Annotated in this window: 52 protein-coding genes and 1 pseudogene (1 of these 53 only partly in view); 15 read left to right on the top strand and 38 right to left on the bottom strand. The window is 49.9% G+C overall.

Going from position 1 to position 42,443, the window contains the following annotated elements; all coding sequences use genetic code 11:
* Positions 1-265: 265 nt before the first annotated feature.
* Genes A3842_RS08800 through A3842_RS08790 form a run of 3 tightly spaced genes read right to left on the bottom strand, consistent with a single transcriptional unit; the run spans position 266 to position 1,203 of the window.
* Complete coding sequence (locus tag A3842_RS08800) at positions 266-568, bottom strand: ArpU family phage packaging/lysis transcriptional regulator (RefSeq protein WP_305953382.1); 303 nt, start codon at positions 566-568, stop codon at positions 266-268.
* 10 nt (positions 569-578) lie between these two features.
* Positions 579-986, bottom strand: coding sequence for a LexA family protein (locus tag A3842_RS33755; RefSeq protein ID WP_074101105.1), 408 nt, complete (start codon positions 984-986; stop codon positions 579-581).
* Positions 987-999: 13 nt separating this feature from the next.
* Positions 1,000-1,203 (bottom strand): hypothetical protein, encoded by a 204-nt coding sequence (locus A3842_RS08790; protein ID WP_074101104.1) that lies wholly within the window; start codon positions 1,201-1,203, stop codon positions 1,000-1,002.
* A 180-nt stretch (positions 1,204-1,383) separates the two neighbouring features.
* Between A3842_RS08790 and A3842_RS08785 the strand changes: the two genes are divergently transcribed.
* The 5 genes and pseudogenes from A3842_RS08785 to A3842_RS33255 all read left to right on the top strand — a co-directional run bounded on the left by A3842_RS08785 (position 1,384) and on the right by A3842_RS33255 (position 3,435).
* Positions 1,384-2,184 carry an ImmA/IrrE family metallo-endopeptidase gene (locus A3842_RS08785; RefSeq protein ID WP_074101103.1) on the top strand — a complete coding sequence of 267 codons (801 nt, stop codon included), beginning with the start codon at positions 1,384-1,386 and terminating at the stop codon, positions 2,182-2,184.
* A 53-nt stretch (positions 2,185-2,237) separates the two neighbouring features.
* Positions 2,238-2,516: a hypothetical protein gene (locus A3842_RS33265; RefSeq protein ID WP_256701606.1), complete on the top strand. Its 279-nt coding sequence runs from the start codon at positions 2,238-2,240 to the stop codon at positions 2,514-2,516.
* Positions 2,504-2,659: pseudogene (locus tag A3842_RS33750) on the top strand (site-specific integrase); the annotation flags it as partial. The gene A3842_RS33265 and the pseudogene A3842_RS33750, both read left to right, overlap by 13 nt.
* 6 nt (positions 2,660-2,665) lie before the next feature.
* A complete protein-coding gene (locus A3842_RS33260) occupies positions 2,666-3,196 on the top strand; it encodes a site-specific integrase (RefSeq protein ID WP_371915992.1) in 531 nt (176 codons plus the stop codon).
* Positions 3,181-3,435, top strand: coding sequence for a tyrosine-type recombinase/integrase (locus A3842_RS33255; RefSeq protein ID WP_256701604.1), 255 nt, complete (start codon positions 3,181-3,183; stop codon positions 3,433-3,435). The genes A3842_RS33260 and A3842_RS33255 overlap by 16 nt, the downstream gene beginning before the upstream one ends.
* Before the next feature lie 58 nt (positions 3,436-3,493).
* Here the strand turns inward: A3842_RS33255 and spoIIM are convergent, their stop codons facing one another.
* From spoIIM to A3842_RS08765, 3 genes are all read right to left on the bottom strand, one after another.
* On the bottom strand, positions 3,494-4,126 hold the full coding sequence (gene spoIIM, locus A3842_RS08775; RefSeq protein ID WP_074101102.1) for a stage II sporulation protein M: 633 nt from the start codon (positions 4,124-4,126) through the stop codon (positions 3,494-3,496).
* Positions 4,127-4,200: 74 nt separating this feature from the next.
* Entirely contained in the window at positions 4,201-5,394 is a 1,194-nt protein-coding gene (locus A3842_RS08770; RefSeq protein WP_074101101.1) for an endonuclease Q family protein, read from the bottom strand.
* Positions 5,385-5,957, bottom strand: coding sequence for an NUDIX domain-containing protein (locus tag A3842_RS08765; protein ID WP_074101100.1), 573 nt, complete (start codon positions 5,955-5,957; stop codon positions 5,385-5,387). Before A3842_RS08765 ends, A3842_RS08770 begins: the two co-directional genes overlap by 10 nt.
* Positions 5,958-6,034: 77 nt before the next feature.
* Here A3842_RS08765 and A3842_RS32435 point away from each other — a divergent pair, with 77 nt between their 5' ends.
* Positions 6,035-6,211 carry a hypothetical protein gene (locus A3842_RS32435; RefSeq protein WP_178381987.1) on the top strand — a complete coding sequence of 59 codons (177 nt, stop codon included), beginning with the start codon at positions 6,035-6,037 and terminating at the stop codon, positions 6,209-6,211.
* A 110-nt stretch (positions 6,212-6,321) separates the two neighbouring features.
* On the opposite strand, the gene A3842_RS08760 is transcribed toward A3842_RS32435, so the two are convergent.
* The gene (locus A3842_RS08760) at positions 6,322-7,449 is read right to left on the bottom strand and encodes a M20/M25/M40 family metallo-hydrolase (protein WP_074101099.1); all 1,128 of its coding nucleotides are present in this window, start codon (positions 7,447-7,449) and stop codon (positions 6,322-6,324) included.
* Between the two features lie 96 nt (positions 7,450-7,545).
* Between A3842_RS08760 and prli42 the strand changes: the two genes are divergently transcribed.
* On the top strand, positions 7,546-7,647 hold the full coding sequence (gene prli42, locus A3842_RS31955) for a stressosome-associated protein Prli42 (protein WP_143186211.1): 102 nt from the start codon (positions 7,546-7,548) through the stop codon (positions 7,645-7,647).
* A gap of 79 nt (positions 7,648-7,726) precedes the next feature.
* Here prli42 and lipB read toward each other — a convergent pair whose 3' ends face one another.
* From lipB to lpdA, 5 genes are all read right to left on the bottom strand, one after another.
* The gene (gene lipB, locus A3842_RS08755) at positions 7,727-8,449 is read right to left on the bottom strand and encodes a lipoyl(octanoyl) transferase LipB (protein WP_074101098.1); all 723 of its coding nucleotides are present in this window, start codon (positions 8,447-8,449) and stop codon (positions 7,727-7,729) included.
* A gap of 53 nt (positions 8,450-8,502) precedes the next feature.
* Complete coding sequence (locus A3842_RS08750; RefSeq protein WP_074101097.1) at positions 8,503-9,939, bottom strand: dihydrolipoamide acetyltransferase family protein; 1,437 nt, start codon at positions 9,937-9,939, stop codon at positions 8,503-8,505.
* A 422-nt stretch (positions 9,940-10,361) separates the two neighbouring features.
* Positions 10,362-11,348, bottom strand: a complete 987-nt coding sequence (locus A3842_RS08745; RefSeq protein WP_074085256.1) for an alpha-ketoacid dehydrogenase subunit beta — start codon at positions 11,346-11,348, stop codon at positions 10,362-10,364.
* A gap of 3 nt (positions 11,349-11,351) precedes the next feature.
* The gene (locus A3842_RS08740; protein WP_074085257.1) at positions 11,352-12,383 is read right to left on the bottom strand and encodes a thiamine pyrophosphate-dependent dehydrogenase E1 component subunit alpha; all 1,032 of its coding nucleotides are present in this window, start codon (positions 12,381-12,383) and stop codon (positions 11,352-11,354) included.
* Between the two features lie 247 nt (positions 12,384-12,630).
* Complete coding sequence (gene lpdA, locus A3842_RS08735; protein WP_074101096.1) at positions 12,631-14,052, bottom strand: dihydrolipoyl dehydrogenase; 1,422 nt, start codon at positions 14,050-14,052, stop codon at positions 12,631-12,633.
* A 170-nt stretch (positions 14,053-14,222) separates the two neighbouring features.
* Here lpdA and A3842_RS08730 point away from each other — a divergent pair, with 170 nt between their 5' ends.
* Positions 14,223-14,528, top strand: a complete 306-nt coding sequence (locus tag A3842_RS08730; RefSeq protein WP_074085259.1) for a DUF2627 domain-containing protein — start codon at positions 14,223-14,225, stop codon at positions 14,526-14,528.
* Between the two features lie 94 nt (positions 14,529-14,622).
* Here A3842_RS08730 and A3842_RS08725 read toward each other — a convergent pair whose 3' ends face one another.
* From A3842_RS08725 to A3842_RS08715, 3 genes are read right to left on the bottom strand one after another with little or no spacing between them, the layout of a single operon-like run.
* Positions 14,623-16,470: an ABC transporter ATP-binding protein gene (locus A3842_RS08725; RefSeq protein WP_074085260.1), complete on the bottom strand. Its 1,848-nt coding sequence runs from the start codon at positions 16,468-16,470 to the stop codon at positions 14,623-14,625.
* Entirely contained in the window at positions 16,451-18,196 is a 1,746-nt protein-coding gene (locus tag A3842_RS08720; protein ID WP_074101095.1) for an ABC transporter ATP-binding protein, read from the bottom strand. The genes A3842_RS08725 and A3842_RS08720 overlap by 20 nt, the downstream gene beginning before the upstream one ends.
* Before the next feature lie 18 nt (positions 18,197-18,214).
* Positions 18,215-18,421, bottom strand: coding sequence for a hypothetical protein (locus A3842_RS08715; RefSeq protein ID WP_074085262.1), 207 nt, complete (start codon positions 18,419-18,421; stop codon positions 18,215-18,217).
* A gap of 187 nt (positions 18,422-18,608) precedes the next feature.
* Between A3842_RS08715 and A3842_RS08710 the strand changes: the two genes are divergently transcribed.
* The gene (locus A3842_RS08710) at positions 18,609-19,178 is read left to right on the top strand and encodes a thymidine kinase (protein WP_074085406.1); all 570 of its coding nucleotides are present in this window, start codon (positions 18,609-18,611) and stop codon (positions 19,176-19,178) included.
* 84 nt (positions 19,179-19,262) lie between these two features.
* Here A3842_RS08710 and A3842_RS08705 read toward each other — a convergent pair whose 3' ends face one another.
* Both A3842_RS08705 and A3842_RS08700 read right to left on the bottom strand, forming a co-directional pair.
* Positions 19,263-19,517, bottom strand: coding sequence for a hypothetical protein (locus A3842_RS08705; RefSeq protein ID WP_074101094.1), 255 nt, complete (start codon positions 19,515-19,517; stop codon positions 19,263-19,265).
* A 49-nt stretch (positions 19,518-19,566) separates the two neighbouring features.
* Positions 19,567-20,004 (bottom strand): DinB family protein, encoded by a 438-nt coding sequence (locus tag A3842_RS08700; protein ID WP_256701601.1) that lies wholly within the window; start codon positions 20,002-20,004, stop codon positions 19,567-19,569.
* A gap of 208 nt (positions 20,005-20,212) precedes the next feature.
* Between A3842_RS08700 and A3842_RS08695 the strand changes: the two genes are divergently transcribed.
* The 4 genes from A3842_RS08695 (at position 20,213) to sda (ending at position 22,261) form a co-directional block, all read left to right on the top strand.
* Positions 20,213-20,869, top strand: a complete 657-nt coding sequence (locus A3842_RS08695; protein WP_074101092.1) for a hypothetical protein — start codon at positions 20,213-20,215, stop codon at positions 20,867-20,869.
* Positions 20,866-21,381 (top strand): accessory gene regulator ArgB-like protein, encoded by a 516-nt coding sequence (locus tag A3842_RS08690; protein WP_074101091.1) that lies wholly within the window; start codon positions 20,866-20,868, stop codon positions 21,379-21,381. The genes A3842_RS08695 and A3842_RS08690 overlap by 4 nt, the downstream gene beginning before the upstream one ends.
* A gap of 141 nt (positions 21,382-21,522) precedes the next feature.
* Positions 21,523-21,858 (top strand): LytTR family DNA-binding domain-containing protein, encoded by a 336-nt coding sequence (locus A3842_RS08685; RefSeq protein WP_074085267.1) that lies wholly within the window; start codon positions 21,523-21,525, stop codon positions 21,856-21,858.
* Positions 21,859-22,081: 223 nt separating this feature from the next.
* Positions 22,082-22,261 (top strand): sporulation histidine kinase inhibitor Sda, encoded by a 180-nt coding sequence (gene sda / locus A3842_RS08680; protein WP_074085268.1) that lies wholly within the window; start codon positions 22,082-22,084, stop codon positions 22,259-22,261.
* 128 nt (positions 22,262-22,389) lie between these two features.
* Here sda and A3842_RS08675 read toward each other — a convergent pair whose 3' ends face one another.
* Positions 22,390-22,698: a hypothetical protein gene (locus A3842_RS08675; protein ID WP_074085269.1), complete on the bottom strand. Its 309-nt coding sequence runs from the start codon at positions 22,696-22,698 to the stop codon at positions 22,390-22,392.
* Positions 22,699-22,816: 118 nt separating this feature from the next.
* Positions 22,817-23,476, bottom strand: coding sequence for a helix-turn-helix domain-containing protein (locus tag A3842_RS08670; protein ID WP_074085270.1), 660 nt, complete (start codon positions 23,474-23,476; stop codon positions 22,817-22,819).
* Between the two features lie 172 nt (positions 23,477-23,648).
* On the opposite strand from A3842_RS08670, the gene A3842_RS08665 reads away from it, so the two are divergent.
* Positions 23,649-24,464, top strand: a complete 816-nt coding sequence (locus tag A3842_RS08665; RefSeq protein WP_074101090.1) for a FlxA-like family protein — start codon at positions 23,649-23,651, stop codon at positions 24,462-24,464.
* Positions 24,465-24,624: 160 nt separating this feature from the next.
* Entirely contained in the window at positions 24,625-25,023 is a 399-nt protein-coding gene (locus tag A3842_RS08660) for a TM2 domain-containing protein (RefSeq protein ID WP_074101089.1), read from the top strand.
* Positions 25,024-25,270: 247 nt separating this feature from the next.
* Here A3842_RS08660 and spo0A read toward each other — a convergent pair whose 3' ends face one another.
* The 19 genes from spo0A to spoIIIAG form a co-directional block, all read right to left on the bottom strand.
* A complete protein-coding gene (gene spo0A, locus A3842_RS08655) occupies positions 25,271-26,086 on the bottom strand; it encodes a sporulation transcription factor Spo0A (protein WP_074085273.1) in 816 nt (271 codons plus the stop codon).
* A 199-nt stretch (positions 26,087-26,285) separates the two neighbouring features.
* Positions 26,286-27,419, bottom strand: a complete 1,134-nt coding sequence (gene spoIVB, locus A3842_RS08650; protein ID WP_074101088.1) for a SpoIVB peptidase — start codon at positions 27,417-27,419, stop codon at positions 26,286-26,288.
* Positions 27,420-27,533: 114 nt separating this feature from the next.
* Entirely contained in the window at positions 27,534-29,261 is a 1,728-nt protein-coding gene (recN, locus tag A3842_RS08645; protein ID WP_074085275.1) for a DNA repair protein RecN, read from the bottom strand.
* Between the two features lie 42 nt (positions 29,262-29,303).
* Complete coding sequence (ahrC, locus tag A3842_RS08640; RefSeq protein WP_074085276.1) at positions 29,304-29,753, bottom strand: transcriptional regulator AhrC/ArgR; 450 nt, start codon at positions 29,751-29,753, stop codon at positions 29,304-29,306.
* Between the two features lie 30 nt (positions 29,754-29,783).
* Complete coding sequence (locus tag A3842_RS08635; protein WP_143186210.1) at positions 29,784-30,230, bottom strand: hypothetical protein; 447 nt, start codon at positions 30,228-30,230, stop codon at positions 29,784-29,786.
* 196 nt (positions 30,231-30,426) lie between these two features.
* A complete protein-coding gene (locus tag A3842_RS08630) occupies positions 30,427-31,305 on the bottom strand; it encodes a TlyA family RNA methyltransferase (RefSeq protein WP_074085278.1) in 879 nt (292 codons plus the stop codon).
* A 46-nt stretch (positions 31,306-31,351) separates the two neighbouring features.
* Positions 31,352-33,256 carry a 1-deoxy-D-xylulose-5-phosphate synthase gene (gene dxs, locus A3842_RS08625; protein ID WP_074101087.1) on the bottom strand — a complete coding sequence of 635 codons (1,905 nt, stop codon included), beginning with the start codon at positions 33,254-33,256 and terminating at the stop codon, positions 31,352-31,354.
* A gap of 98 nt (positions 33,257-33,354) precedes the next feature.
* A complete protein-coding gene (locus A3842_RS08620; protein ID WP_074101086.1) occupies positions 33,355-34,302 on the bottom strand; it encodes a polyprenyl synthetase family protein in 948 nt (315 codons plus the stop codon).
* Positions 34,289-34,546 (bottom strand): exodeoxyribonuclease VII small subunit, encoded by a 258-nt coding sequence (gene xseB / locus A3842_RS08615; protein ID WP_074101085.1) that lies wholly within the window; start codon positions 34,544-34,546, stop codon positions 34,289-34,291. Before xseB ends, A3842_RS08620 begins: the two co-directional genes overlap by 14 nt.
* Positions 34,530-35,903: an exodeoxyribonuclease VII large subunit gene (gene xseA / locus A3842_RS08610; RefSeq protein WP_074085282.1), complete on the bottom strand. Its 1,374-nt coding sequence runs from the start codon at positions 35,901-35,903 to the stop codon at positions 34,530-34,532. The genes xseB and xseA overlap by 17 nt, the downstream gene beginning before the upstream one ends.
* Before the next feature lie 9 nt (positions 35,904-35,912).
* Positions 35,913-36,776: a bifunctional methylenetetrahydrofolate dehydrogenase/methenyltetrahydrofolate cyclohydrolase FolD gene (folD, locus tag A3842_RS08605; RefSeq protein ID WP_074101084.1), complete on the bottom strand. Its 864-nt coding sequence runs from the start codon at positions 36,774-36,776 to the stop codon at positions 35,913-35,915.
* Positions 36,777-36,860: 84 nt separating this feature from the next.
* Entirely contained in the window at positions 36,861-37,310 is a 450-nt protein-coding gene (gene nusB, locus A3842_RS08600) for a transcription antitermination factor NusB (RefSeq protein WP_074085284.1), read from the bottom strand.
* Positions 37,311-37,508: 198 nt separating this feature from the next.
* Complete coding sequence (locus A3842_RS08595) at positions 37,509-37,742, bottom strand: DUF2273 domain-containing protein (RefSeq protein WP_074085285.1); 234 nt, start codon at positions 37,740-37,742, stop codon at positions 37,509-37,511.
* Positions 37,743-37,757: 15 nt separating this feature from the next.
* On the bottom strand, positions 37,758-38,297 hold the full coding sequence (gene amaP, locus A3842_RS08590; protein WP_074085286.1) for an alkaline shock response membrane anchor protein AmaP: 540 nt from the start codon (positions 38,295-38,297) through the stop codon (positions 37,758-37,760).
* Between the two features lie 73 nt (positions 38,298-38,370).
* On the bottom strand, positions 38,371-38,787 hold the full coding sequence (locus A3842_RS08585; protein ID WP_074085287.1) for an Asp23/Gls24 family envelope stress response protein: 417 nt from the start codon (positions 38,785-38,787) through the stop codon (positions 38,371-38,373).
* Between the two features lie 116 nt (positions 38,788-38,903).
* A complete protein-coding gene (gene accC, locus A3842_RS08580; RefSeq protein ID WP_074085288.1) occupies positions 38,904-40,247 on the bottom strand; it encodes an acetyl-CoA carboxylase biotin carboxylase subunit in 1,344 nt (447 codons plus the stop codon).
* 56 nt (positions 40,248-40,303) lie between these two features.
* The gene (gene accB, locus A3842_RS08575) at positions 40,304-40,810 is read right to left on the bottom strand and encodes an acetyl-CoA carboxylase biotin carboxyl carrier protein (protein WP_074101083.1); all 507 of its coding nucleotides are present in this window, start codon (positions 40,808-40,810) and stop codon (positions 40,304-40,306) included.
* Positions 40,811-41,090: 280 nt separating this feature from the next.
* Positions 41,091-42,008 (bottom strand): SpoIIIAH-like family protein, encoded by a 918-nt coding sequence (locus tag A3842_RS08570; RefSeq protein WP_074101082.1) that lies wholly within the window; start codon positions 42,006-42,008, stop codon positions 41,091-41,093.
* Positions 42,009-42,126: 118 nt separating this feature from the next.
* On the bottom strand, positions 42,127-42,443 hold the final stretch of the coding sequence (gene spoIIIAG, locus A3842_RS08565) for a stage III sporulation protein AG (protein ID WP_074085291.1). It continues 328 nt past the right edge of the window; only the last 317 of its 645 coding nucleotides appear in the window; its start codon lies beyond the right edge, outside the window; its stop codon occupies positions 42,127-42,129.

Genomic DNA, 42,443 nt, shown 5'->3' with positions numbered 1-42,443 from the left:
TTTTTTATCCATTCCTTTCACTATATATCCGAATGTAAGAATAAAACCTTAATATTCAATGTAAAATTCGCCATTAATAATCTAATACCTTTAAATCCCTGGGTTAAATTTCCTTCAATAGAACCTCTAACCCTAGAGCACACGCCAAAATATAAATTGCTCTCGATTTCACACGCCGATACTTCCGCTCACTCATCCCCAGCTCACCGCACAGTATCGAATCATACTCGTCTTCATGCTCCAGGTAACGCAGCTGTATGATTTCTCACTCAGCCTTTTTAAGCCGCCCCATTGCCAGATCCAGCAGCATTGACTGCCTCTCCAATTCCACTTCTCTATCCGTGTTCCATACCGCTATATTCTCCGTCGTCCGGCTAATTGCATTGGTAGATCCGTGATACCGCGGCTCCGGGCTGGCAGTGAGCGCTGCCTGGCGCCGCACGAAGCCAATCTGCCGGTATATACGGACCACCTCCAAATATTCCTCCACCCGGCGACGGGTCTCTGTTTCGTCGATCGGGAGGATGTCAAAAGCCAGTTGGATTGCTAATTTGTCGCTTTTCCCCATGATAATCCCCTCACTCGTGGTATAATTCGAATGAAAGTAAGAGATTGGACCCCTGCCCGACCAAAGGATATGGGGGTCTTTGTATATTATTGATTTGCACAACCCGCAAGCTTTTCCCGCAGCTCTGCATTCTCCTGCAGTAACCGCACATTGTCTTCACGCAAAGCTTCATATGACTCGAGCGAATCACTTTCCTTCTGCCCCACAACCCGCAGAGCGTCCTGACCTCATGATCGGTTTTCACCAGGTACCCTTTATTCACTAATTGCTTAACTAATGAATGCGCCGTAGAGCGCGACTTTATCTTCAAGAGATCAGCCACCTCAGTAACTGATGGTGCATAGCCCCGTTGATCAATAAATTTCTTTATAAGTTCAAGTGTCTTTGCCTGCCAATTTGTTAGTGGTTTGTTTGTCATGACTGCACCCCCTCTATCCGGATGAAACATTCTTTTGATCCAGCTTCAGCGCTATGGCCAACTGGCACACTCGCCGCCGGTCACAGCCAAGAGCTGCTGCTGCAGCTCCACGTTTATGCTTAAGCTTTGGATAATGTTCAAGCATCCAATTCCGTTCAAAATCTGTGATCCGGATATCTGCCTGAACAGAGAGCCGGTTGATTTCATTTTTCTCCAAAACTGCTGCTTGTTTATTGCCATCACGGAGTTTATAAGGGGAACGTCTTTTCTTTTCACATTAAAATAGAACATATGTACGTGCATCGGAGGTAATTACATGAATTTTTCCAACTACTTTAAAACTCCACTGGAACAATGGATTGAGTAACAATACCGGTTAAATGGTATTTTCACACCTATGGATCTTGATATGGATAAGGTCGCAATGATCTTTGGAGTAGATATCGTTTATTACGACAATAGCCCCTTTAGCGAAAATGAGGATAAAGTCATCTTTATCGACAGGCGCGATGACTACATAGAGCAGCGAAAGGTCTTTTTCCATGAACTTTGTCATGTCATCCGTCACTCCGGCGATCAACGCTGGATGCCCGAGTTGTTTCGAGAAGCCCAAGAGAACGATGCGAATCAATTTGCGCTTTATGCAATGATTCCATTCTTTATGCTTGAACAGATGCAACTCCCCGTGAACAGAATTGAAGTATTAAGCCTACTGGTCACTGAATTCCAAGTATATCTAAATTTTGCTAAACTACGCCTCAATCAAGTTGAAGATCGAATAACCGAGTCAAAATTCATGTCGACCTTTACATATGCCAGTCAGTCTCCATCTAGTCTAGAAGCAACCATTCACGAATCCCCTGTTTCAGGCCTCGATTACCTTCAGCAGCCTCGTATTCGTTCATTGTATGGTTTAGACGATTTCTCCCGTCCGGAAGCCTTGGTAATCGAACAGCGTCAAGGGTTCAATTGGAACGAGCCATTGATTCTTAATGTGGAACGAAACTATAAGCTTCATAACTCTTCCTTCTACCGATCCAGACATGATGCTACTGTCCTACCCGGGGACATCTCTCTTCCTCCCAATCGTAGAGGGTATGTGACGATCAATTTATCCCGCGTTGCCTGGCGGCATGGCAAAGGCGTGACACGGCTGATTCTGCCTATGGAGGCGGTTGACGATGCTATTAATTTTTAAATGTCGCCTCATACAAAATCACAAAACTACCCGCCACCGAGGAGGAGCTTAGGATGGCCAGTATCAAGAAGATTCCTGCTAAAAACAAACAAGGCTATAAATGGCGGTGTGTCATGGAGGGGCCGCCCGATCCAGTCACTGGTGTTCGCCGTCAAATACCAAGAGTTCGAGATACCAAGCAGGAAGCCATTGACGCCGCTCAAGAAGCTGTGAACGCGCTGAACAGCGGCTTGGATCTACGAAAGGCAAACAGACATCTTTCAGTGATGCTGCCCAGGAATGGCTTGCAGACTACTCCAGAACCGAAGTTAAGTCAAGCTCCATTCGTCTAAGAACAAAAACATTGAAAGTGCTGGAAAAACATATTTCTAAGATCAACATTGATCAAGTTACACATCGGCAATATAAAAAAATACTAAACGATCTGTTTGATGAAGGATACTCAAAATCTTATTTGAAAAGCATACACGTTTGTGCGAATATGATCTTCGAATGGGCAATCCTAAATAATCTACGAGATGATAATCCGTGTAAAGGCGCAAAAATACCACAACGTGTACAGACAGTGGATGATATTGAAAACAGTTTGATCACCGAGAAATTTCTGGAGAAGAATGAAATTCAGGAGTTTTTAGCAGAGGTGCGTAAAAGAGGATTGTACGGTGATTCAGAAGCCTTCTATTTGCTAATTTACTCGGGCCTTCGTCCTGGTGAGTTGTGTGCATTGAAGTGGTCAGACCTCAATTTTAGCACAGGGATGTTACGTATTAGCAAAACGCTATACAGTCCCGAAAGCAATATGTACAAGATTGAAATCACACCACCCAAAACAAATGCTGCAATACGAAATTTTGATTTGGATGATGTAATTATTAAGATGCTAAAGGCATATAAAGCAGACCAAGAAGAACGCCAAAAGCGCTATAAGCAAGTGAACGACGATTTCTATGATGAAAAATATATGTTTTCTCGTCCGAACGGCAGACCCTTAATCGTATGGATCGATTACTGAAACGGACAACTATTACTAAACATGCTACACCCTATATATTTCGACACACACACATCAGTATGCTCGCTGAGGCAAAGGTTGACCTAGCGGTTATCATGCAGCGGGTAGGACACGATGATTCAAAAACCACGTTAAAAATTTATACACACGTTACAGCTGCCATGACCAGTGATGCATCGAATAAAGTGAAGATACACTTTGATAACATCATTAATCCTAAGAAATCGCCGGAAATGTGATTTTTGCGTGATTTTTGTTAATCAGATAAACACCTCAACTCGCAATACGCCAGTGTTTTCAGGCATTACTAACAAGCATCGGCGTCACCCAGCGCATCATCGATGGCGTCACCCAGGCTTCAAAACCGGAGACGCCCAACACCAGCACCGCCAGTCCAAGGGAAAGCAGGGTGTACATGGCGAATGGCCGGGTTACCGGAGAGCGCCGCTGACCCAGCACCCGGCTGCGGATCATCAGCAGGGAAAAAGCAATCGCTGCCGCGCTGCCTACCAGCAGTACCGGAATCAGCACGAGATTATGCGGCGCAACCGAGACCAGCGCGAACAGCATGCCATGCCAGGAATACTCGCTAACCAGAGTGCCGACAGTAAAGCCGATCAGCACACCTTTGAGAAAATCAAGAATCAGTATGCCGGGCAGTCCGATTACAGACAATCCGAGAATCCAGATCAGGCCGATCCATTTCAGATTCAGAGCAGCAATGTCCCAGTAAGAATCCGGTGCTGCCGGGAGCCCCTGCTGATCGACGGTGACGAAGAAATTCCCCAGGTAATCCCCAAGCTCCTGCTGCTGATCCAGCGTCAGTGCACTCACAATCAAAGCCCCGAAAACGACCCCAACCAAAAACAATACCGCGACAAAAATATAAAGGGGCGTCTGTTCCTTCATCATCAGCCGTAAACTGCGCATCGGGACGTTCTCCTTTCCGGTCATATGTTACACCATATGAAGAAACGTCCCACTCTATGACTTGTCCGCTGCCGTTAGCTTTTCACTACCTTGCCGTAGGTCCCTCCGCCGCCCGACGACAGCGCAAGCGTGCCGGAACGGGCTCTCACAATCTGCGATGCCAGATCTGCTCCGGCAACAGCGGCCAATTCCGCCTCACCGGCAGAGTGCAGGATTCTCATCTCGGTGCCAAAAGCCTGCAGCAACAGCTCCAGCTTGCGCTTGCCCAGCCCCGGAATAAACTCCAGCGGCACCTGATAATGGTACGCTGGCCGATGTGGAGGAATTAAAGGCTCTTCGCGGTCTGCAATCGCCAGAATCCGGTCTAACACACCTTGCACCAGCTTTGGGCTACCGCAATACGGACAACGCTCCGAATTGGCATATGCCTCGTCAACGATACTGCCACAGCCCGCACAATAGGTACGGTGATACTTGCCGAGCCGCGGATTCAACCCATAGTTGGCGCTGACCCTGCGCCCTTCCTGACGCGCCAGCGCGAGCCGCAACTCAGCGAAAGAGGGCTTTTCCATCTCAATCACATTATACTCGCGGCCGATTTTACCAAGTGAATGGGCATCGGAGTTGGTCAGGAAGGTGTAAGGGTCAAGCTCGGATATATAACCTGCCATTCCCGAATCGGCGCTCAGCCCTAGCTCCACCGCAGCAATCCTCTCCAGGTCAAATAGTTCGGCCATTCGTTCAGCGGCACACCCATACAGTCCTTTATGGGGGGTGAAAATATGTGCCGGAATGAGTATCCCGCCCCGCCAGCAGATCTCATCCTGCAGCTGCCGGGCCGAAACATACAGCCGCTGGGAGCTCAGGTTAATGTTGCGCATATGCTTGCTCATCCAGTTGCTGAATGCCTCCATCGCCGTAAGATCCGGCAGGAAAGCCAGGACATGACACTCTTTACGCCCGGGCTCACGGATTTCGATTTCCGTTCCCAGTACAATCGTCGTTCCCTGGTAAGCGATCCCGCCTCCTTCTGCTTCGCTCATCTCACCTGAGGCCAGCAGTGTACGGATATCCGCCTGAACTCCCGGCGCATGGCTGTCGATAATGCCGATCAGCTCCATTCCTTTGCGCTGCGCCGCCTCTTTGGCGATGTTAGCAAAAGTAAGGCTGCTGCTTCCGCTGATTTTGACAGCTTGCCCTTCCGATGTCCGCCCGATATGCACATGAAGGTCGCAATAAAAGCCTTGAAGCTTAGCTCCTAGTGCCATTGGCCTGTAAGCGTATATAAATGCCAGGCGTAGACGGCCATCATGGTTTTGGCGTCGGCAATTCGCCCATCCGCGATGTATTGATACGCTTCCTCCAGTGTCAGCTCCGAGACCTCCAGAAACTCATCATCATCCAGCGACATATCTCCCGTCTGGGCATTGTCCGTGACATACAAGTGGATGATTTCATCCGCAAAACCGGGAGAAGTATAGAACGACTTCAGCAGCTTTAGCTCACCGCTATGAAAACCCGTTTCTTCCTGAAGCTCCCGCCCGGCTGCCACCAGCGGATCTTCACCTATATCCAGCTTGCCTGCTGGAATTTCCACCTCGGTGCGGTGCATCGGCTGACGGTACTGCTCAACCACCAGCATTTTACCCTTATTCAGCGCCAGTACGGCTACAGCCCCCGGATGCTTCACGACCTCGCGCGTTGCGGTATTGCCATCAGGCAGCTTGACAGTATCCACCTGCAGCGAAATGATTTTACCTTCAAAAATCGGCTGTGTGGATAAAGTTTCTTCGTCCAGTGCGGGATTGCGTTTGATTTCATCATTTTTCATAGGTTAATGGTCTCCTTTGGCTTCAATCTGCATAGGGTGTATTATAGCAAACTTAAGAGGGAAGAAGGAATGCAGGCATGAATGATATCCTTGTCCATACAAGCTCATCCGCCGTCGCAATGGTAGGCAGACCGGAGCAAATTAAGGCTGTGATAGCCGGGTGGATACAGCAATATGGACGTGATATGCCGCTGGCCTATATCCTGCTGCTGCATTCCGAAGAACGGAACCATAATGCGAACAAGGCCGGATAATCTCTTGGTGTTCATCAGGGTGAGTAAACATAAGGAGCTGTTCCCGGGGATGGACCGGAGACAGCTCCTTCATGTATGTCATGCAGCAACCTAAGCTGCCCGTGGCTGGATCAGCCTTTTACACTTTCCTTCACAATAGCAACAACGAGTTCGGCCACCTTCGCGATATCCTCGGCTTTGATCCGCTCTTTGGTCGTATGGATATTTTGATAGCCGACCGCCAGGTTTACCGTTGGAACCTTCAATCCGTTGAACACATTGGCATCGCTGCCGCCGCCCGACGCGAACAATCTTGGGGACAGCCCAAGTGAAGTAATCGCACGTTCCGCCAGCTTCACTACCGGATCATGCTCATTGAAGCTGAATGCCGGATAGATAATTTCACTGCGGAACTCACTTTCCGCACCGTATTCGCGGGCCGTAGTCTCCAGCGCTTCACGCATGGAAGCAATCTGCCGCTCTACCTTTTCCTGCACAATACTGCGCGCTTCGGCATCCAGCTGCACATGGTCACAGACCACATTTGTTGGGCCGCCTCCGGCAAATTTGCCGATATTGGCTGTTGTCTCATTGTCGATGCGTCCAAGCTTCATCGCCGAGATAGCTTTGCTGGCGACTTGAATCGCGCTGATTCCATCCTCCGGATTCACGCCAGCATGAGCGGATTTGCCAAAAATCTGCATGGTCACCTTCGCCTGGGTCGGTGCAGCGACTGCTATCGCTCCCACTTCACCGTTGGAGTCCAGAGCAAAGCCGAACTCGGCATCCAAATGGCTCGGGTCCATGTTCCGGGCACCCAGCAGCCCTGACTCTTCACCTGCGGTAATGACAAACTGAATCTGTCCATGAGGCAGTTTTTGCTCCTGAATCACGCGAATGGCTTCGAACACAGCAGCGAGTCCAGCCTTGTCATCCGAGCCAAGAATTGTACTGCCGTCGCTGGTAATCCAGCCGTCTGCGCCCAGGGAAGGCTTGATTTTTTTACCGGGAACCACGGTATCCATATGGCAGGTGAACAGCATCTTAGGTGCTGAAGCCCCCTCCTCGGCTGGCCAAGTCACGAACAAATTGCCTGCTCCATGACCCGTGCGTTCTTTGGAATCATCTTCAATGGCGGTAAGGCCCAGGGCGCTGAATTTTTCTGTGAGCACATCGGCAATCTGCCGTTCGTTTCCTGTTTCACTATCTACACGGACAAGCTCCATGAATTCCTGAATCAAGCGGTCTTGTGAGATCATTGGACTTCCCTCTCTTTCACGGATACGTTACAATAGCATTATTGTGTTAAACATTCCATACGCTTTTCACTTAAACTAATTTCAAAGGAGTCACTCATGCAACGTCAAAAATGGTTCCGCATCGTTATCTATGTTATGCTGATCGCCATGATCGCCTCTACCGTACTCTTCGTCCTTGAGCCCTTCCTGGCCGGCTGATCATCCCCTTGGCCCGTTAATAATAGCGTCCGGATGCTCCGGGCGCTATTTGACTTGAGCGTACCTGAGAATGCTCGGCTTAATCGATCTGCATCGAATCCGCCAGAAGTACGGCATCAGACATCTCATAAGGAAAATACTTCAGGAAATAAGGAATCAATTCTCCGGCTACCTCCCGGAGTTCAAACGGACGCCCGGCGCATTCCTCCAGTGAGGTGACTCCATACTCGGTAATCCCGCAAGGAATGATCCCCTGAAATCCCTGTTCCCCGATTCCCGCTGTAATATTGAACGCGAACCCGTGGCTGGTGATAAAGCCTTTGCGGAATTTGCTTTTATTGAATTTGACTCCAATGGCACAGATTTTCTCATCGCCAACCCACACACCCGTATATTCCGGTTTGCGGCTGCCTTCAATGCCGTAAGAAGCCAAAAAATCAATAATTACAGACTCCAGACGGCGCAGATAGCCGTGCAAATCCACCTTGCCATCCACCCCAAGCTTCAGCAGCGGGTATCCAACCAGCTGGCCGGGACCATGATATGTAATATCTCCTCCCCGGTCGATTTCAAACAGCGAAATGCCTTTTTGCTTAAGCTGTTCGGCACTGAGGAGAAGATGTTCAGGATGATGCTGGGAGCCGATGGTATAGGTTGGCGGATGCTGCAAAAGAATCAGCCGCTCCGGCCCTGTACCGGCATCAATTGCCTGAACAGCCTCCTTTTGCAGCTCCCAGGCCGCCCCGTATTCCATCAGCGGAAGATATGAAACTTCCAGTAAGCTTAGATCCGTGCTGCTCATGCTCTCAGGTCCCCTTTGTATTACAGTCTCCTGTTACAGGGTTATACCATTCATTAATACACCTTCGTATCCGGTGTATAGCCCTCCACATTCTCCTTGACACGCTGCAGGAACCGTCCAGAAATAACGCCGTCCAGAATCCGGTGATCCAGTGACAGACAGATATTAGCCATGGAACGAACGGCGATCATATCGTTGATCACAACAGGTTTTTTCACAATGGATTCGAAGGTAAGTATAGCTGCCTGCGGGTAATTGATGATCGGATAGGACAGAATCGAGCCGAATGAACCGGTATTGTTCACTGTAAATGTGCCGCCCTGCATATCCTCCAGACGCAGCTTGCCTTCACGGGTCTTCATAGCCAGCTCGTCGATTTCGCGGGCAAGTCCCGCAACATTCTTCTGATCGGCTTTTTTGATAACCGGCGTCATCACTGAATCCTCAGTACCGACAGCCAGCGAGATGTTGATGTCGCGTTTGACGATAATTTTATCAACAGCCCATACCGAGTTCATGATCGGGTAATCCTTAATGGCACTTACGACAGCTTTCATCAAGAAGGCCAGATAAGTCAGGTTAATACCTTCTTTGCGTTTGAACTCATCCTTCAGCTTGTTACGCAGCATGACCAGATTGGTCACATCCACTTCGATCATCGTCCAGGCATGCGGAATCTCGGAGACACTCTGACGCATTCTTGTTGCAATCGTGTTGCGGATTGGGGTTACGTCGATCAGATACTCCGAACTGCTGCCCCGTCCCCCCTCTACCTCAATTGTAGGAATACGCGGTGTTTCACTTAGATGAAGCCCTGAATGGCGGACTGGTACCATTGCATCCTGTACTTCTTCATGAATCCCCTGGATCGCAGGCTGCTGCGAAACTTCCGGTGCCTGCTGTCCAGCAGAGGCTGCTGGGGTAACAGACAAGCCAGCGGCGGATGCGCCGCCGTTATCAAGGAACGTCAGCACGTCCTTGCGCGTAATGCGGCCGCCAAGGCCGGTCCCCGGCACCGCCGTGAGATCAATGCCGTGCTCCGCGGCAAGGGTCTGCACCGCCGGTGAATACCGGGAGCGCATCGGTGCGGATGCGTCAAACGCAGCAGCCGGCACCGGTGGTCTGCCCGCTGCTGGCGCTTGATTGGGCGCCGGACGGGTCACGGATTGCGCTTGCGGCGCAGCATTCGCAGTAGGAGCGGCCGCTGGAGCAGCCGGTGCGCTTGATGCGGCAGGTGCAGCTACGGCTATGCGTGCAATCACCTCTCCTACGCTCACGGTCTGTCCTTCTTCCGCCAGCAGCTCCACCAGTGTGCCATCTACGGTGGCAGGCAACTCCGCATTGACTTTATCCGTAATCAGATCACAGAGCGGTTCGTACTGCTCGATGGAATCCCCTGGCTGCTTCAGCCATTTACCGATCGTCGCCGACACCAGCGACTCCGCCAGCTGCGGCATAATCACATCGGTCAGCATTGTGTTGTCAGACATAATGTCACTCCTTAAAGTTTTGTAAGCATAAGCTTACAGATAGTCCTTCGTACAAAACTCACTTCGGAAGCATTCGCTTAAGTTTTGTAAGCATATGCTTACAGATAGTTCTTCGTACAAAACTCGGCGAATTCTCTGAGAACTATAAGATTCAACAAGAAACCAGGTTAGATTCTTAAGTTCACTCTATATTAAGTGGAAAAAGAAAGTAAAACTAATTTGCTGTAAACCTGACTCGATAAGGTTTTAGTGGGATTTTGTACACTTAAATCATACCTATTCATTACATACAGGGTTTTTCAGCCGGATTAGTGGTACTTTTTCCCACTTGGGTTATTCCATAAGCTGAATGAGTCCAATTCATGATACTTTTTCCACTAACGATGACTGCCCCTTCAAGCTCGGTCTAACTGGTTTGAAACTTAGTACTGCGCAAGGCGCAGCATTTCCGCTTTCACTTTATCCTTGCTCAGCATAAAGAACTTCTCCATCGGCGGGCTGATGGGCATCGCCGGCACGTCCGGTCCGCAGAGACGGAAGATCGGCGCATCCAGTTCGAACAGGCAGTGTTCTGCGATAATTGCCGCCACTTCTCCGCCGATGCCACCGGTCTTGTTGTCCTCGTGAACAATCAGGACCTTCCCGGTCTGGCGGGCAGCGGCAATAATGGCCTCGCGGTCCAGCGGCTGCAAGGTGCGCAGATCAAGGATATGCGCGGTAATGCCTTCCTCGCGCTCCAGCTCTTCCGCAGCCTGCATGGCAAAATGCAGCGGCAGACTGTACCCGATTACTGTAATATCGCTGCCTTCACGCAGCAGATTTGCTTCACCGATCGGAACGGTGTAATCCCCTTCCGGCACATCTTCCTTAATCAGCTTATAGCACTTTTTGTTCTCGAAGAAGAGGACCGGATCAGGATCACGCACAGCTGCCTTCAACAGCCCTTTGGCGTCATACGCCGAGTACGGTGCTACTATCTTAAGCCCTGGCGTCCCGAAGAAAATCGATTCCGGGCATTGCGAATGGTACAGTCCGCCGAAGATCCCCCCGCCAATGGGAGCACGGATCACCACCGGACAGCTCCAGTCGTTATTGGAGCGGTAGCGGATTTTGGCAGCTTCGCTGATGATCTGGTTAGTCGCCGGAAGCATGAAGTCAGAATACTGCATTTCAGCAATCGGCTTCATCCCGTACATCGCTGCACCGATAGCCACACCGGCTATGGCAGATTCTGCCAGTGGTGTATCCATGACGCGTTCTTCCCCGAACTGCTCCTGCAGCCCTTTGGTGGTGGTAAAGACTCCACCCTTAACGCCGACATCCTCGCCGAGCACGAACACCGATTCATCGCGCTCCAGTTCTTCCTTCATTGCCAGCCGGATGGCATCGATATATTCCATAATCGCCATGGGTTAGGCTCCTCCCTTGAGGTCAGATTCACTGTATACATGCAGCAGCGTATCTTCCGGTTTCGGAAACGGCGCATTTTCAGCGTATTCAATGGCTGCCTTCAGCTCCAGATTGTATTCTGCAGCCAGATCACGTTCCTGCTCGTCACTCCAGAGTCCAAGTTCAATCAAGTAGGTGCGGAAGGCGGCAATGCCGTCTTTTTTCCAGTTGGCATCCACTTCCTCCTTCGTCCGGTAAGCCAGATCATTATCCGAGGTGGAGTGCGGAGATAAGCGGTACATCATCGCCTCAATCAGGGTCGGGCCTTCACCGGCTAGCGCACGCTCACGCGCTTCCTTCACCACGCGGTACACCTCCAGCGGATCATTGCCGTCTACCTGGATACCCGGGAAGCCGTAGCCCAGTGCACGGTCGCTGACTTTACCCCCAAGCTGCTTGTGGGCCGGAACCGAAATTGCATACTGGTTGTTCTGGCAAAAAATGATGACCGGCAGCTTATTCACCCCGGCGAAATTGCACGCTTCATGGAAATCCCCCTGGTTGCTGGAGCCTTCCCCGAAGGTGACAAACGAAACGAATTTCTTCTTCTGCATTTTGGCTGCCAGGGCAAAGCCCACGGCATGCGGCACCTGTGTGGTCACCGGACTTGATCCGGTCACAATCCGCAGGCGTTTACTTCCGAAATGGCCCGGCATCTGCCGGCCTCCGCTATTAGGGTCTTCGGCTTTGGCGAACACAGACAGCATCAGTTCACGCGTTGTCATACCCACAGTCAGCACAAAGGCATAGTCACGGTAATAAGGTAAAAAATAGTCATTCTCCCGGTCCAGCGCAAAAGCTGCTGCTACCTGGGCCGCCTCCTGGCCGATCCCGGAGACATGAAAGTTAATCTTCCCGGCGCGCTGAAGCAGCAGGCTGCGTTCATCGTACTTCCGCCCGAGCTGCATATATCTGTACATATCGATGACCTGGCCGTCACTGAGTCCAAGCGGCTTATGTCTGTTAACGGTTTCTACAGTACCTTGGGATTCCATATGAGGTACCTCCTAAAAGTTTGTTAAGCGATGCTTCCTTGATTTTCTTCGTACAACTTGCATCAAGCGGCATACACTCAAGCTAATCTGTGCCTGATCTTAAAACCAGGTACTAAATCGTACTCCAGTCCATTATAATCCCTTTTCCTCTAAAAAGAAAAGCCACGAAAAGCCGGTTTGGAGCTGTTTTGACGCATATGGCGCCTTCAGCTCCGCCCGGCATTCCCGTGGGGGCATTCATCGTTTCTTAGAATCCGATTGCTCTTCCATCCACAGCGAGCATAGCTTCGCCAATGATCTCGGAAAGTGTAGGATGGGCATGAATCGCTTCCCCGACTTCCCAAGGTGTGGCATCCAGCAGCTGTGCCAGTGCCGCTTCCCCGATTAGATCCGTAACATGGGGACCGATCATCTGCACACCGAGAATATCTCCGCTGCTCCGGTCGGCAACGACTTTGACGAAACCGTCCTTCATCCCGTAGACAATCGCTTTTCCAATGGCCGAAAACGGGAACTTACCAGTGACCACATCCGCTCCAATCGCCTTGGCCTCTTTTTCCGTATACCCTACGCTCGCCACTTCAGGACGCGTGTAGACACAGCGCGGAACCAGGTGCGGGTGATAGGGATGAAGCTTCTCCCCCGCCAAATGATTCACTGCACGTATTCCCTCATGACTTGCAGCATGGGCCAGCTGGAGTCCGCCGATGCAATCGCCAATCGCATAGATATGCGGTTCATTAGTCTGCATGTTGGCATTAACTTCAATTACACCTTTATCAAAATGGATATCAGTATTCTCCATACCAATATTCTCAATATTAGCTACTCTGCCTACAGATACCAGGAGCTTCTCCGCAGTCAGGGTCTGGCTCTGTTCACCCTTACGGGCTTCAATAGTAACTCCCGATTCTGAAATTACACAGGTCTCAGCATCTACAGTAGTCCCGGTTAGCACCTTCACGCCGCGTTTCTTCAACAGCCGCAGCAGTTCGCGGGCGATCTCCTCGTCTTCGAGAGGCAGCAATTGTCCGGCCGCTTCGACCACAGTGACCTGCACGCCAAAATCAGCCAGCATCGAAGCCCATTCCACACCGATGACTCCGCCGCCCACAATAATGATCGAGGCTGGCAGTTCTTCCAGTGTCAACGCTTCTTCGCTGCTCAGTATAACCTTGCCGTCCGGCTTCAGACCGGGCAGCACGCGTGGACGCGAGCCGGTTGCCACAATGAGATTGCCGGAAACCACAGTCTCCATCTCGCCATTCTCCAGCTCCACTGCCACGGCCCCGCTGCGCGGAGAGAAAATCGAAGGGCCAATAATGCGTCCTTTTCCCTTCAGCACCTGGATTTTATTTTTACGCATCAAAAACTGCACACCCTGATGCAACTGCTCGACCACAGCTTCCTTGCGGGCCTGCACCTTCGGGAATACCAGCTGCACCCCCGCAGTCTCGATGCCATAACTCTCACTCTCTTGTATTTCAGCGTATACCTCGGCACTGCGCAGCAGCGATTTGCTTGGAATGCAGCCGCGGTGCAGACAGGTTCCGCCCAGTTTGTCCATTTCAATGACAACGACAGATTTCCCGAGCTGAGCTGCGCGGATCGCCGCCACATAACCTCCGGTACCTCCGCCAAGAATGGCCACGTCACATGAAATCGTCATATATGTATCCTCCATTCATCACTCGTAAGTTCTAAATTAACCTATTACATTGTACTCTCTTTTATCCCCATAACAAAGCTTACAAACGTCATATATACATGGACTTTTACCCGTTGAAGCGTTATCATATGGGTGAATTCAATGGGATACAAGTGGAAAAGGAGGAAATCATGAAACTGCTCACCACACGCTTCATTGCCATCCTGATTCTGGTGATTCCCGGCCTCCTCGCGATGACAGGCTTCCTGATGATGAAAGACGATATTTTCAACTATATTTCCATGCATGGCGACGATAACGCAACTCCTGTTTTTGCCTGGCTTCATTTTGGCGGAGGGCTGCTGCTGTTCCTGGCCGGAATGAGCTTCCTCGGCGGCTGGATTCTGACCCGTGACCGGAAGCGCAATTACGTCGGTCCCCGTTTCAAGGAGAAGCAAAAGACCCAGCAGCCCCCCTCACCGGATGCCTCCAGCTAAGCGATAGTAATCACAGGCGAGACTAGCATAGCCGTTCCCCTTATAGACAGCAAAGGCAGTTCCGAAGAATTTCGGACTGCCTTTTTTTTATAACCTACCCCGTCGCTGAATCCGAAGTCCCCCGTACCAGCTCACTGTACAATCCGCCCTCCTGCAGCAGTTCTTTATGCGCCCCCTGCTGCAGAATCCGTCCGCCCTGAAGCACCAGAATACGGTCTGCCGCACGGATCGTCCCCAGACGGTGGGCGATCACGAAGCTGGTCCGGCCTTTCATCAGCGCCTGCAGTCCCTCCTGGATCTTGATCTCCGTTACAGTGTCGATGCTGCTTGTCGCTTCATCCAGCACCAGCATGGACGGATTGGCAAGAATCGCTCGGGCTATAGCCAGCAGCTGCTTTTGTCCCTGGCTGATCCCTGTGCCGTCCACAGACAGCATCCGTTCGTAGCCGCCTTTCATCCGCATAATAAAAGAATGGGCATTCGCCAGCTTCGCCGCTTCCTCCACTTCCTCGTCACTGGCATCCAGCCGGCCGTAGCGGATATTATCACGGATCGTTCCCTTGAACAAGAAAGAATCCTGCAGCACAAAGGCCATGTGGCTGCGCAAGCTCTCACGGCGGATCGAAGACAGGTCCCTGCCATCCAGCGTAATGCTGCCCTTGTCAGGATCATAGAAGCGGGACAGCAAGCCGATCAACGTGGTTTTACCTGCCCCGGTTGGCCCAACTAGTGCAATCATCTCGCCGGGCTTGGCCTCGAAGCTGATATCCTGCAGCGTATCGGTTCCGTCATCATACGAGAAGGACACTCCGGAGAATTTCACCGCACCCTCCACGTGATCCAGCGCTCCCGCTGTTCCTTCATCCTTGGCTTCGGCTCCTTCATCCAGCACCTCAAATACCCGTTCTGCACCGGCAATCGCCGACAGCAGCGTGTTCCACTGGTTCGCCAGATCATTCAGCGGCCGCGTGAATTGGCGCGTGTATTCCACGAATGCGATAATAACGCCTACGGTAACTAAATCCCGGATAGCCAGCAGACCGCCGACTCCGGCTACAATGGCAAAGCTCAGATTGTTCAGGCCGTTCATCAGCTTGGGAATAAAGCCCGAAATCGCCTGAGCCCAGTAGCCCGACAGCATAATCCGCGTATTGCGCTCACGAAAGCCCGCAATGACCCGCTCCTCCTGCGAAAAAGCCTTGATGATTCTCTGCCCCGACAACGTCTCCTCAATAAACCCGTTAAGCTCGCCCATATTGCGCTGGCGTTCCTTGAACAGCGGACCGGTCCGCCGTGTAATCCAGCGCATGCCCAGGATCATCAGCGGTACTACGATGAAGGTCAGCAACGTGAGCAACGGGCTTAGCCACAGCATCACACCCACCGTGCCGAGCAGTGTCAGCACGCTTGAGAAAATCTGAATCGCCGAGCTGTTCAACGTGGAACTAATATTCTCAATATCATTGGTCAGACGGCTCATAATTTCACCCTGCTGCCTGCGGTTGAAGAACGGAATCGGCAACCGGTGCAGATGGGCGAACAGATCGGTACGCATCCGGAATACGGTCTCCTGGGCAATCTCGATCATCCAGATGTTCTGCAGCCAGGAGGTCAAGGAATTGAACAGATATACGGCGGCAAGCGTGATTAGGAAGAATCCCCAGGTTCTGCCTCCATTTCCTTCCAGATAGTGGTCCACCGCTCTGCTGATCAAATAAGGTCCGAGCAGAGCAAGTCCGGAGCTGAGAAACACCATCACCAGTACAAGCGCGAGCTTGGCCTTGCGTTTCGCCAGGTAGCTCCAGATTCTCTGTAGTGTGGCCGACCAGTTCTTGGCTTTTGCCTTTGGTTTACGTCCTCCCGGCGAACCGAAGCTTGCCGCATCACCAAGTCCGACACTCAGCTTCGGGTGGCGAAAAGGGTCAAGTAAAGCTTTGAACATGCTGCGCCACCTCCCTGTCTTGGGATTCATTGATCTTCCGGTACAGCTCCGAATCCTTCATCAGCTCATCATGCGTCCCCTTCGCAATCAGTCGGCCTTCATCCAGCAGTAAGATAAGGTCAGCAGAGACGGTCGAGCTGATTTTTTGCGTAATAAGAAATGTGGTGCAGGACATGTTTTTCAGTTCTGCCAGCAGCCGGCCTTCGGTAACCGCATCCAGTGCACTGGTGCTGTCATCCAGAATTAGAACCGCGGGTTTTCTAACCAGCGCTCTGGCAATCGTCAGCCGCTGCTTCTGCCCCCCGGAGAGATTGACTCCCCGCTGTCCCAGCATGGTGTCATAGCCATGCGGTAATTCTTTTACCGTATCATGTATTTGCGCGGCTGCAGCTGCCCGTTCAATCTCCTCCTGGGTGGCATCCGGCTTGCCCCAGACCATGTTCTCCCGCACCGATCCGGTAAACAGCAGGACCTCCTGGGGAACATATCCGATGGCGCCGCGCAGTCTGGACATTTCCATCTCTGAACTTGCCGTCCCGTCGATCCGGATGACACCGCTGTTCTGCTCATACAAACGGGGAATCAAGCCTACCAGAGATGATTTGCCTGAGCCGGTAGCTCCCATAATTGCCACCCGTTTTCCCGGCTGCACCGTAAACGAAATATCCTCCAGCACAGCAATATCACTCTCCGGATAACGGAAGCTAACATGCTGGAACTCAACTTCACCCTGAATAGGTGCTGTCTTTCTTATAGTTCCCGCCACTTCATTCTTAGCTTCCAGGTGATCTGCCGACATAACTTCCTGAATCCGCTGCGAAGAAGCCTTGGCCCGGGAAAACGTCGCCATAATCCAGGATAGTGCTGACAAGGCTCCGATCGTACGCAGGGAATAGTTAATTACTGCTACAGTCTGTCCAAGGGTTGCGTCTCCGGCGGAAATCTCGATACGTCCGAACCACAGCACCAGCATAATACCCGCATTCACAATCAGCATAATAAGTGGAGCCGAGGTCTCCGTCAGCCGCAGCGCAGCTACAGTGGAAGTCATCAGTTCCCTGCTGAATGATGCGAAACGGTAAGTCTCATGGCTCATACGCACAAACACCCGAATCAACCGGATACCGGTAAGGTTCTCCTGAATTACACTGTTGACTCCATCCAGCCGGCTCTGCACGCTGCGGAACAATACCGAGGCTTTTCTCATCACCCAGACCAGAAACACAATGAGTACCGGAAGGGTAACTGCCAGCAGCAGCCCCAGCTTCACATGTACGACTAACGCCATCACCACACTGCCCACAACAACGAGCGGCACACGAGTCATGAAGCGGAGTCCCATAAAAATCGTATCCTGCAGCTGTGAAACATCCGCCGTAAGACGGGTGATTAGAGATGAAGTGGGGAAACGGCTGAATACGGCATAGGCAAAGGACTGAACCTTCTCATATAACTTATCCCGCAGATCAAAGGCAAACCCCTGGCTGGCATGAGACGCAAAAAAAGAGCTGAGCACGCCCGCAATAAACGCCAAAACTGCGCTTACTACCAGCACACCGCCCCATAGCCAGACGACCCGGTTGTCCTGTTCCCTGATTCCGTCATCAATAATTTTGGAGATCAGCAGGGGCTGGGACAGCTCCACCGCCAGTTCGATCACCATCATCACCAGCGCGGCGATTGCAGCTACCCTGTATTTGTTGAGATAGGAAAAAATGATGTTCATCAGCGTTACCCCATTTGTCTATTCGTAGAGCGCTTCACGCAGGCGGGTGGACATCGATGAAGATTGTCCCTTCAAAATTACCCGGCGCAGCGCCTTGTTGCTTCGGTTCATTTCAACCAGCTCGCCTAGCATCTCTGTCAGCAAGCTTAACGTTTCCTGTGACAGCTCCCCGTTTTCTTGCAAAGCGGCTATCTTCTCTTTGTAACCTTCCATATGGTCCGTCAATGGTAAGCCTTCTTTCTATAAACGTTCTTCTGAATAAATACACATAACCGCGATCATTATAACATTCTTTAACCATTACCCGTAAATGTTTTCACTGGCTACATTTACTGAGAATATGCTAATCTAATAAAGTCGCATTTTTATAGATGAGGATTCATCAGGCTGATTAACGAAAGGATAGATGGAAGTGGCACAGTTGTTTTTCAAGTATGGAGCAATGAACAGCGGCAAATCCATTGAGATACTCAAGGTTGCGCATAATTACGAGGAGCAGGGCAAGTCGGTGCTCATTTTCACTCCATCCCTTGACGACCGGGACGAAGTCGGATATATATCCTCCCGTATCGGGTTGCGCAAGCAAGCGATCGCGATCGACGAGAATACGGATATATACAGCATTGTCAGCAGCAATTTGCCCAAACCCCATTGTGTACTGATCGATGAATGCCAATTTTTGACGAAGGATTGCATCCTCCAGCTGGTACGGATTGTCGACGAGCTGAATATTCCGGTCATGGCTTTTGGGCTAAAAAATGATTTCCAGAACAATCTGTTCGAAGGCAGCAAATATATGCTGATCTATGCAGACAAAATCGAAGAAATGAAAACGATCTGCTGGTTCTGCGAACGCAAGGCCACGATGGCGCTGCGCGTCGAGAACGGCAAGCCTGTATACAGCGGCAAGCAAATTCAGATCGGCGGCAATGAAGCCTACTACCCGGTATGCCGTAAATGCCACAAGAATCCGCCGCTCTAAAAGAAACGAAAAAGCACACACTCTGCGGCAATGGCCGGCCTTCGCATAGTGTGTGCTTTTTGTATGGAGAGCGGAAACCTTGCGTTAATGGATTGCCTGTGCTGCAAGGTACTCATCTTCCTTGCGGACATAGAGATCATGCTGAACGGAAGCTTTGCCTCCATATTGGAAGCGCTGGACCGTAGCCTGCATTCCTCCATTGATTTTGGAACGATGGGGAATGCCAGCCTCAGTAAGGCGGCCTTTGGCTCTGAAATATTGAGCCTGATCAAAAGTCGTGAACACCAGCGTGCGTTCTCTTGGAATGAAGAAATGCAGTATACCTTTAAATAAACCCACCCGCAGCTTCCTCCTCCCTTTTCACACGGTCTTCGTTGCACCTTATGCCTTACTTCAAGTAGCGTTCGTTCAGAACATTCAGATGATGAAGCTCATGCCCAATGATGACACAAGCTATTGCTCTGACGGAAATCGGATGATTACTGGCTGTCCCTATCCGGGTCCAGGCTTCCTCAGGCAGACTCTCCAGCAGAGCAATGGTAGACATGCGAACCAGCTTGTAGTGCTGTACCATTTCACTCAGCGTGAACCGGTCAAATTCCCCTGCCGCCGCATAATCATTCTCCTCATACCCAGGCAGCGGAGCCTTTTCTCCCCTGGCAATAGCAAGCAGACGGTAGGACATGATGCGGTCGTTGTCGGTCAGATGCCCCAGCAGCTGCTTGATGCTCCATTTTCCTTCTGCATAACGGTAGTTCCCCTGCTCCTCGCTCAGCCCTTCCAGTAGTTCATAGATCAAACCGGATTGTTCTCTTAAGATAGACACAAGATCCCCTTCTGGAGGCACCAATGCAATGTATCGGGCCGGAAATTCGCTGTATTCCTTTAGTTCAGGACGCTGGTTCATAATTAACCCTCTCTCATGAAGAAATATTTACCGAAAAGTGTCAAATGCTGTTGTTGTATTTTAGTACATTATGTATAATATTTGCAAGAATAGAAGTTGAGTGAACCTGATCTCCGGGAGTGTAAGCATGCTGGAATTTTTGCTGTATATGGTGTTTTCGGTACTGGAAAGCTCCGCTTTATTTTATCTGGGATTCAAGATTTTCAAGATTGACCTTTACCCCAAAGAAATTGTTTTTGCTGGATTAATCATGGCGGTTTTCTCCTATTTCATCCGGGTCAACAATGGCTTTGCAGAATTAGATGTCTTAACGCAATATGCCCTTGTTTTTTGCTTTTTCTGGCTGTTATTTCGTATTCATATTTTTTATTCAGCAATTATGACCGGTATGTCATACCTGCTATACATGTTATTTCAATCCACTTTTTATCTATTATTGAATTCCACCCCTATATTTAACTTGCATTTTCTGGGGATTTCTATAGGAATATACTTTTTACAGTTGGTTTCTGCATTATCGGCCTTCGCTTTTGGTTTTTATATCGGTAAAAAAAGAATGGGGTTTGACTTTATTCCCGATAAACCGAATGAGAGAATCATTATTGGCAGCCATGAAAAAATACTATTTTCTTTAAGCTTCCCTTCCATAATCGTGGTGGCACTGATGATTTATTTCTTTGAGAGATACTCCCAATTTTTCATTGTTGTCCCCTTGTTTTATGTGGTGCTGCTATTCGGATATCTCAACTATTCAATAAAAAAGAACCGCGGTGAAGAATTTTGAACAGCCTGGCCATTAAGATTTCTGCCGCAATCAAACGCGCAAATCCTGAGGAAACCTCTTCTCTTGAAGTCATGCAGTATGCATTGAACATCATTCTGAATACCCTTATCACGTTCTTTGCTGCCATGGCCATTGGCCTGTTCTTCAATAATTTACTGGCAACCTTTATTTTTTATATAAGTTTTTCCGTGTTGCGCATCTGCTCTGGCGGTTTCCACTTACCCACGGCCTGGGCTTGCAATATTGTTACGGCTTTATTATGTTCGCTCACACCACTGCTCAATCCGGTTGGACAAGCCCTTTGGATCATTAACGCTGTAAGTTTAGTGACAATGCTTGTATTCTCACCAAATCCGGATAAGCATGCCCAAATTCCCCAAAGCTTGTTCCCTGCATTAAAGGTGATTTCTATAGTGATGGTTAGTTTGAATTTTCTAATTGGTTCGTCTGTCATCGGATTGGCCTTTTTAGTCCAGTCCTTAACAGTAATCCCTTGGAAAAGGAGGTTATGAGATGAAAGCGTCAATGGCCAAACATGCTTCTGCAGCGCTTGAAGCTTCTGCCCGTTTCTTTGCATCAGTTATGAAGATTGGATTACACAGTCCAGAAGCACCTAAAGAATTGCGGAAGTAATTTACAAGGATGGGGAGAACATGCGGGTCTTGTTAAATGACGGGTTCTCCCGGGATATCCGGGAAGAAGATATATTGTATTTCTCCAGCTATAAGAATACAATATTCGTCCATACGAAAGAAGGCGAGTTTGTTCTCCCTACCACACTTTCCGATCTCTTGGCTGCTTATAAGGGCAAAGGTTTCGAGCGTCTTGACCGCAGCAATGTAGTTAGTCTAAGTAATATTGAAAGTTATGATTCGGAACGTAAAATTGTTACGTTTCAAGAGGGAGAACAATTCGCTACAGTATCAGAACCAAATGAAACAAGGCTCAAACGATTTTTAGCCTCACGCAAAGATACCTCTGAATCATAACGTCAGCCTAATAATGTATCATTAACCATCCCGACAACCTCTGGTTTCGAGATGGTTTTTTAATTCCACCGAAAAAAGTTATATATTATCCCATATGATGCATCAGTTGTAAAGGACTATTCACAGGGCGAATGACAGGAGACGGGTTACCTTCCAAATGGTACCATTTAAATAGATTCGCAGTATTTTCTTAATCTACCAAAATAACCGATGGAGGAATCTAATGGATTATTATTTTCATCCTTCTCCGCGCCCCTCATCCCTGGAGCTATTATCTGACGAACAACTGTTGAACATCTACGAATTGGCAGTGGAGGCCAAAGCCTCACTTGATTTCATTGAGATCATCGAAACTGTTCTGACCGGGAGAAACATGGGTGACTTTGACCGTTCCGAAGATTGACCGTTAATTTCTCAGCACTCCTACATATATCTTATGAACACATGATGTATGATCTGCAACTGACAGCAAAGAAGCCAGCCTCACTATTCAGTGGAGCTGGCTTCTTTATGAGGAACAATGGCAAAAGACTACTCAATAAACTCCGTTTTGAAGACGTTCTCCAGCTTACCGCCCAGTCTTTTTTTCAGGGGAACCTTAATATCCCGGCCCAGCTCCTTGAAGAAAGTATCCACATCACACTTCACGTTCTGTGCCATGGCTATAACCGTTCCGTCACTCACAATATTCTGGTTCACTTCAAGAGGTACATCCACTTCAATGTCATACTTCTTGGTCAATGTTTTGATATATCTGGCAAAGATCTCAAGCAGCTCTTCATTGTTGAAATTCTCAATCGCGGCTTTTCCCTTGCTGGTAAATTTCATATTAACTCTCATTAGGATTTCCCCTTTTCTGTCATACCATTTTTTGTTGGTTGCTATATGGTTCAAGATGAATAGATGGCTGCAAGAAAGGGCAACATTATTCATTATTGAAAACGGATGAGGTCAGCTGTTATTTGAAGGCTCCGTTAACCTGCTGCACTTTAAATTGGGTAAATTCCTTAAGGGCTTGAATGACCTGATCCTGCTCGTCTTCCTTCAGCTCGTAGATACATTCCCGGAGCCACTCTCCGAACATGTACGCCTGTCGGCCTTTTCGGGGCTGCTTGCGCAGAGAGTCCAGACTGCCTTCAAATTTATCGTTCAGTACATCGTTAAGATTATATTTCTCAATTTTTTCTATTACCATTCCTGCCCCATATTCCGTTTCATAAACGATCACCTCGTTCGAGTCAAACGAAACATAGGAGGTTTCCTTGCCTTCCTTCGCCCGGAATTCCTTCAGCTTGTTGAAAGCTGTCTCATAGATGTAATCCTGCGACTGATTGTGCTGCGGGTGCTTATATCCCTGCTTGAGGGTCTTGATATATTCAAGGTCAGGCATATAATCCGCCAGATGGTACATCCGGTTCTTGAGATCTGCTCCAAGCGCCTCAATAATCTTATCCAGATTATCTTTTAGCGGAATACTCTCGCCCCGTTCAATCTTGCTGAGCTGGGAGTAGCTGATACCGCTCTTCTCCTCAAGCCCTCTTAAGGTCAACCCACGGGTTTTTCTGAAGTGCCGGATGAAGTTCCCCAGCTCATCGGGATAGTTATCGAAATCGTTCATAGGAGTCACCTCTACCTATATCATAACACAACATAACACTTTGTGTTTCATTATAACAATTAATACCTAAAAAACTTTAGCCGGAGAAGCCGGGTTTACTTATTTTCCCTTGTCCTATTACCGATATAGCTTTTATATGGAAAATAATTCTTTCATTTAGGAGGAAATCCTCGTGGCATTGATCTCATCTATATCTAATAACACCAGTCCTATTCAAAATACCAGCCATCAAGCCATTTCAAATTCCAGAGACATAGAAATTCAAGGCCTGATGGACCAGAAATCCAGACTCAACGAGCAAATTGAAGCCGTAAAATCCAATGAGAACATGGATAAAAAACTAAAGCAGGAACGGGTACAGGCCCTGAAAACATCCATACAGGAAATTGATGCACAGATCGCCCAGATTAAAGCCGAGGAAATGCAGGAAAAAATAGAGAACAGCAAGCCCAATAAGACCGAAACTAAAAAGCCTGAAACGGACCCCGCAACGGATATTACCGCTGAATCCATGCATGTCCTACTGCAGAATCATACCACTTATGACCGTCTGGGTAAGCTGGTTGGCCTTAGCAAGAAGGTGGAAGGTGAAATCAAGCCTTTGGAGGGTGAGGTGAAGCTGGAGGAAGTCCGATTATCCAACAACCCAACCCATGATGCCGGAAGAGCCACTATGCTGGAAAATGCGGAACGCACAGTCCTTCAAGCCAAAAGAGACAGGGTGCAGGATATTAAATCTACTGTTCGCGGCATCGACAGCAAGATTGGAGATGTAGTATCCGAACTGAAAGACAACGACAACACCGCAGCAACAAGAAAAGATCTCCCCAGATCACTTTTACATCCCGAAGGTGCAGAGAAAGACGATCAGGACCATTCTTCGGCAAGCCAAAAGAAAACAGGCACCGCTGAGGCCCCAGCCACCGGCGTATCGGGTCAGCAAAATGATAAATCCTCTGGATCACCGTCGATCGATATTCGGGTTTAGGCTCTTAGGACTAGGAAAATAAATACATATATTTAAATTTGAATATTTTTAAATTAAATATAATTCCATTTATTAATAAATTTCCCTCTATTTCAACAATATATGATAGAATATTCCTAGGTGAAATTACCTATATTATTATTTGCTGGAGGAATATAAAATGTCTGGTTCTAACCTAAGAACAGCACAACCAACGAATTCAACTCAAATGAAATTTTGCTTACACTGCGGGGAGAAAATACCTCTAAGAGCAGTCGTGTGTAATAAGTGCGGACTGCAAGTAGAAGAGTTGAAAGGAGCTGCCTCTCAACCCCATATTGTTATTAATAATTCTAATATGAACACCAATGTAAACAACAATGCAGGGTCGGGTAGAAGAAAAAGCAAATGGGTTTCCGTTCTTCTCTGTTTCTTCCTTGGTATCTTTGGAGTACATAGATTTTATGAAGGCAAAATTGGGACTGGGATCCTTTATCTATTTACTGGAGGGTTGATGGGAATCGGAGCTTTAGTTGATTTCTTCATTCTTTTATTTAAACCAGATCCTTATTTTGTATAGAACAGAAGGACTGGCTCTACATGGGGAGTGTTAACAAAAGGAGGTTGTGGATTTTCACCCACAACCTCCTTTTGTTGTATGTTACGTTTCTCTCCGTTCTGTCCTCCTTAGATTTTATATGCGACCTATCAATACATCACCGGTCGACGTGGTCGAATAATAACCCGATAAACTTTTTGGTTTATCGGGTGTGTCATGAAAAATAATCAGATTTCAAAACCCCTCACATATCCTAATCCTTACCCTTTCAAGAAACCTTATGCTCAATCCGCAGCTTGTCAGCCACCATGGCAATAAATTCCGAGTTAGTCGGCTTGGATTTGGAGATATTAATGGTATAGCCGAACAGGTGGGAGATGCTGTCGATGTTACCACGGGTCCAGGCCACTTCGATGGCGTGGCGGATGGCGCGTTCTACACGAGACGGCGTTGTCTTGAATTTTTCGGCTATTGCCGGGTACAAGGTCTTGGTGATGGCGCCCAGGATCTCAATGTTGTTATAGACCATGGTAATGGCTTCACGCAGATACTGATAACCCTTGATATGCGCAGGTACGCCGATTTCATGAATGATCGAGGTAATGTTGGCATCCAGGTTCTTGCCCTTGGAGAGCGGCACTACGTTGCTTCCTCTGGAGCCCGAATAATTGGACATGCTGGATGAAGTGCTCATGCTGCCCTGTGTACCGGCGAGTTGCCGCACACGGTTGGCGAGAACCTCCATATCGAATGGCTTCAAAATATAATAAGATGCGCCTAACTGCACAGCACGCTGAGTGATGTTCTCCTGACCGAAGGCGGTCAGCATAATGACCTTTGGTTCCGGCTTCAGATCCATATCGCGCAGGCGCTCCAGGACACCCAATCCGTCCAAATGAGGCATGATGATATCAAGAATAAGGACATCGGGAATTTTGCGTGCTTCGCTCAGCATTTGAAGTACTTCTTCCCCATTATAGGCGATGCCCGTCACGGTCATATCTTCTTGTTCCGTAATGTACTCGGCAAGCAAATTCGTAAACTCCCTGTTGTCATCGGCCAACAACACTTCAATGTTCTGCACTGGCTGCTTCCTCCTTATTTATATCTGCTATTCGAAAATAATCATTTATCTTCGCTCCCTTACAGTTTCGACATACTGATTCAATATCCTTCTGTCGAAAATTATTTTTCTTTATTTTTTTTTAGAGTTGGATTATAATTAATTATTTTATTTCATGGTTCGATCTTGTTCGCTGGCCTTCGACAAAAAAATCTTAAGGCTAAACCGCCTTAAGATCATAGGGAAAAGTATGTTCTTGCAGGGCTGCACCGGAATCCTGAAGCATCCATTCGATAAAACAGCCATAACCTGATTTGGGATCATTGACGAATACATGGGTTACCGCACCGACCAAACGCCCATTCTGTACAATAGGACTGCCGCTCATGCCTTGGACTATGCCACCAGTCTTATCAATCAGACGGGGATCGGTAATACGCAGCACCATGCCTTTGGTTGCTGGTGTATCCTGACGTGCTACATGAATGATCTCTACATTAAATCGTTCCACCTGCTGTCCATCCACAACCGTCAGAATTTGCGCCGGACCTTCCTTCACCTCATTGCTCATAGCCACCGGGATTGGTTTCTCGTATAGGCTATGCTCCGGATTACGGGTCATTTTACCGAAGATTCCGAAATCCGTATTACTCTCCACATTCCCGAGGACCTGACTCTCCTTAAGAAAATGTGCCCGTTTCTCACCTGGATCGCCATCCTGGCTCTTGGAAATGGAGGTCACGCTGGATTGCACAATGTGTCCGCTGCCGACGACAATGGGCGTCCCGGTGTTCATATCGGTAATAACATGTCCCAGTGCACCATACACTCCCTGTTCCGGCGCATAAAAGGTCAAAGTCCCGACACCCGCTGCAGAATCGCGGATATAGAGGCCCAGGCGCCATACCTTGTCATTGCGGTCATACGCCGGTGTCAGCTTAGCTGTATGCTCTTTGCCAGCACGTTTGTACACAATGGTAAGGGGTTGATGGGATTTGCCTGCATGCTCGACCAGCCTGGAAACCTTGGACACCTCGTCCAGCTTCACCCCATTGATGGAGATCATCAAATCCCCGGGCAGTAAACCGCTGTTCTCTCCAGGGGAAAGCTTGGACTGCTTTGACACTTCAATTAAATGATGTCCTACAACAAGCACGCCTGCAGACTTTACTTTCACACCAATCGTTTGCCCTCCCGGGATTACCCTGAGGTCACGGGTTTCCCCCAATACGGTCTTGCCAGGCTGGGTATCCTGCGCTGCGGCATAGCTCTGATGAGGACCCGTTATTCCTGATAAGCTGAGAAAGAAGGCAAATAAAAGGCCGGGCATTAACTTCCTGAGGTTTGGCTTCAATGGCTGTCACGCTCCCTTTTGCTTCTTTCGCTTGACGAAAAAGGTGGTCGCCAATTGCGTACCTATAAGATAACCTTGCCCCCAGGCTTTTATTACTGTCAATCATTGTCCCGCTTACCCTGCAGCCGCCTTGCTGGCCTCAGCCAGACCGAGCATTTCCTGTGCGTGGTGCAAGGTTTTTTCGGTAATTTCCACACCGCCCAGCATTCGGGCCAGCTCCATGACGCGGCCTTCCAAGGGCAGCGACTCCACTTCGGTCATCGTTCGTCCGTCTTCCACTTTTTTGCGGATTAGATACTGATGATCAGCCATGCACGCTACCTGAGGTAGATGGGTAATGGAGAACACCTGACAGGTGGCTGAAAGCTTGTACAGCTTGTCAGCGATCGACTGGGCTGCCCTTCCGCTGACCCCGGTGTCCACTTCGTCAAAAATGAGTACAGGGATCGCATCATGCCGGGCAAAAATACTCTTCATCGCCAGCATAATCCGCGACAGCTCACCGCCTGAAGCGATTTTGCCCAACGGGCGGAGCGGCTCACCTGGATTTGGAGAGATCATGAACTCTGCACTGTCGATGCCTTGGCGGGTCAGCCGGTAGCGGCGGTCCTGGTATTCCACACCGCGGGGGTCTTCCAGAATATCCATTTTTACCTGAAGCGAGGTCCGTTCCATCTGCAGGTCCTTCAGTTCACTTTCAACTTGGGTAGCCAAATCTGCTGCACACTGCCGGCGTGCTTCACTGAGCGCTTCCGCTGCTTCCATTAGTGTGTTCAGGAGTCCGTTGCGCTTTACGGTCAGCTTCTCAATATATTCGTCCTTATTCTCCAGCAAATCGGTCTCCCGGCTAATTTGTTCATAATAAGCCAGAATCTGCTCTACACTATCTCCATATTTGCGCCGAAGTCCAGAGATCTGATCCAACCGGTTCTCAATATCCTCGAGCCGTGCCGGGTTGAACTCAATATCCTCACGGTAATCCCGCAGCTGAAAGGCGGCATCCTCCAGCTGGTAATACGAGGATTGAAGCTGGTCCAGGACACCCTTCAGACCCTTCTCATCGTACCGAACCGCATCCTCCAGCCGGGAAATCACATTTCCGATGGATTCCAGCCCCTGCCTGTCATACAGTAGCTCGTATGCGCCAGATACGGAATCCATCATTTTCTCGCTGTGGGATAGTTTGACCCTTTCTTCGGCAAGTAATTCATCTTCCCCAGGTTTTAGTCCTGCGGAAGAAATTTCCTCCAGCTGAAAACGGTATAAATCCAGCATCTGATAGGCCTTCTGGCTGGTTTCCTGCAACTCACGGAGTTCTTTTTCCACCTTGGCAAAGGCGGTATATTTCTCTTGATAGTCGGCCTTGAGCGGTCCAATAACAGCTTCCCCGTAAGTATCCAGCAGGCCCAGATGGCGCTCTGCCTTCAGCAGATTCTGATGCTCATGCTGTCCGTGAATATTAACCAGCTGTTCACCGATTTCCCGCAGCATGCTGAGATTCACCATCTGTCCGTTGACACGCGAAGTGCTTTTGCCTTGAGAGGTAATCTCACGGCGGATAATCAGATGCTCCTCCGGGTCCGCCGTGATACCAAGACGCTCCAGCGTCTCCCATACGGGATGCGAAGTAGGCAGGCTGAAGAGCGCTTCCATCTCCGCCTTGTCCGTGCCGTAACGGATGGAATCCGCTGAGCCACGGCCTCCGACCACAAGCCCAAGCGCATCGATAATGATTGATTTCCCTGCACCGGTCTCCCCTGTAAGTACATGAAAACCGGGATAAAAATGCACATCTACCGCTTCAACAACGGCAAGATTACGGATCGATAATGTGTCTAACACGAATACAGCACCTCCGAAAAGATGATTGCGACATCTATGATTCTAGGATATATATCCCATAATTTGCGAAATTACGTCTTTGCTGTTCTCTGGCTGGCGGCAGATAATCAGGATCGTATCGTCACCGGAAATGGTGCCCATAATCTGCGGCCAATCAATATTATCGATCAGGGCTGCGACAGAGTTAGCCGTTCCCGGGAGACATTTCATCACCACCAGGTTCCCGGAGGAATCAATATGCACAAAATTGTCCACGAGCACACGTTTCAGCTTCTGTGTCGGGTTGTACCGCTGATCTGTAGGCAGCGAATATTTGTATCTCCCGTCGTCCATAGGGACTTTTATCAGCAAAAGCTCCTTAATATCCCGCGACACCGTAGCCTGGGTAACCTGAAAACCGGCCTCGCGCAGTGCTTCCACCAAATCGTCTTGCGTCTCAATTTCCTGTTGTGTAATGATTTCACGTATCTTAATGTGCCTGTGACCCTTCATTATTGCCTCCTGTATGGTTAAGTTAACTTTCTAAGTGGATTCGCCGTCATCTTTACCAAGCCTGATCTCATGGATCACGGAAGTGACGGTATTGACATATAGCACTCCGCTGCAGTCCGGATAAATCAGCAGGTACGGCAAAAGTGAATCCCGGAGGCTGCTGCCGGTAAAGTCGAGCGTTTTGCGCGGGCGGGATAGAATGACTAAATAGTAGGAGTCCTCTTCCTTGCTCGCAACATAATCAATGAACAGTCTGCTGTACATGGAAGCCCCGTCTACATTAAAAGACAGCGGAATCTTCAGTTTGCCTCCAATCACTTCGTAGCCCGCTGCTTCCAGCAAATCAATGGAAGGATGAGGCAAAATGACTTTATTCAGCGGCAGCCTGTCCTTAATGAACGAACGCGGGGAGCTTTGCAGCCATATGTAAATCCGATAAATGATAAATATTGCGACTGCCAGTCCAATTAGCACCATTACGGCTTTATCAGAGCCCGCCACCTTCATCACCTCGGTGATTAATTCGCGTGAACCCCGCTAAAATCCTGCTTTGGCAGCCGAAATCGTAGTTGAAAGTGATTGTAGCAATTCCACATAGAGGAAAGATAAGGCTAGACTACCTTATTCCTCTGTATATTGCAAAAAAGCTTTGGTACAGTCAAAAAGAAACTCATCACTTGGATGAGTTTCCAGATTTGCTGACTTTGAAGGTTGCTGCCGCTTCCTTGATCACGGCCTCAGCAAGTGCTGCGAAATTGTCCGGCTGTAGTTCTCCTGAAGGCTGTTCATCGCCGGACTCCACTGCCTCAGGCAGGAGCTTCCAGTGGGCCAAAAACTCGATATTGCCTTCACCGCCAGTGATGGGGGAGAAGGTTAAGCCTTTCAGCTGGTAGCCCAGTTCTGCAGCCATGCCCAGAACGTTCATGAGCACCTCTTTGTGGACAGCCGGTTCGCGGACCACACCGGATTTCCCGACCTTTTCCCGGCCGGCTTCGAACTGCGGCTTAATCAGTGCGGCAATATCTGCAGGGCGTTCAAGAAGCGCCATCAGCGGCGGTAAAATAATCTTCAAAGAAATAAATGATACATCTATACTGGCAAAATCGGGAACAGGGCCTTGAAGGTCGGGTGGGGTCATATAACGGAAATTCGTCTGCTCCATCACACTTACCCGTTCATCATTGCGTAGACTCCAGTCCAGCTGATTATAGCCTACATCAATAGCGTAGACATGGCTTGCTCCGTTCTGGAGTGCGCAATCGGTAAAGCCTCCTGTTGAAGAACCGATATCCAGCATGGTGCGCCCGTTCAGGTCAATGCCAAACTGCCGCAGCGCCTTCTCCAGCTTCAACCCGCCACGGCTGACATAAGGGTGCACTGCACCTTTTACCCGTAGGACGGAGGAACGCAGCACCTTCATCCCGGCCTTCTCAATCCGCTCCTCATTCGCAAGTACCAACCCAGCCATGATAGCAGCCTTGGCCTTCTCACGGCTCTCGTAAAATCCTTGTTCCACTAACAATACGTCGATCCGTTCCTTAGGGTGTTCCATGGTCATCTCCTGATTGTTCTTAGGCTTGCCGCTTCAACTGTCCTGTTCAGGAGGTTGAAGTCGTCTTATAGGCAAATGAGCTCGATGCCTTCATCACCTTGATCCGGCTGACTACTGCTTCAACAGTCAATCCGGTTTGCTGGCGCTGTTCTTTGATTGAGCCATGCTCTACAAAGATATCCGGCACGCCCATCAAATGAACACGGGCATCATAAATTTCATGCTCCGCATAAAATTCAAGCACCGCGCTGCCTAGACTTCCCGCCTGGCTGGCTTCTTCCAGTACAATCATGCCGGTGCCCGCATGGGCCAGATCCAATAGCATGGAGCTGTCAAGGGGCTTCAGGAAGCGGGCGTTGACAACACTCAACTGAATGCCTTCCCGCTTCAGCTGCTCTGCCGCTTCTTCAGCCACCTGAACCATAGGTCCGCAGGCGAGTACAGCGTAGTCATCGCCTGGACGCAGCCGCTCCCAGGAACCGATTGGAAGTACCTGCAGCTCGGTATCCATGTCAACACCGGTGCCGTCAATCCGCGGATACCGGTAAGCGATCGGACCATCATTATATTCAAGAGCTGTCTTCATCATATGGCGCAGCTCGTTCTCATCCTTCGGCATCATCATCACCATATTCGGAATATGGCGCATAAAGGCTATATCATATACCCCTTGATGTGTCTCGCCGTCAGCACCGACAAAGCCTGCACGGTCGATAGCGAACATAACATTGGCGTTATGACGACAGATATCATGCACAATCTGATCATAGGCCCGCTGCATAAAGGTAGAATATACTGCATACACAGGTTTCATCCCCTCCATCGCCAAGGCTGCGCATAAAGTTGCCGCATGCTGCTCAGCAATACCGACATCAATCATCCGGTCGGGAAATTCCTTGGCGAAAGGGAACAGTCCTGAGCCGCCAGGCATCGCCGGAGTCACTGCGATCAGCCGCTTGTCCTCACGGCCCAGTTCAATTAATGTCTGACCAAACACTTCAGTATACATAGGATTCCCGACAGCTTTTAAGGACTGTCCGGACTCAATTTTATAAGGAGAAATCGCATGTGATTTGTAGAAATCGGTTTCAGCAGGTTTGTACCCCTTGCCCTTAGTAGTCAGAACATGCACCAGTACAGGACCGGATACATTATCGGCTTGATGGAAGGTGTCAATCAGCTTCTCCATGTCATGACCGTCGACCGGTCCAAGGTATGTGAAGCCAAGCTCCTCGAACAACACGCCGGGAACCATCATATATTTAAGACTGTCTTTCACATTCTGGGCGGTCTTGGCCAGCCTTCCACCGATGGCAGGAATCTTCTTCAGCAGTCCTTCGACTTCATCCTTTGCACGCAGGTAGTGGCGGTCCGAACGGATTTTGCTCAAATAGTTGTGCATTGCCCCCACATTCGGCGCAATCGACATTTCGTTGTCATTGAGGATAACCATCAGCTTGCGGCGTTCGTGGCCGATATGGTTAAGTGCTTCAAACGCCATCCCGCCGGTCAGCGCTCCGTCCCCGATTACAGCGATAACCTTGTTGTCTTCGCCTTTCAGATCACGGGCCATGGCCATACCCATTGCCGCTGACAGCGAAGTACTGCTGTGCCCGGCTTCCCAGACATCATGTTCACTCTCCGAACGCTTAACAAAGCCGCACAATCCGTCTTTTTTGCGCAGCGTGTCAAAACGGTCCTGGCGGCCGGTCAATATCTTATGGACATATGCCTGGTGCCCTACGTCATATATCATTTTGTCCCGGGGACTATCATAACAGTAGTGCAGGGCCAGCGTGAGCTCCACTACCCCCAGATTGGAGCCGAGGTGCCCGCCGGTTGCAGTAAGCTTCTCGATCAGAAACCTGCGGATCTCCTCCGCAAGGGTAGCCAGCTCCTCGACTGACAAAGATTTAAGTTGCTGAGGATCATTTATTTGTGGAAGCAGCACGAGTATTCCCCGCTTTCCTAGATGTTGTAAAATATATATAAACCCCATTATAACACAAACGAAACGGCTGTCGAAATACAGCCGTCCCGGAATTCATGCTAGTGATCACGCTTCATCAGGTATTCCGCGATGTCCAAGAGGCGGGTACTGTCGTGAAAACCGCCTTCAAGTACTGCACTGCGGGCGGCCGCTGTCAGCCGCTGGACCTCTTCGCGGGAGGCGTCCAGCCCGATAAAGTACGGGTAAGTCACCTTCTGCTGCTTAACGTCGCTGCCTGTTTTTTTGCCGAGCTTGCCTTCGTCCCCGACCAGATCAAGAATATCATCCTGAATCTGAAAGGCCAGTCCGATATGGGTTCCGAAATCACGCAATGCTTCAAGCTGTCTGCTATCTGCCCCTGCAATTCGTCCGCCTGCCACAAGGGAGAAGATGATCAAATCTCCTGTCTTATGTTGGTGGATGTACTGAAGCTGCTGGAGATCGGTAAACCCCTGTTCGCCCTCCATATCGGCGATTTGTCCTCCAACCATGCCCCGCGGGCCTGCCATTTCTGCCAGATCCTCAACAACGGAAAGGGCCCTGTCCGCTGAAATGCCATGTCTCCGTGAAGCCTGGACAACGCTGTAAAAGGCATGTGTCAGCAGCGCATCTCCGGCCAGAATCGCCGTAGCCTCGCCAAACACCTTGTGATTCGTCAGTTTGCCGCGCCGGTAATCATCATTATCCATAGCGGGCAGATCATCGTGGATCAGCGAATAGGTATGTACCATTTCGATTGCAGCTGCTACCGGCAGAGCCGCTTCACGGCTGCCTCCCAGCGCCTCGCAGGCGGCGATCACCAGCAGCGGGCGGAGACGCTTGCCCCCGGCTTGCAGGGAATAGTTCATCGCATCCTTCAGACTGCCGGGTACCTTCCAATGCTCAGGTAAGGCCGCCTCCAGCTCCTTCACAACCAGGCCGCTGATCTCCGTAATATATTCACTCAGCGGCTGACGCTGCAGATTACCCGTAAGCTCTGCCGCCTGTTTGGGCTCAAAGCGACTCATCGCTGTCACCTTCCAGCCGGGCACCGAATGGTTTCTTACGCAGTTCTCCGTCCATCTCGGTGATCATTTCGATTTTGCGCTCCACCTGCTCCAGCTTGCTCCCGCACAGCTGCGAGAGCTTCATGCCCTGCTGAAACAAATCGATTGCCTTTTCCAGGGGAACGTCGCCGTGCTCCAGCTCACGCACGATTTCTTCCAGCCGCTCCATGGCTCCTTCAAAGTCCAATTCAGCTTCCTTCGCCATTCGTTATGCCATCCTCCTTCATTCCCCATACCTGGCAGCTTAGCTGTCCGTCATTCAGCTTTATGTTGACCATATCGCCAAGTTCTACTTCGTTCAGCGATTTGATTAAGTGCTCTTCCTGCTCGTCATAGACGAGACTGTACCCCCGCGACATCACCTTAAGCGGACTGAGCGCATCGAGATGGCGCAGCTCGGCAGCAAAGCGCGAGCGCTTCTCCTGCAGGCGCACCTGCATAGCACCCGCAAGCTCGCGGGTGATGCTCTCGGTGCGCCGCCGCGCCGCGCTGACACTCGCCTGCGGGTGGAAGCGCTGCAGGCTGTGATGCAGCACGGCCTGGCGCTCCCGCGCTCGGCCGTGCCGGTCTCTCGCTGCGCGGAGCAGCCCCCCGCGCAGCATGTCCAGCCGCTGCGCGTGCTGGGCCAGCTGGCGGCGTGGGCCGACCAGCGCCAGCGAGCGCTGCAGCGAGGCCAGGCGCTCGCCGCCACGCTGCGAGCGGCGCAGCAGCCCCTGGCGCAGGCGCTGCTGCGCCGTGCGGAGCTGCGCCGCCAACTCCGCGGCATGCGGCACGGCCAGCTCGGCCGCCGCCGTCGGGGTTGCCGCCCGAAGATCGGCGGCGAAGTCAGCGATCGTGAAGTCGGTCTCGTGGCCTACGGCCGAGATGACCGGAATACGGGACGCCGCAATTGCACGGGCTACGACCTCCTCATTGAAGGCCCACAGTTCTTCCAGGGAGCCGCCCCCGCGTCCGACAATGAGTACATCGGCTTCGCCCATAGCGTTTAGATTCTCAATCGCCTTCACAATGGAAGGCCCTGCACCTTTCCCCTGTACCAGGACTGGATACAGCACAACTGCAACCTGCGGAAACCGCCGCTGCAGTGTGATGATAATGTCCCGCACAGCCGCACCTGTCGGGGAAGTGACTACCCCGATGCAGCGGGGAAACCGAGGGAGCGGACGTTTGCGTGCCGCCGCGAACAGGCCTTCCAGCTCCAGCTTATTCTTCAGCTGTTCATATGCCAGGTACAAACTCCCGATACCATCGGGCTGCATATGCGTGGCATAAAACTGGTACTGCCCGTCCCGTTCGTAGACGGTCACATTGCCTCTTGCGATCACCTTAGTCCCTTCCTTCGGCACAAAGGGCAACCGCTGGTTATGGGAAGCGAACATGATGGACTTGATCCGGCTGCTCTCATCCTTAAGGGTAAAATACATATGACCGCTGCCATGGTGGGTGAAATTTGAGATTTCCCCGCGAACCCATACATCGGAGAGTACTATATCCGAATCGAGCTTCATGCGAATATAACGGTTAAGCTCTTTAATTGAATAAACCTGCCGATCTGCCGCCATGGGCGCTACCTATTCCTTATCCAGGCCGCGGCGGCGTTTGGCTGCAGTCAGCGTATTAGCCATCAGCATGGTAATGGTCATCGGTCCTACGCCACCAGGTACCGGAGTAATGTATCCGGCAACTTCCCTCGCGCTTTCATAGTCCACATCTCCAGCCAGCTTGCCGTTATCCAGACGGTTCATTCCAACATCGATAACTACCGCGCCCGGCTTCACAAAAGAGCCGTCAATGAAGTTGGCCCGGCCAATAGCAACAACCAGAATATCTGCCTGACGGCTAAGTTCAGCCATGTTCGCAGTCCGCGAATGACACATCGTTACCGTAGCATTCTCGCGCTGAAGCAGCAGGGATACCGGTTTGCCGACAATGTTGCTCCGTCCGATTACGACTGCATGCTTGCCGGACATTCCGGTGCCTGTGCGTTTGATCAGCTCGATCACACCCGCAGGCGTGCAGGGCAAGAGGCTGTCATCCCCGATAACCAGATTGCCGACGTTAATCGGATGGAAGCCGTCCACATCTTTTTCCACAGCAATGGCATTAATTACAGCCTTCTCGTCAATGTGATTTGGAAGCGGAAGCTGAACCAGAATACCATCAATTTCATCCCTGCGGTTCAGTTCAGCTACAAGCGCCAGCAAATCTTCCTGACTTGTCGCAGCATCCAGTCTGTGCACTTCGGAATGGAACCCCAGTTCAGTACTGGATTTTTCTTTATTGCGCACATAGACCTGAGATGCAGCGTCTTCACCAACGAGCACAACAGCAAGACCAGGCTTTACGCCCCGTTCGGCTAATGAGGCAACTTCCCGGGCAATGTCGATACGAATTTCGTCAGATACTTGTTTACCGCTGATAATTGCTGCTGTCATGTAATTCTCTCCCCTTTTATCTGCTTTGAAAGTTTGGCTGAAGCGTGAAACCTGTACATTCTTATATTTCGAAAAAAACAGCTTTTACAGATCCGTCTTAAGCGTATCAATCTCCTGAATCATCTTCCCAAGCACACCGTTAACGAACTTTCCGGAATCATCGGTGCCAAAATGTTTGGCCAGATCAATGGCTTCATTGACAGAAACCTTGGCTGGCACATCATTCGCAAAGACCATCTCATAAGTAGCGAGACGGAGAATCTGGCGGTCCACCCGTGAGAGTCGGCTCATCTGCCAGCCCTTCAGGTAATGCTCCAGCATATCATCAATGGCCATCTTATGTTCCCACACACCGTTCACATGCGCTACAACATATGCTTTCAGCTCGATTTCGTCTGTAATTACACGCTCGGTCTCATTTTCTTCCGAAGCTTCGGCTATCAGCATTTCCACCGCTTCCGAACTTTCCACTTCATTCATTTCCATCTGATACAGGCTTTGGACAATAATTTCTCTTGCTAAACGTCTTTTCATGTGTTCCTCCTACAAACATATCTTGTTTGCTTATATTGGGTGTATCATTGTTTCTTCCTGCAACTATTGTAAGCTTAATGGAGCAGGTTCTATCCTCTAAGAGAGCACCAACTGCAAAAAAAACCGCGCAGCCCTTCCTCCGGCATCAGGCAACTCATACGTACGGGTTCCAGGCTCCGGAAGAAAAACTATCGCGGTTCATTTGAAAGGACGCCAGCGTCCGGACAACCGCCCTACCAGCTCCTGCCACTGAAACAGCGGGGGCTGAGCGGTGTCCTTTCTTTTGCCAAGCGTATATCCTATGAACACAACCAGTGCAAAGAACAGCATATCCCAAAAACCGCTAATCAAATAAATCAACCCGAGAACGACACCGAAGGTGACTCCGGCAATTCTACCCCCGTGACTTTCCCATACTGCTTTCCACAACATAAGGGAAACTCACCTCTATTCCACTCGACTTTTGAAGCTTGGAGACTGTGTGAGGTTAGCAATGTATACCGAGACGTCCGCTACCGGAATACCGGTCGTTTCCTGCACAAAATCATGCACCTGACGCTGAACCTCGGTAGTCAGAAGCGGAAGGGAATGCTCCCCGTCCACCACTGCGCGGATCATAATCTCAAGACCCGCCTGCGAAACCCGGATTCGCGACTTCAGATCTCTGATGCCCTTGACTTTGCCGGCAGCCTTCAGGCTCAGGTTCTCAATCGTTTCCATGGAGATTTGAATGTCACCATACTCTGTGCGCTGATCGACCGAAGGCAAGGATGCCCGGTCACGCCGCAGTGAAATGTAGAAGAAACGGATGCTCAGCAGGAACAAAATGACAGCAACAGCTATGGCAGCTATATATGCCTCAGGTCTGTCCAACATTTCAAAGGAGTCCGGAATGGCACCGCTTAACAGGAGGATGGCAATTACAGATAATATTCCGATGCATAAGCTGTAGAGGAACAGCAGGAGCCTGTCCAAAATTTTTGCCACGAGTCTCATAACCTCCTTAAATTAGAGTAAACCCTCGACGGTGCTGTCGGGGGTTTATGGAAGAAAGCTGGCTTTATTTCACGCGGAGAACCGCGTCCGTTTCTTCGTTCTTGTCTACAGCGGTATTGCTGCGGAACTGAACATCATGAATATGCACATTCACTTCAACTACGGTCAGACCAGTCATGGTCTCAATGGAACGCTTCACGTTGCGCTGAATTTCAGCAGCCACTTCCGGGAGACGGTTGCCGTACTCGATAATCACGGACACATCCACTGCAGCTTCGCGTTGCCCAACCTCTACCTTTACACCTTTGGAGAGGTTCTTACGGCCAAGAAGCTCAACAATGCCTCCGGCAAAACCGCCGCTCATGCCTGCCACGCCTTTAACTTCCACGGTTGCCAAACCTGCGATTACCTCAATCACTTCTGGAGCGATCTGGATTTCACCGATTTCCGTACGTTCGTATTCTGTCGGCAATGTACTCATTGTGGACTCACACCTTTCAAAGAAAAAGTTGTTCAATATTTCAAGCGCAAAGCACGTCTCTTATTAAACATACTATATCATTTGGCGAACTTTATGACAAACAAAGCAAAGCCGTCCTAAATTTCATAATCCTCCAGGAATTTAATATCAAAATTACCGTCCAAAAACACCGGATGCTCCAGCAATTTCTGGTGGAATGAAATCGTTGTATGTATGCCTTCCACAGCAAATTCGGAGAGCGCCCGCTTCATCTTGGCGATGGCTTCCTGGCGGGTCGGAGCCCATACAATTAGCTTGGCAATCATCGAGTCATAAAAAGGGGAGATCGTATACCCCGGATATGCTGCGCTGTCCACCCGTACACCTAAACCTCCCGGCGGCAGATAAAAGCCGATTTTGCCCGGTGAAGGCATGAAGTTCTTCTCCGGATCTTCCGCATTGATCCGGCATTCCATGGACCAGCCATTAATATGAATGTCTTCCTGGGTAAAGGATAACGGGTTGCCTTCCGCAACAGAAATCATCTCTTTGATCAGGTCGACACCCGTGACCATTTCTGTTACCGGATGCTCAACCTGAATCCGGGTGTTCATTTCCATGAAATAAAATTGGCCATCCGGTCCAAGTAGGAATTCGAGTGTACCCGCACCCGAGTAATTCACAGCTTGTGCCGCACGTACGGCAGCCTGGCCCATGGCATCGCGGATATCCTGAGTCAGAACCGAGCAAGGTGCTTCTTCAATCAGCTTCTGACGCCGGCGCTGCACAGAACAGTCCCGTTCCCCCAGATGCACCACATTGCCATGGTTGTCGGCAATAATCTGAATCTCCACATGCTTCATACCCGTCAGGAATTTCTCCAGGTAAACCCCGGCATTGCCGAAGGCCTTTTGCGCTTCCTGCTGGGCAGCTGTGATCTGCTTCACCAGGGATTCCTCATCCTCGGCTATGCGGATGCCCTTGCCTCCGCCGCCTGCAGTAGCCTTGACGATAATCGGGTAGCCGATATCGCGGCCCAGCATGACTGCCTCCTCCACATCGCCCACAAGCCCGTCAGAGCCCGGAATAATCGGAACACCTGCCAGCTTCATCGTTTCCTTGGCCACAGCCTTGTCACCCATGCGGGTGATGGCATCCGGCGAAGGTCCGATAAAAGTGATGTTGCAGGATTCACAAATCTCTGCGAAATCCGCATTCTCGGCCAAAAATCCGTAACCGGGATGAATGGCGTCGCATTCCGTCAATGTAGCTACACTCATAATATTGGTAAAGTTCAGATAGCTGTCCTTGGCTGGCATCGGGCCAATGCAGTACGCTTCATCAGCCAGCCGGACGTGCAATGAATCCCGGTCAGGCTCCGAGTAAACCGCAACGGTGGATATGCCCAGTTCACGGCAAGCTCTGATAATGCGGACCGCGATTTCACCGCGGTTGGCAATCAACACTTTTTGAATGTTCATGCGTTTCCTCCCAAAGTTTAACGAAGCTAGCTAGCTCCTCATGATTCTCGCGGCTGTTATTCCGGTTTGACCAGGAACAGCGGCTGGCCATATTCAACAAGCTGGCCATTCTCCGCGAGTACGGACACGATTTCGCCTCTGACTTCCGCCTCCAGCTCATTCATCAGTTTCATGGCTTCAATGATGCAGACCGTTGACTTTTCACTAACCCGGTCGCCCACATTGACAAAGGATGGGGTTTCTGGAGAAGCGGCACTATAAAAGGTCCCTACCATCGGCGAGACAATTTTATGCAGTGTGCCTTCCGTAGAGACCGGCTGCTGAGCTGCTGCCGGAATTTCGTTCACTGCCGCAGGTGCAGCATACTGCTGGCTTTGCGGCTGAGGGGCTGGCGTATAAGGATAGGCATAAGGAGTCGCCTGAATCGCCATTGCATCCGCTTCAGAGCGATCAGGTTTGCGGATAGCAAGCTTCATTCCTTCGCTTTCAATCTCCAGTTCGTGTACGGAGGAGGTTTGGTCCAGCAATTTAATCAATTCCTTAATTTCGCTTAACTTGAACATTCAATAGTTCACTCCTTCAGCTTTCTCTCGAAGCCACAAGCAAAAAAGGCTTCTCCGTTCTTCTCAGGAAGCGTATGCTTCAAATGACATGCAGTTTTACCCGAAACGCTTTCAGATACCCGCTTCTTGCAAGAAATATAAAAAAGAAAAACAATGTGTCACTTATTCTTCTTATATTCCAAGATAACTTTATGTATTATATCACAAACGCTAGAAATGGAAAGAGCCCGGGATAACCCGAGCTCTTTCGGCATTTTCTGTTATTTTTCTCAAATGGATATTATTGCTCGGATACATATTGGACTCTGATCTTATCCTGTGGAACACTCAGTTCCTTCATAACGAGGTCTACAATTCCAACCGCCTGCTTCACATCGAGCTTGTCGCTGAGGACAACAACAGTATAGGTATCGCCGGATTCCTCTTTGACAATGGCTTCACCGTACTTTTGCTGCAGCTGATCCTCAACGCTGGTAATTTTGGATTCCTTTTCCTCCAGCTTATTTAGTTGCTCATTGGCTGCCGCATTCTCGGCAGGGGTCTTATCCATGTTATTGATTGTGGCGAGCAGATCGTTCTGATCTTTCAGATTCTTCTGCTCGCGTTCGTACAGATAGTTGGTAAATAGGCTGCTGGCTGAAACACTTTGTGAAGCTACTTCGTCCAGGATTGCAGCGTCGCCTTTAGCTGGATTCTTCTCCGTATTGGCGGCTGCGCTGTCTTTGCCTGTTTTCGTGTTATTTTTGTCTGTTTTGGAGGGACTTGCAGTAGGGTCTGAAGTCGGAGCCGGTGTCTTATCGGCTTCTGCTGTAATCGCTTTTTCTGAGGAATTGCCGGCATCAGCGGCTGTGCTATCCTCATCGGTTACTGCATTGGCAGCCTTGTCTTTATCATTCGATGTGGCCGCCTTACTACTGTCATCTGTAACGGCAGCTGTGCTGCTGTCTTTCTTCACTGTGGCATTGCCTGCATCCCCGGCAACCCCTTGGGTAGATACTTCGTTGATAACCAGTCCGCTGTCCAGAGCAGGAGACTGGGCTCCGTCAGCTCCGCTTTTAATATTATCCACCTGCATACTGCCAGCCGTTTCTTTGGGAAGAGAGACGCCAGAGTCTTCCGTGAATAAATAGTATGCGGAGAGAACCACCATCAAACTGAGCATGGAAACCAACCAAATTGTCTGTCGTTTGCCCTTCATTTTTAATTCCTCCTAAAAGTTTTGTTAGCATATACTCCCTGGATTCACTTCGTACAAAACTCACTCCGGAAGCATTCGCTTAGTTTTGTTAGCATGCACTTCAGTACTTATGAATCGGCTATTCCTGCTTGCGCGGAACTACGGAAATACGGTAGCTTGGCACGTTCAGGCCTTTCTCAATCGCCTCTTCAATCAGACCCCTGACAATTTTGTTCTCTGCCCCTTTGGCGACAACCAGTACACCGCGCACCTGGGGTTTGATCCGCTTGGTAATAATCGGAGTTTCATCGCCTGACTGGCTGTAGGTGACGATTTCGCCATCCCTTGTGTACTGTGTGGTATGACGTTTACCGCCGCTGGCATCCGTCTCTTCGCTCTGCTGCTGGGAATCGTTCATATTGCGCTGTACTACGATTTCCTCTGTAGAATCCACAG

The organism is Paenibacillus sp. P3E, assembly GCF_001909045.1.
Lineage (GTDB): Bacteria > Bacillota > Bacilli > Paenibacillales > Paenibacillaceae > Paenibacillus_AQ > Paenibacillus_AQ helianthi.
The sequence above is the reverse complement of the archived record's forward strand: the minus strand, read 5'-3'. Positions and strand labels throughout refer to the sequence as shown.

Excerpts from the sequence above, each read along its gene's own strand:
- A3842_RS33755 (WP_074101105.1), bottom strand. The coding sequence starts at position 986 with ATGACAAACAAACCACTAACAAATTGGCAGGCAAAGACACTTGAACTT.
- A3842_RS08620 (WP_074101086.1), bottom strand. The coding sequence starts at position 34,302 with ATGAGTCGCTTTGAGCCCAAACAGGCGGCAGAGCTTACGGGTAATCTG.
- accB (WP_074101083.1), bottom strand. The coding sequence starts at position 40,810 with ATGTTCAAGTTAAGCGAAATTAAGGAATTGATTAAATTGCTGGACCAA.
- A3842_RS33265 (WP_256701606.1), top strand. The coding sequence starts at position 2,238 with ATGGCCAGTATCAAGAAGATTCCTGCTAAAAACAAACAAGGCTATAAA.
- lpdA (WP_074101096.1), bottom strand. The coding sequence starts at position 14,052 with ATGACGATTTCATGTGACGTGGCCATTCTTGGCGGAGGTACCGGAGGT.
- accC (WP_074085288.1), bottom strand. The coding sequence starts at position 40,247 with ATGAACATTCAAAAAGTGTTGATTGCCAACCGCGGTGAAATCGCGGTC.
- A3842_RS33255 (WP_256701604.1), top strand. The coding sequence starts at position 3,181 with ATGGATCGATTACTGAAACGGACAACTATTACTAAACATGCTACACCC.
- A3842_RS08685 (WP_074085267.1), top strand. The coding sequence starts at position 21,523 with ATGCGGGTCTTGTTAAATGACGGGTTCTCCCGGGATATCCGGGAAGAA.
- A3842_RS08695 (WP_074101092.1), top strand. The coding sequence starts at position 20,213 with ATGCTGGAATTTTTGCTGTATATGGTGTTTTCGGTACTGGAAAGCTCC.
- ahrC (WP_074085276.1), bottom strand. The coding sequence starts at position 29,753 with ATGAAGGGTCACAGGCACATTAAGATACGTGAAATCATTACACAACAG.
- A3842_RS08675 (WP_074085269.1), bottom strand. The coding sequence starts at position 22,698 with ATGAGAGTTAATATGAAATTTACCAGCAAGGGAAAAGCCGCGATTGAG.
- A3842_RS33260 (WP_371915992.1), top strand. The coding sequence starts at position 2,666 with ATGATCTTCGAATGGGCAATCCTAAATAATCTACGAGATGATAATCCG.
- lipB (WP_074101098.1), bottom strand. The coding sequence starts at position 8,449 with ATGAGCAGCACGGATCTAAGCTTACTGGAAGTTTCATATCTTCCGCTG.
- A3842_RS08670 (WP_074085270.1), bottom strand. The coding sequence starts at position 23,476 with ATGAACGATTTCGATAACTATCCCGATGAGCTGGGGAACTTCATCCGG.
- A3842_RS08800 (WP_305953382.1), bottom strand. The coding sequence starts at position 568 with ATGGGGAAAAGCGACAAATTAGCAATCCAACTGGCTTTTGACATCCTC.
- A3842_RS08630 (WP_074085278.1), bottom strand. The coding sequence starts at position 31,305 with ATGGAACACCCTAAGGAACGGATCGACGTATTGTTAGTGGAACAAGGA.
- A3842_RS08585 (WP_074085287.1), bottom strand. The coding sequence starts at position 38,787 with ATGAGTACATTGCCGACAGAATACGAACGTACGGAAATCGGTGAAATC.
- A3842_RS08750 (WP_074101097.1), bottom strand. The coding sequence starts at position 9,939 with ATGTCTGACAACACAATGCTGACCGATGTGATTATGCCGCAGCTGGCG.
- A3842_RS08765 (WP_074101100.1), bottom strand. The coding sequence starts at position 5,957 with ATGAAAAATGATGAAATCAAACGCAATCCCGCACTGGACGAAGAAACT.
- A3842_RS08660 (WP_074101089.1), top strand. The coding sequence starts at position 24,625 with ATGTCTGGTTCTAACCTAAGAACAGCACAACCAACGAATTCAACTCAA.
- A3842_RS08730 (WP_074085259.1), top strand. The coding sequence starts at position 14,223 with ATGAAACTGCTCACCACACGCTTCATTGCCATCCTGATTCTGGTGATT.
- A3842_RS08740 (WP_074085257.1), bottom strand. The coding sequence starts at position 12,383 with ATGGAATCCCAAGGTACTGTAGAAACCGTTAACAGACATAAGCCGCTT.
- nusB (WP_074085284.1), bottom strand. The coding sequence starts at position 37,310 with ATGAAAAGACGTTTAGCAAGAGAAATTATTGTCCAAAGCCTGTATCAG.
- A3842_RS08720 (WP_074101095.1), bottom strand. The coding sequence starts at position 18,196 with ATGAACATCATTTTTTCCTATCTCAACAAATACAGGGTAGCTGCAATC.
- A3842_RS08760 (WP_074101099.1), bottom strand. The coding sequence starts at position 7,449 with ATGATCTCACAAGACCGCTTGATTCAGGAATTCATGGAGCTTGTCCGT.
- A3842_RS32435 (WP_178381987.1), top strand. The coding sequence starts at position 6,035 with ATGAATGATATCCTTGTCCATACAAGCTCATCCGCCGTCGCAATGGTA.
- A3842_RS08785 (WP_074101103.1), top strand. The coding sequence starts at position 1,384 with ATGGATCTTGATATGGATAAGGTCGCAATGATCTTTGGAGTAGATATC.
- prli42 (WP_143186211.1), top strand. The coding sequence starts at position 7,546 with ATGCAACGTCAAAAATGGTTCCGCATCGTTATCTATGTTATGCTGATC.
- A3842_RS08745 (WP_074085256.1), bottom strand. The coding sequence starts at position 11,348 with ATGGCGATTATGGAATATATCGATGCCATCCGGCTGGCAATGAAGGAA.
- spoIIM (WP_074101102.1), bottom strand. The coding sequence starts at position 4,126 with ATGCGCAGTTTACGGCTGATGATGAAGGAACAGACGCCCCTTTATATT.
- A3842_RS08635 (WP_143186210.1), bottom strand. The coding sequence starts at position 30,230 with ATGGTGCTAATTGGACTGGCAGTCGCAATATTTATCATTTATCGGATT.
- A3842_RS08770 (WP_074101101.1), bottom strand. The coding sequence starts at position 5,394 with ATGGCACTAGGAGCTAAGCTTCAAGGCTTTTATTGCGACCTTCATGTG.
- A3842_RS08725 (WP_074085260.1), bottom strand. The coding sequence starts at position 16,470 with ATGTTCAAAGCTTTACTTGACCCTTTTCGCCACCCGAAGCTGAGTGTC.
- A3842_RS08595 (WP_074085285.1), bottom strand. The coding sequence starts at position 37,742 with ATGTTGTGGAAAGCAGTATGGGAAAGTCACGGGGGTAGAATTGCCGGA.
- A3842_RS08570 (WP_074101082.1), bottom strand. The coding sequence starts at position 42,008 with ATGAAGGGCAAACGACAGACAATTTGGTTGGTTTCCATGCTCAGTTTG.
- xseA (WP_074085282.1), bottom strand. The coding sequence starts at position 35,903 with ATGGCGGCAGATCGGCAGGTTTATTCAATTAAAGAGCTTAACCGTTAT.
- xseB (WP_074101085.1), bottom strand. The coding sequence starts at position 34,546 with ATGGCGAAGGAAGCTGAATTGGACTTTGAAGGAGCCATGGAGCGGCTG.
- sda (WP_074085268.1), top strand. The coding sequence starts at position 22,082 with ATGGATTATTATTTTCATCCTTCTCCGCGCCCCTCATCCCTGGAGCTA.
- folD (WP_074101084.1), bottom strand. The coding sequence starts at position 36,776 with ATGACAGCAGCAATTATCAGCGGTAAACAAGTATCTGACGAAATTCGT.